Below are 57,671 nucleotides of genomic sequence, written 5' to 3' on the forward strand. Positions count from 1 at the left end.
TCGGTAAACCCGTCGTGGGCGTCGGGACGTGGGAGTTGTCGAAGGGGGGCCGCGTATCGAACGCCATCACCGTCGTGGATGACCCGACCGAAGCGGTGGAGCGAGCGCTGCAACTCGTCTAGGGGAACCTCACCCACTCGAAGTGCATGCCGTCCGGCACGAGCCAGCGACCGCCCCAGGTGAAGCCGTGGCTTTCCATGATCGACACCAAACGGGGGTCTTGGTCCGACTTCGTGCCGAATGCGTTGTCGGCGACATTGAGGTCGATCGCGATGCCCCAGGTGTGGTGCGAGAGTCGTCCTCCGGGCTCTAGTCCGATGAATCGGGGGCCGAAGCAGCCGCCGTATTGACCGCGGTCGAGGAGATGGCCGAGACCCTCGCTGTCGATCTCCAGCATGGCATCGCGCAACTGCGGGATCACTGTTCGATGGCAGGTGATCTGGCCGAGGATCGGAACCCGAGCGGATCGGATGTTGGCATGCTTCCACGTGGGGTCCACCTCGACCCACCCGTCTGGCTTCACGACGACCGGGAACTCACCGAACGTCTTCTTCACGAGTAGTTGAGGCAGGACCGCATCCCCATACCTGAGGAACGGGGTTTCGCCTTTCGCCCGCACCCGCAGAGCCTGGCCGGGCCGGAGCAGCGTGCGGATCCTCTGCTCCACCGCCGACCGACGAGCGGCGTCGCGCAGGTAGATCAGGAGGAACCGATCCGTCCGCGCCCAGCTGCTGGGAGCTTCTCCGGCTAGCAAGGCCTCGTACCCGTTCGCGGCGACGTCCCCGATCGTCGAGTGGGCACGTAGCGAGCGGTCTACTAGCTGGATCTCGCCGTCGGCCGCGGCGACGGACAGAGCCCCTGCGGATCGTGCGATCAAGGCGTCGCCCGCACCGAGACCCAGCAGTGCATTCCGCTCCGCCGGCGGAACGAAAGGCGCGTACTCGCGGGGTTCGATCACCGCTACCTCCAGCGGGATCGCGCTCGAGGAGGGTCGCCCACGCGCCGTCGCGTCCGGCGAGACCTCCCGTAGCCAGTCGGTGCCGGTCTCGACGGTGGTTGCGCTTCTGACACCGGGGACTTTCTCCACCGCGGCCTCGGCACGCGCCGGAAGACTTCCACTCGCCCACGCCAATAGCAGCCGAGCGTCGCGGCCCCTGCTTCGCGGTGGAGTCGCGGCGTCTTCCAGAGCGTGTTCCACGACGTTCTGCGGGGTTAGGACGGTAGGCGGACGGACTGCCCGACCGAGAGCCGCGCTAATCCCGAGCGCCACCACCGATCCGGCGACCGTTCCCGCCACGAGCGCCGCGGCGTTTCCGGCGATGGTGCGGCGGCCTCTCATCCCAGTCCTTCGGCGATCCGCAGCACCGTCGTCAGGTCGAACGAGGGAGCGGTGAGTGATCGGTAGGTGCCATCCTCGCCTATCCAGTCGAGCTCTCCTCGCTGCGGCGCCCAGCGCGCCGCGGACCCGCCGACTCTGACTGCGACCACGTTGTCCGACACCGGTGGCAGCATGGAGACTCTCGTCGACTGGAACAGGCGGATCTCGGACCCCTCCAACGCCGTTTCCGACTGCAGGTAAACGGTCGTCACGTCCGCTCCACGTCGGTCTCGGCTCAAGAGTGCGCTGATCGATCCGTACCCGGCAGGAAGGTAGGTGGGTTGTCGGGCGAATCCGATGTGCAGCCGGTTTGGTTCGATACGCACGATGACCTTGCCGTTGCTGCGGAGCGTTCGCGGCGCGACGCCAGCGACGGGCAGGGACGCCGCGACCTCGAGCAGTTGCTCTCGTCGCAGGTTTGTCTCGAGCCGTAGATGCGTCCGTTTCGTGAAAACGTCGATCGTCCGCCCTGACCCGGGCCCGGCCGGTCTATAGAAGCCGAAGCTTCCCTCGCGAAGCTGCACTACCTCTGCGGGTTCATCCAGATCCGGCCGCGGGCGCGCTCTCCTGTTCGTGACGTTCAGATAGCTCATGCCGCGTGCGAACGCGACGAGCCTGTCTCCGGATGCCGTCGTTCCGCTCCGGTACGGCTCGAGCCCAGCGACGTATCGAGGCACGTACCTTCCTGCGCTTTGTGGGTGACGGTCTGCCGCGAAGCCGCCGTATCTGATCGTCCCTCCCACGGGCGCGTCGAAGAGTCGCGCCTGGAGGTGGCGGGGTTGAACGAAGTTCCTCGTCGTTACCTCGAGCAACGGCTGTGGGACGCCTGGCCGCGTGACCTCGAAGGCTAGGGGGAACCAGCTCTCCTGCTCCAACCACAGGTCCACGCGGTCGAGGGGCAGAAGCGGAGTCCACGAGCCGCCCGCCTGCAGGGCGTCGACCAGAGGGAACGCCTGTCTGTAGGTCAGGACGACGTGGAGCGCATCGTGTTCGCCGATCTCTTCCGTTCCCATGACGGAGAAGGCGTCGGAGGCGGCGAGCGTCTCGAGAGGGACGACGATGTCGCTCGGGATCCTCGTGGTTCCGTCGAACGGCTGCCGATCGTCCAGCGTTCGCTCCTCGACTCCGGCGCTGATCGCGCAGCCGGGCAGTGCCTCTGGTGGACAGGAGTAGGGCTCGCGGATCCAAGAGCGCGATGGCGACGCGATGACGTCCACATCATTGGGCGGCCATGCTCCCGCCGGATACTCCGTCAGATCTCTCACGCGCAGGCGGAACGACTCGGGTGCGCTGTACCAGACTTTCGCGATCAGGCGCCTCACTGGGATCGCGGCGTGCCATCCTCGCTCTTGTATCTGAAAGGTGGCGCGGTACGACTCGAGGGTTCGTGCCACCGAGAACGCACGCGCCGTGACCTCAGATGCCGCGGCGACCCGTGGCGTGGAGTCGAGGACGGGAAGAGTCGTCGCCAACACCACGAGTGCAGCCGCGATCGCGGCAACGGCCGCGATCCTGATCCGGAAGGCCCGGAGGTCCTGCCGAGACGGGGTGGATATCGCCTGCATGACGCGTGGCGCGACGTCGGGTGTGGGCTGCACCGGCTCGATGCGAAGGGCGCGCCGAACCGAGTGTTGCGTGGCTTCGAAGTGGCGACATCCGTCGCAGTGGCGGAGGTGCGCATCGACCTCGTCAGAGGTTGTTGTGGCGCCGTCGTCTAGTCGCGCCGATAGCTCGGCGCGGACACTGTTGCACGTGAGGTCAGGCCTCATCGGCACCATCCCTGGCGTCGGGCGCGAGAAGCTCCGCAAGCTGCTGGCGGGCGCGATGCATCCTGCTCTTGATCGTCCCCTCGCTGACACCGGTGGCCTCGGAGACCTCGCGGTAGGAGAGGCCGAACATGTCGATCATCACAACTGGTTCCCGCAGGTCGCGCGGTAGAGCGCCGACCGCCTCGTGAACCTCGGGCGCTGTTGTCGCTTCCACGCGAGATTCCGATCGTTCACCGGCCTCGAGCTTCTTGGTCAGTCGCGCCTGGCGCGCGCTGCGCCTGAACTCGTCGCGCACGCAGTTGCGAGCGATCGAGAAGAGCCACGTGGAGAACCGCGAGTCGCCGCGGTAGCGACCGAGGGATCTGTAAGCCCGAACGAATGTGTCCTGCGTGATCTCTTCTGCCGCGGCAGCGTCGCGGATGAGATGAAGCGTGAAGCGGTAGACGTCTGCCTGGTAGCGGCGGACGAGCGATTCGAAGGCGACGAGGTCTCCCGCTTTCGCGGCTCGGACAACGTGAGGATCGGGCTCCTCCACCACGCCCCCCTGACAGCTCAAGCCGGCATGAAGTCATCGTCCCATGCCCTCGATTCAACAGCCACAGACGATCTCGGTGCGAGCTGGATCCAAGCCTCTCGTCACCGGGCCCAGCTGCTCGATGGGCCCCAAACCCGGCGGATCCAGTGTCCGGACCACCTGCCCTTTAGCCCTGTCCACGACCGCGACCTCGCCAGGGAGACCGACGTAGAGGAGGTTCCCGTCGGAACCCACCTGCATGCCGGTCACCTTGTCGTCCATCTCCCAAGCACTCGTCTCCGTGAGGTCGGCGGTAGAGGCGGCGACGACCCGTCGTCCGCTCGCAACGAATAGGGAAGTGCCGTCGGGCGAAGTGATGAGGTCGGTGGCCGCCCACGCTGAGGTGAGATCGAGCGGCGCGGTCCGAACGACCCGGAGGCGTTCGGTGTCTACCTCTGCGAGCGCTCCTTCATACGCGTCGGCGACATAGACCCGCTCGCCATCCGGGGAGACGCCGAGCGCCGTCTTCTTGTCGCCCCCCATCGCGAAGTCGTCGGGAAGGTCGATGCAGTGCGCCCAGAGCTCATCCAGGCTGAGGACGTGGATGAACGAGTGTGCGCCGTGCGGCGTGTTGACCGTGTAGAGGGTGTAGAGGCGTTTCCCGTCGGGGCTCATCTCCTGAACCCGCGCTGTGCCGCGCATCGATTCCTGCAGCTCCTTGTCCACCGAGAAGACGTCGCGGACTTTCCCGCTGCGCAGATCCAGTCGTCGTACCTGATAGTGCGTGGGGTTCGCGGCGGGCAGGTACTGAACCACGAAGAGGCTGCGCCCGTCGGTCGAGAACGCCTCGGGTTCGAAGTTCCCCTGGAGGTCGATCGTCCGTGCCTGCGACATGTTCTGTCCGGTGATGGTGAAGCGGCTGTGACCGGGTCGGGAGTAGTAGCGCCGGCCACCCGGGGCGAGGGCGACGAACCGGGCTCCCGGCGATACAACCTTCACGCTGAGCTTGCCCGGCAGCGACCGCGTCCATAGCGTGTCACCGGTGGCCGGATCCGCGGCCGTGAGCTTCGTCTGCGAATCCTCGAGGTCTCGTTTCACTACGGTCCGCCAGTCGGGCGCGGGCTCGGCCGAGGCGGACTCGAACCTCGGAGCCGAGGCTCCGGTTTCCACCAGCGCGACGCCGCCGGTCGTCCTCATGAAGAGGAGGTCCCGAGCGGTGGCTTCGTGCGCCGCATCCGGGCCGCACGCCACCAGCGTTAGCGAGATGACTCCTGCCACGACCAACCCAGCTCGTCGTTCCACGGTCTCCTCCTTGTTCGGTCCGAGATGAGACGCATGCAGAGGTCGTTCGGTTCTGGAGCGCAGGGATATTTCTGCGGGGCCGGCGCAGCCGTCAGCGGCTACTCTCGGGTGATGGACCTCGATCTCGCGCCTGAACAGCAGGATTTCCAGAAGACGGTTCGCGCCTTTGTCGACGACGTGGTGCGTCCCAACGCAGAGCGGTGGGATGAAGAAGGCGAGCTCCCGATGGAGGCGGTCAAGCAGATGGCCGAGCTTGGCCTCTTCGGGCTGCCGTTCCCCGAGGAGTACGGCGGCTCCGGTGCCGACTTCCTGACGCTTTGTCTCGCGATCGAGGAGCTGGCGCGGGTGGACTCTTCGCTCGCGATCACTCTGGAGGCCGCCGTCGGTCTCGGCGCGATGCCGATCTACCGGTTTGGAACTGAAGAGCAGAAGCAGAAGTGGCTCCCTCCGCTGGCCGCCGGCGACAACCTGGCGGGCTTCGGCTTGACCGAGCCGGAAGCAGGTTCCGACGCGGGGGGCACGCGCACCACCGCCAAGCTCGAAAACGGCGAGTGGGTCATCAACGGCTCGAAGTCGTTCATCACGAACTCTGGAACGCCCATCACGTCCTTCGTCACGGCGACGGCGATCACCGCACAGACGAATGGCCGCAAAGAGATCTCCGCCATCATCGTGCCGAACGGGACCCCCGGCTTCGAGGTCGGCAAGCCCTACCGGAAGATGGGATGGCATCACTCCGACACGCACGAGCTCTCGTTCAGCGACTGCCGCGTCCCGGAGGAGAACCTGTTGGGGGAGCGGGGGAAGGGCTTCGCGAACTTCCTCAAGATCCTCGACGACGGGCGCATCGCGATCGCTGCGCTCGCCGTCGGCCTCGCGCAGGGCTGCCTCGACGAGAGCCTCAGGTACGCGTCCGAGCGCAAGGCGTTCGGCAGGTCGATCGGAAGTTTCCAGGGCCTGCAATTCATCATCGCCGACATGGCGACGAAGGTGGAGCTCGCTCGGCAGGCGTACTACAAGGCCGCGTGGCTCGAGTCGGTCGGACGCCCGTACAAGAAGGAAGCGGCCATGGCCAAGCTCTATGCGTCGAAGATCGCGGTTGACTGCGCACGCGACGCGGTGCAGGTGCACGGCGGCTACGGTTACATCGAAGAGTTCCCCGTCTGCCGCCACTTCCGCGACTCGAAGATCCTCGAGATCGGTGAGGGTACCTCGGAGGTCATGCGCATCCTCATCGCGCGGGAGCTGGGTCTGCCGGAGTCTTGACCTCTCGAACGGAGACCCGTCCCGGACCCCTCGTCACCACCGACGAAGAGCTGCGCCACGCGCTCGACGCGGTGCGGGCCGCGGGGACGATGGCCCTCGATACCGAGTTCATGCGCGAGAAGACCTACCGGGCGCGGCTATGCCTCGTGCAGGTGGCCGCGTTGGACCACATCTTCTTGCTGGATCCGCTGTCGGGGCTCGACCTGAGCGAGCTCGCGAGTCTCGTTGCGGACCCCGAGATCGAGGTGTTGGTTCACGCGGGGAAGCAGGACCTGGAGATCTTCTACGACGCTTACGGGTGCATCCCGACGCGCGTGTTCGACGTCCAGGTTGCAGCAGCCTTCGCCGGATACGGCTCATCGCTTCCGTACGGACGCCTCGTCGAGTCGGTGCTGGGCCTCCCCCTGGAGAAAGGGGAGTCGTACACCGACTGGTGTCAGCGACCGCTCACGCAGGCGCAGCTGCGCTATGCCGCCGACGACGTGCGTTACCTGGACGGCGTCGCGGAACGCCTGAAGGCGAAACTCTTTGAGCTCGATCGGTTGGCATGGGTGGAGGAGGAGTTGACCGACCTGGAGCGGCCGGATGGCTACGGCATCGACCCCGAGAGCATCTGGAAGAAGGTCACGGGCCGCGGGACGCTGCGCGGGGATCAAGCGGCCGTGCTGCGGGAGCTGGCGGTGTGGCGTGAGGAAGCAGCGGCGCGGCGGGATCTGCCGCGCGGCTGGGTGTTGAAGGACCAGACTTTGATCGAGCTCGCACGCCGTACGCCGACTTCGATCTCCGCCCTGCGGAGCATCCGGGGACTGAATCCGAAGGAGGTGGATCGCTCGGGGGACCAGATCCTGGCCGCGATCGACCGCGGCCGCAAGGCTCCGAAGGTAGAGATGGAGAAAGCCCCTTCGCGCTCTATCCAGTTGCGGGCTCGGATGATCGCCGGTCTGGCGGATGCTCTCGTACGGGCGCGATGCGAGCGCGCTTCGATCGCAACGGAGGTCGTGATGACGCGTTCGGAGCTGGAGGCGCTGCTCGCGGCGCTGCTGGGTGGGCGGGTCGCGAACGGCGATCATCGTTTGTTGCAGGGCTGGCGCAAAGAGCTGGCGGGCGACGCTGTCGTGGGGTTGGTTCGTGGACGCATGGGCCTTCGCGTGGTCGACTCTCCGCCGTATGTTCAAGAGGTGGAGCTAGATGGCAGTTAACAACGAAGAAGAACGGATCGCTCTGTTCATCGACTTCGAGAATCTGGCGCTCGGCGCGAGAGATCGCGGCGGCGCCCTGGACATGTCCGTGATCATGGACGCCCTCAGCGAGAGGGGCCGCGTCGTGGTCCGGAAGGCGTACGCGGACTGGAACCTGTTCGCGGAGCACCGGCAAGGGGTCGTCGGGCAGAGGATCGAGATGATCGAGATCCCGCAACGGACCGGCATCGTTAGGAAGAACGCCGCCGACATCAAGTTGGCGGTCGACGCGATCGAGCTGGCTTTCCAGCGGGAGTTCATCACGTCGTTCGTCATCGCTTCCGGCGACTCCGACTTCACGCCGCTCGTCCTGAAGCTGAGAGAGCTGAACCGCCGAGTCATCGGGGTCGGGGTCGAGGGCTCCACGTCGGAGCTACTCCCAGGCGCCTGCGACGAGTTCCTCTTCTATGGCCGTTTGGTCGGTCCGTCCGGAGCCAAAGGTCTGCCGGGGCGGAGCCGCAAGAAGGCGAAGCCCGAGCAGAACGGTGAGTCAGACGCCGACGCGGCAGCTTCGGATCTCGCCGATATCGCTCGCAAGGTCACCGCAACGGTGGTCGGCCTGCAGCAGTCGTCATCCGGGCCGGCGCTGTCTTCGATGGTGAAGCGCGTGTTGCTGCGGAAGGACCCGACCTTCTCCGAGAGCGACTATGGATTCCGGACGTGGGGCGAGCTGATGCGCCATCTGGAGACGATGGGCGTGATCGAGCTGCGGGAAGGCTCAGCCGAAGGCGATCCGGTTGTAGATCTTCCGGCCGACGGAGGCGGCGAGGAACGCGCGTTCGAACTGCTACGCGAGGTCGTGACGGAGTTGGAGCAGCGGACGGGGGCACCTCCGCTGTCGGGGCTCAAGAACGAGCTGCGCAAGCGGAACCCCGGCTTCAGCGAGAAGGACTTCGGATACGGAGGCTTCCTGCAGTTCGTCAAGGCCGGCAGCGCCAAGGGTGTGGTGGACCTGGAGTGGGACGACGACGCCGAGGACTACTTCCTCTCCACGGGAGCTATCTAGCGCAGCCAGGTGCGGACTACGGCCTTGCTGAAGCCCCACGCGTAGCGGATCGTCGTCGGCTTCTTCGTCATGCCGCTGGCCCTGCGCCGTAGCGTGATCGGCACCTCCACCACCCGAAGCCCCTTACGAGCCGCGTCGAGGATCACCTCCGACACGTAGAACTGATCTTGTTTCAGGTCGAGCCTCCGCAGTGCCTGCGCGGTGATAGCGCGGTAGCCGGTGGAGGGATCGGTGATCCTGGTGCGACCAAGGGTCGTCAGTAGCTTCGCGAACACGGTCACGCCGTGCTTGCGAGCGGCGGATTCGATCTCGAAGGAGCCGAGGACCCTCGAACCTTGGACCATGTCTGCGTCTTCATCCAGAAGTGGCCGGACCAGCGCCTCTATCTCTTTCGGATCGTGCTGTCCGTCAGCGTCCATCGTCACGACGATCCGCGCTCCCGCGCGCAGAGCGGCGGTGTAGCCGAGCCGCACGGCCGCGCCCGATCCGCGTCGAAGATCCCTGCGGATCACCATCGCGCCCAGGCGCGCCGCGACCGTTTCCGTCGCGTCCGTGCACCCGTCTGCGATCAGGATGGGCCTTACCGGGAGGTCGTCGATCTGCGTGGGCATCTCGCCCAGGACCGCGCCGATGTTGTCCGCCTCGTTGTACGCCGGGAGCACGACCGCCAGCGACCCGCGCAGCGGCGCCGTCTCCGTCTCGTCGAGGCGCCCCAGCGCCATGTAGTCCACGAGATCGCCCAGCTCCGTGGAAAGTTGGTCGTCCCTGGAGAACCCGCGGAACACCAGGGCGAGCGTGAACAGGTTCGAGATGACCAGCAGGCCGATGATCCTGCGCTCTCCGCCCGGTCGGAAGCCGAGGGCGCCGAGGATCGGGTCGAGCAGATCCGGGGCCGCCGCCGCGACCAGGAGACCCAACGTCACGGACGCGATGGCGACCATCTCGCCGCGTCGTAGCTGGCCCTTGCGGAAGCGTTTGATCGCGAAGTAGGCGATGAGAACGGCGACGGCCGCGCCGAAGATCCTCAAGCCCATCTCGGTGTCCTCCCAGACGAAAGTGCTGGTCAAGCGGCCTTTATGGCCCGGGTCAGGCTAGCACGCAGCCTTGTGCAGCTATGGGTTCAGATAAGGCTTCTCCGGACGCTCGACTGCCTCCACGGAGCGCGCGTCCACGATCACCTCGTCCCCTAGCGGATAGATCTTCCCGGTTACCCGCACCCACTGGTCCTTCTCGAACTCGCCCGGCGGCGCGCCGACGACCCGCACCTCGACGCTCAGCGCATCGGCCACACAGCAGGAGATCAAGAAGCGCGTGAGCGTGAACTCGTCCGCGGCTGCCCCAGGGTCTCTGGTGACGAATCCCGTGAAGTCGACGTCGCTACCGGCGCGACCGACCAGCGCGGTCATCGCCTCCTCGGATCGCAGCGCGCCCGCGACGTCGGACAGTGACAGCTCTCCGGTGGCCACCTGCTCGGGTGAGGAGCTGAAACCGGCGGTCGCGAAGCTAGAGCGGCGGGACGCGGCGAACGACGACAGCGACGCAGGTGGAAGCGCGAGAACGGCGACCACCGGCAGGATGATCACGCCTATGCCCCATGCGTCCTTCGGTGACAGTGGGTGGGGCGTCTCCGAACGAGCCGACACGAAACGGCCGGCGGCAGAGATCGTGAGGATGATCGCGCCCACCGGGACGACCCAGTCCGTCCGCGACGAGAGATAGAGGTTCGTCCGGCCTGTCGCCATCAAGAACCAGAACAGCCCCGCCCATGCCGCCAACGCGGCGGCGCCGGCGACTGCACGCGGGCTCCACCTCATCCGACTACCACCTCGATCCAGAGCGCGCCCACGAGCGTCACCGCGGCCACCGTCACGACCACGACTCTGAAGAACCCCTTGCTGAAGGTCGCGCTGTAGAGAAAACCGAGTTTGGTGTCGACCATGGGGCCGAACACCAGGAACGCCAGCTGCGCACCCACCCCGAACTGGACGAAGGACGCGGCGACGAACGCATCGGACTCGGAGCACAGCGAGAGCAGGAACGCGAGCCCCATCATCGCCAGGAGGCTGATCACCGGAGCGCCGGCGATCGAACCGATCACCGTCTGCGGCACGAAGGTCTGAAGGGCCGCGGCGACGGCCGCTCCCAGGACGAGGTAGCGGCCCATGAAGACGAAGTCGCCTGAGAGGTGTCCGAAGAAGGCACCCCAGCGGGAGCCGCCACTGTGGGTGTGACCGCCGCCGGAGCCGGGCCGCGCGCGCAGAACTTCAGAACCGGTTCTGGACCCGATGACCCACCCGACCGCAACGGCGGCCAGGAGGCCCAACGCGCTGCGGCCGAGCACCATCGCCCACAGGCTCTCGCGGCCGCGGTAGGCGATGAACGTGGACGCGATCACGACGGGGTTGAGGATCGGAGCCGCGAGCATGAACGTGATCGCCGCCGACGGAGCCAGACCTTTCGCAGCGAGCCGTCGTGCCACCGGGACCGATCCGCATTCGCAGACGGGGAAGGCGAATCCGGCGAGCGCTGACGCGGGGAGTTGGAGGGGCCGCGGCAGCCCCGTGAGCTTCTCGAAGACCGACACCGGCACGAACACCTCGATCAGCGCCGACACGAGCGCGCCGAGGAGCACGAACGGGACGGCCTCGATCAACAGCGAGCTGAAAACAAGCAGGAAGTTCTGCGCCGCCGCGATCCGCCCGGGGTCCGTCAGATGCAACAGCGCGCCGAGAGCGGCCAGACCCAGAACGACCGATGCCGCCGGCGCGGCGGAGGCCGCCCTCTTCGGGAGAGGCTGAGCGACGTCCACCATCAGCAGTACCTTCCGAACGAAACCGCGATAGCCGGGAACACGTCGGCGAACACGCGCTCGCCTCCGGGCGCCGTGATCTCCCGCATCGCCGTGATGACCTCGTCCTCGGTGGCGCCTTCCGCCGCGAGCACGTCCTGATCGAGGAACAGGCCTCCGGGAGCGGCCGCCGCAACGACGCGCGGCTTCGCGGGCACGCTGCGCTCGATCCGCCGCACCAGCTCGTCCGCACCGAGGGCTCCATCCGTGGCAGCGGACCCCGTCGCCGTCACGACCAGCGTGGCTTCGGCTCTGCGATCTGTCACCACATCCGCGATCGCTTCGGTTGTTTCATCCATGTCTTCGACCGTCCCCGTCAGGGTCACAGCGAGGAGATCCGGCACCGCGTCCGCGCCGTACCCCGCGTCCACCCAGTCTCTCACCAGCCTCACTGCCTGCGTGCCGCGTCTCGTGATCGCGACATCGTCACGATCGGTGTCTGCGTACCAGTCGGCGCCGATCAAGCCTCTGTCGATGGCGTCCGCCGCTACCAGCCCCACCCGCGCCCGCTGGTCGGTCAGCTCGTCAAGATCGTCACCGAGGGCGGCGATCACGACCACGGGGGCCTTGCGGCTCCAGGCCCTCACCGGGGCTCCCGCGTCGCTTCGCACGACCGCTCCGGTGACGCCGTGCTGAGCCGGAACTCCACCGGCGCCGATCGTGGTGAGGACCGCGGCGGGATCCAGAGGGACCGACGGAACCGTCGCATCGAGCGTCCCCGCGCCCGTGGTCATCCTCCTCGCGAGCTGCCGCCAAGCAGCGGGGGCGGCCTCCAGGTCGTCGCTGCCGATGCCTTTCCACACGATCTCCACCACCAGAGGAGCGGGTTCGTCGGCCGTCACCTGGTCTGCCGGCGTCCCCGACCGCACCTCTGGGTGTGGCCGTTCGATCCCCATCAACCGCGCGATCGTGGGAGCCACGTCATCAAGAGCGATCTCAGAGAGCGCGCCGGAGGGGGGTTCGATGTGGCCGCCGAAGAAACCCAGCGGGACCCGTTCAGCGCTGGACTCCACCGATGGCCACGCAACCGCGATGGCGCCGGGACCCTCGGTGCCTACCGGCGCCGCCCCGGTAATGCCCAGCAGGTCGGGCGAGCGGCCCTCGCGGAACCCGGCGGCGAGCAGCGAGCGAACCTCCTCCGGGAGAGAGCAGAAGGGCACCTCCGCCGCCGCCTTCACCGGCTCGTCGCAGGCGCGACCGACGCACAGGACACGAAGGATCCCTGCAGGCACGCCCACGACCGCGAGCAGGAGAAGCAGGCTCAGCAGTCGCCGGTCGAATCCCATCGCTGAAGACGTTACCGGGCGCCTACGGGTCCTCCCGCCGAGCCATGGACGTGCCGGTGGCTGTACTAGGGTGCACGCCGAACGTCAGGTTCTTCCCCCGAGCAGGAGAGGCTTTGTCCAAGCGCGTCCTCGTCGTTGCCGCAGTAGGCGTTCTGGTAGCCGTCGCCGGCGCCTACGCCTTGCGCGCTCCGGCAGGACTTCCGGAGAACCTACCCACCCAAGATGAGATGGCCGCCGACATCGGCGCCGACATCATGACGAACCTTTACCGGGGCCACGTCCCCGGAAGGTCGGGCGAACTCATGCTCGTGCCGAGGCCGCACAACTTCTTGATCGGCGAGTGGGATCTCACCACCCTCGGCACCGACGAGCCCACGATGAGCACGTCACATCCCAATCCGTGGAACTATCTCGCGAGGGTGCCGATCATCGTGCACGGGCCGCGCTGGGCGGAACGCGGCGCGGTCTTGGACGACGAGGTCGACATCTCGAACATCGCCCCGACGTACGCGGAAGTCTTGGGCGGTGTCGAGGGGTTGGAGGACGTTTCTGCGCCACTTCCCGGCATCCAGAGATCTCATGGGCGCTGTCGGGACGGCCGTCTCCCGAAACCGGGATCCGGGCCCTGCGTGGTCTTTCCGAAGGTCATCTTCACGGTGGTGATCGACGGCGGGGGCTGGAATGCGCTTCAGCAGCACGCGGATGCGTGGCCCTTTATGGACAAGTTACGAGATTCCTCGACCACCTACACGAACGCCCACATCGGGTCAGCCCCTTCGATCACGGGCGCCTTGCACGCAACCTTCGGCACCGGCCTGTACCCGATAGATCACGGGATCCCCGGCAACCAGATGCGCGCGCCCGACGGCGAGAACACCGACACCTGGCTGCAGAACGCCGATCCGCGGTACCTGGACGCTCCCACCGTCTCGGAGCTGTGGGACGAGCAGAACGCGAACAAGCCGGTGGTCGCCACGGTGTCGTACGAGGGCTGGCACCTCGGGATGATCGGTCACGGCGCGCAACGGGACGGAGGCGACAAGGACATCGCGGTGTTGTGGGAGGCCCACGACCTCGAGGCCGACCAGGCGGTGAGCGAGTGGTGGATCAACGAGGAGTACTACGAGCTGCCGGAATACCTGCAGGAGACGGACCTGGAGACGCTCGAGACTTACGAGGAGCTACTGGACCCACGCGACGGACTCGTCGACGACACCTGGTACGGCCACACGCTCGAACAGTTCCAAGATCCAGAGAACGGGCAGCTGCGGCCGGGGACGCCGGCGTTCGTTCGATTTACCGGCGACGCAGTGATCGACGTGATGCGCAACGAGAACGTGGGCCGCGACGCCGTCACAGACATGTTCTGGGTCGAGATGAAGATGCCCGACTATGCCGGACACGCGTGGAACGTGATCAACGCCGAGCAAGAGGACGTGATCCGCGAGACCGACAGGCAGATCGCGCGGATGAAGGCCGAGCTGGACCGGACGGTCGGAAGAGGCAACTACCTATTCGTCATCAGCGCCGACCACGGTCAGGAGCCCCTTCCCGATGTGAGCGGGGGGTGGCGGATCAACTCGAAGGAGCTGCAGCGCGACGTCGAGGAGCAGTTCGGCAACATCATCGAGAAGGTCACTCCCGTCGACATCTATCTCGATCGTGACGCTCTCGAGGAAGCTGATGTCGACCTCGCCGAGGTCGCCGGCTACATCGGGGCGTACACGATCGGCGACAACATCCCGGAGGGGAAGCCGGGTGAAGACCGGGTGCCGGAGGGGCGTCTCGACGAGCTGCTGTTCGCGGGCGCCTTCGCGACCGAGTACCTATCGTCGCTCAGCGCCGACAAGATCGAGGGCTTCGGTGACGGGACCTACCCGGAGAGCGATCTCTACTTGCCGTTCGATCAAGACGTGACCGCGCCGTAATGGGGATGATTAAGCGAGGCCTCGCGCTGATCTTCCAGCGGCGCGACTTCGGATTGTTGATGGGGGTCCAGTTCCTCGCTCAAGCAGGAGACGGGCTGTTCCAGACCGCGGTCGCGAAGGCCGTCGCCTTCGGGGGACAGAAGGGCTTCGACGTCGAGAGCGCCAGCAGCGTCGACGAGCTGATCACCATCGTGCTGTTCCTCTTCGTGCCGTACACGTTCATCAGCCCCTTCCTCGGCGTGGTGATCGACCGCTGGGACCGAAGGAAGCTGCTGTTCGCGTCGAACATGTTGCGCGCCGTCCTTGTCGGGCTCATCGCGATAGTCGGCGTGCAGACGACCGCGGAAGAACCCGTGACCGGCCTTGCCGGGACCGAGGTCTTACCGTCGGTCTTTCTGTTCCTGGTGTTCATGCTGACGCTCGCCTGCACCCGCGTGATGCTCGCGACGAAGTCCGCGGCGCTGCCGGCGACGTTGGATGGTTCTTCGCTGGTGGAGGCGAACGCGGTCTCACAGCTGGGCGGCGCGCTCTTCCAACTCGGAGCCGCGGGGATGGCGTTCATCGCGTCCACGATCCTGCCGTCGTGGCCGATCGTGCTCGCCGGCGCGGTGGTCTACGGAGCCGCAGCGGTGCTGGCGATGGCGATGCGAAAGGCGGGCGAGCCACAGGAGGCAGGTCGGCTGCGCCAGGAGGTTGCTCGGGTTGCTCGCAGCATCGCGGCGGGCGTGCGCGAGGTGGCGCGGACACCCAAGGCCGCCGCGTCCATCAGCACGTATCTGTGGCTGAGGTTCCTATGGAGCTTCACGATCGTGGGAGTCGCGTTCATCGCACGGGAGCTGGTGGCGGACGACGACCTGCAGGTCCTGGTCCTTACCGGCGGAGCGGGGGCGGTCGGCGCGGTGCTCGGCTTCGTCTTCGCGGGGAGACTGCACGCTCGCGTCCGCACGACCGGGATGTTGGTGCTGAGCGCTTCGGCCCTCGCGGGGGTGGCGGTGGCGGTGCTCGGCGGTCTCGAGATGAAGGCGTCGATCGCGCTGTTGACGTTCTTCCTCGGGTTCGGGTTCTTCCTCGGGAAGATCTCTCTCGACACGATGGTGCAGGAGGCGCTGGGCGACGACTTCCGCGGTCGGGCGTTCTCGCTGTACGACATCGCTTACAACCTTGCCTGGGTCGCGGCCGCCGTCGTGATGAAGCTCTTCTACGACGCGGATACGCGCGGCGCATTGATCGCATCGATGGGCCTGGTGTTCCTGGCCGGGCTCGCTCTTCTCGGGCGCTGGTTCAAACGCGCCGGTCTTCTAGCACCTTCTGAGAGTGCAGCGCTCTAGCAAGCTGCTAGCGGGGGCCGCTCTGGTGGCCGCCTCGGTCGTGATCGCCAGCTTCGTCGGGTTGTTCGACCGGGAGGGAACGCTTCCGTCGTTCGAGGGACAGTCGTGCTCGCTACCCCCCGATTACCTCGAGCGCACGCAGCGGGGTTATTTCGGTGCTCGCTCCGGGCAGATCGCGCTGCTCCCGGCGGAGCCCGCCTACATGGCCAGTGGAGGAGGCGGCTGGAGTCACTCCGGGCCGTGGCCCTACCTGCAGGACGTGCCGCTCGTCTTCTACGGGCCCGGGGTCGTCGAGCCTCTGGGCGAAGTAGATCGCCCGGTAACTCTCGCGGATGTAGCTCCGACCATCATGAGGATGCTGCGCGCATCTCTGCAGACGGAGGGCGGCGACCCGCTGGACGAGGTCGCGAGCTTCAGCGGCCGGGTGCTGCGCCGCCCGCCCCCGAAGCTCATCTTGACGATGGTGTGGGACGGCGGAGGGTGGAACACCCTGCGCCAGTGGCCGGAGACGTGGCCGAACCTGGCGCGCATCATGCGCGAAGGCGTGTCCTACACCCGCGCCACGGTTGGGTCGAACCCTTCGGTGACCCCCGCGGTGCACTCGACGCTAGGAACCGGAGAGTTCCCCAGCATCCACGGGATCACCGGCGTACCGGTGCGCGACGAAGAGGGGGTGGTCGTAGACGCGTTCTTGAAAGGTGAGTCGTCACGGTTCCTGCAGATCCCGACGATCGCGGAGAGGTGGGACGAGCAGCAGGCGAACGAGGCGCTGGTGGGGATGGTCGGGTACGAGCCATGGCACCTCGGGATGATCGGCAAGGGAGCCGAGGCCGACGGCGGCGACAAGGACCACGCCGTTTGGCTGAACGTCGAAACGAACGAGTGGATCACGAACCCGGCGCACTACCGGCTGCCACCGTCGATCGCTCAGACGCGGGGGCTCGAGCAGGATCTCGAGGAGCTCGATAGTGCAGACGGGGCAGCCGACGGTGCATGGAGGGGCAACGAGATCCTCGATTCGCCGGATCGCGTGGAAGAGACGCCCGCGTTCATCAGGTACCACGCCAGGGCGATGATGAACTTGATCCGCGAGGAGGGGTACGGCGACGACGCCATCACCGATCTGTTGTTCACGAACTTCAAGCAGATCGATCGCGTCGGTCACTACTTCAACATGGCGTCACAAGAGGTGCGGGACTCGGTCATCGAGACCGATGTGCAGCTCGGAGAGATCTTGTCCTTCCTGGATGAAGAGGTTGGGCGCGGCGAGTGGGTGGTGGTTCTGACGGCCGATCACGGCCAGCAGCCGGATGCCGCGGCCATCGACGGGTATGGGATCGACCCGCGGGAGGTCGAGGCGGACCTGCGCGACGAATTCGGCCCCGTCGTAACCGCGGTATGGCCGACCGAGGTGTTTCTCGATGATGCCCAGATGGCAAAGCTGGGCGTCTCGGTGGAGGAGGTGGCCAGATTCCTGGGTGACTACCGGCTCGCCGACAACACGCAGCGTCCGGACATGCTGGTGGGAGGGGCCGGCAGGTTCCACTCCCAAGACCGGATCTTCGCGATGGCGTTACCGGCCGCGATGTTGCCGGAGATCCGATGCTAGGGCTGTTGGTTCAGAGGGCTGCACCTGCTCGTCCGGTACCATGACCCGACCGATGGCTACGACGACCCTGACCGACCGCGCCCAAGCTCCGGCCGTTCCCACCGCGCCGATGAGCCCGGTCGACCGCGTTCTCGGGAAGCCGCCCGCCTACGTGCTGACGGCGCTCGTCCTGCTCAGCTTGTTCGCGTGGCCGTTCATCTCCGATCAGGACCGCGTCGCGCCGACCCGCGATCCCGCCTTTTACACGTGGCGGATCGAGGCGTTGATGACCGAGGAGCCGGCGCGGCTGCTGGAGATCGAGGGGCCGAACGGGATGTTCGCCGCCGGCTACCGCGTGACGGCACCTGTGCTGGGCGCCTTCCTCCGCCAGATCCCCGAGGTCGCACAGCTGTCCTCGGTGACGTTCATGATGGTGGGCCTACCGGTCCTGACCGCGTTGCTCCTGGCGGGATTTGCCTACCGCGAACGGCGAGACCCAGTGATGTTCCACGCCGTGGCTTTCGCCGCGGGGGGGCTGATGCTCACGCCGCCTTTCGTCGGCTATCTAGACAACATCTTGGTTCTGTTCTTCCTGGCGGCAGCGCTCCCGTTCTTGGCGCCGTCGCGCGAGTCGTGGCCGGCGCGCCTGGCCCTCGGGTTGCTGTTGTTGCTGTGCGGCCTCACGCATCCCACGACGCTGGTGATCTTCTCTCTTGTGTTGGGCGTGATGGCCGTGATCCGTCTGGTCGTTCGCCGGTTCGATCTTCGCTCTGTGATCCGGGATGACGGACCGATGCTTGTGACCGCCTTCGTCGCAACGGTGCTGACGGTGGCCATCTGGATCATCGGCATCTGGGGCCGCTCCGTGTCGCTGGCCGAGGCCGCGTTGTTGCCGCCCTATGGCGTCGACTTCTTCCTCGATCGTCTCCTGCTGTGGGTGAACGCGATGAGGCCGCTGTTGAACGGGCCGCTGTTGGTGATCGGTCTGGTCGGGCTGCTCGCGAAGAGGCCGTGGCAGAGGCTGGGCGAAGACGACCTGACGCGGGTCTCGGTTGCCTGGCTGGCGCCGCTCGTCGGGATCTTCGGTTTCCTGGCGGGCGTCGCGTACACCTACTACCGCTTCTTCAACACGACGCTCGCGTGGGTGTTGCTGGTGGGCGTCGGCGCCTACTTCGCACTCAGGTTCTTCATCGACCGCGCTCAACGGGGAGGTGTCAACACGCTCGCGTGGGTGGGCGTGCTGGCGGTCCTTTTCATCCTGGCTACGAACTTCACGACCGGCTTCCGCCTGTCCGGGTGGACGAACCCGAACAACCAGTGGATGGAGCCGCAGACGAGGAAGGACATGGACGCGCTGCGCGCGTATCTGTCGACGCAGGACCCCGATCGGCCGGTGGTGTTCGTCGTCGATGACGAGCCTCCACAGCCGTTCCAGATCTATGCCTTTGCAAAGCTCACCGGCAACACCTCGCGTTACGGACTGCCGCCGGGCATGATCGACCAGGGCTACCTGTACCTGGGCTCGCTCGAGAACTATCTTGCCGGTGAGCCCACGGAGCGGGAGGGGAACAGGACCTACGACGAGCTCTCGCCGGACCTCCTCGACGACGTCGAGAAGGGGATCGCGCGCAGTGGCCAGGAGCCGATCGTGGTGCTCGCGTCCACCTTCAACGAGAAGGGCGCCAACGCGGAGATCGCAGCGCCCGCAGAGGTGAACGGCGGCGGAGGCGTCTTCGACTTCGTCAACTTGACCCCGGACGTAGTCATGGTCGACGACGGGGCCGTAACCGTGAACGGCCAACCGACGAACGTCATAGACGACTTCGTGGAACCTAACGGCCCTCTCCACCTCGTGCGGCTGATCGCCGGATTGTTGTTGCTGCTGATCCCCGGCTTCATCGCGTTCAAGATGCTGTTGCCGGACGGGGAGCTGCCGGAGGCACTCGGGATGGTCCCGGCGCTCTCTGCCGCGCTCCTTTCGTTCACCGGGATCGTGGTCATCGCGGTGGCACGGGGTCCCTTCACTTTGGCTCTCGCGCTGGTGTCGCTCGTCCTCGCCGCGGTCATCGCATCGCTGTTGGGCGGACGGTCGGGGAGCGGGCTCCCGTTCACCCCCGGCGGGCGCGCCGCCCGCGCTTGAGCCTCGTGCTCGAGCGCCTGGATCGTCTTCCTGCCGCGTCCGCCTCCACCCAAGCGCGCCTTCTGTGGCTGGTCGTCGGGGTTGCAACGGTAGTGGGCGTTGCCGGGTGGGCCACGCAGACGCTGACCGGCGGCGTGATCGCGCTGTGGAGCTTCTGCCTCGCGGCGGCCGCTCTTGCCTTCGTCCTGCCGTTCCCGCTCGCCCTCGTCTCCCCCCTGTACATGGGGATCCTCGGGTGGCTCGTGGACATGCTGCCGCTCGTGATCCTGTGTGGGTGGGCGGCCGTAGTGACCCGTTGGGTCATCGTGCTCGTGACGGACCGCAGGCTCCCGCGCGGCGGTCGTTGGATCTGGTTGCCGATCGGGCTCTTGGTGTGGACCGCGCTGGGCGTCCTGGTCATCACGTCTCTGGACTTCAAGCATTTCCTGTTGCTGCTGGCGATCCAGGTCCTCGCTTCGGGCGCGGTCCTGGCGGTCGTGGATCAGGTCGACTCGCTCGAAGACCGATCCCGCATCGTGTCTGGCATCGGCGGCTTCATCGTTGTGTTGTCGGTCGCGGTGTTCCTCCAGTGGATCGGGGTGAACCTCGAGACCTTGCAGGACGGCGAGGTACGTCGACGGGTAGAGGCCGCCTATGGCCTCGATGCGTTCCCCAACAACATCGGGATGATCAAGTACGCCCGCTCGGTGAAGGCAGGGTCGTTGGAGCTGCGCCAGAAGCTGGACCGTGTCGCAGAAGGGGCGCCGGACCTGCCGGCGTTCGAGGTGTTCCGCCCCAAGTTCCAGGCCTACGAGAACAGTCTCGTGGTGCGCTTTGAAGGCTCGGCACGTGACCACGAAGACGCGTTGGCGCAGGCCGGTGTCCGGCTCCTCTACGACAACGTCGGGCTTGCGCCGGCGAACACCGTGCCGCGGATGAGGTCGTTCCCGCGCAACGCGCTTACGTACGCCGGCATCTGCGCTGCTCTTTTCCCACTCGCGTTCTTCCTGGTGTGGACGGGGCGGCGGCGGATCGGCTGGGCGATCGTCGTGGCGTGTCTATTCGGCGCCGGTTTCTCACTGGCGCGGGGGGCGTGGGTCGCGATCGCCCTGGGCATCGTCTACCTGCTGGTGGACGGCCTGATCTCCAGACGCCACAAGGGAACGATGGTTATCGCCTTTCTTGCGGGGGCGATCGTGCTCACGGGCGTGTTCCTGTTCAAGTACAAGGTCGACCCGTTGACCGGACGCGCCGGCGGAGGAGCCAGCGTCACCACGCGTGACGAGCTGTACCGGGACACGTTCGCCCTCGTGAGGAACAACCCCATATACGCGCTGCTCGGCTACGGGACCGAGCAGCCTCGCACCGAGAGCGGCACGACCAAGGAAGGCACGCGCTACGTCCCACCGGCGGGAACGCACTCGACGTATCTCAACTACCTCTTCAGGACAGGTGTCCCGGGCGCGCTCATGATCCTGGCCCTGTACGTCACGGCGGGTCTCCATGCCCGAGCCGCAGCGCGCGGGCGCGAGGGCGACGAACGGATGTTCGCGACGCTCGCGACCGCGGCCGTCGTCATCGCCGCCGCACATGCGGTCATCCTGAGCCTCTACGTCGAGCCGATCTACACGCTCGTCATCTCGTTGGTGCTGGGCGTGGCGATGGCAGGTTCGTGGCAACTCCCGCGGTCGGTGTGGCCGTGGCGTCGAGGTCCTAGCTCGGCGTGAGCCAGCCGGAGGAGAAGCGACTTTCGACCGAGACCGCCGCCGACATCAAGGTCGTGGCGAAGGGCGGCGCGGTCCAACTGGCGGGTCAGGTCACCCAGCGACTGCTCTCCTTCGGATTCGGCGCGATCTTCACGAGGATCCTCGGACCCGGTGCCTACGGGCTGTACCGGCAGGTCTCGCAGATCCTGGCCAACTCGTCGCAGGTCGGTCTCGCCGGCTTCAACTACGGAGCGATGCGCTTCATCACGAGCGCCCGGGCGCGTGGTGATCACGCGGCCGTTAAAGGAAGCCTGCGGGTGTCGCTGCTGGCGTCCGGGATGGCCTCGATCATCGTTTTCGCAGCGCTCCTCGTCTTCGCCGATACGATCGCCGCCGCTTTCGCTGACACGACCGAGCAACGGGGGGACTTCGCCCGACTGATCCGGCTTGGCGCTGCGTATGTGCCGCTGTTCGCTCTCCTCCAGGTGCTCCGGTACGCGACGCAGGCCTACAAGACGATGGTTCCGTCGGTCACCGCCGGGAACATCGTGCAGCCGATCGCCCGCTTCATGCTCGGTGTCACAGTTCTTGTGCTCGGATTCGACGTCGCCGGCGCCGTGGTCAGCCTGACCGTCAGTGTAGGACTCGCGGTGCTGGTCATCGCTTGGTACCTGCGTCGGATGCTCACGGAGGAAGAGCGCGCCGCGAAGCCTGCGGCGCGGGTGGGGCCGCTGGTGAGGTTCGCTCTCCCGCAAGCGGGTGCCTCACTCCTTGGGATCCAAACGCTCGGGTTGGGGATCCTGCTCCTCGGCGCGCTCAGCACCGACGAAGCGGCCGGTTACTTCGCTATCGCGCTGTCCTTGCAGGGTCCCGGGAACGTCTTCCTCGGCGGGATCGTCAACATCTGGGCTCCGGTGGTCTCGGACCTGCACGAGAAGCGGGAGATCGCTCGTCTGGATTCGCTGTACAAGACGATCAACCGCTGGATCGCGACGTTCTCGTTTCCGGTCTTCGCGGCGTTGATCCTGGAGCCGGACGTCTTCGTCTTGTTCTACGGAGAGGATGCCGCGGGAGCGATCCCGGTGGTCGCGCTGCTCGCGATCGGAAACATCTTCTATACCGGAACCGGCCCGACCGGGTACGTCATCTCGATGACCGGACATCCCGGTGTGAACTTCGCCAACTCCGCGGTGGCCGTGGCTCTCTACATCGGGCTCGGCTACCTGGTCGTGCCGCGGTACGGCGTCGTCGGCATGGCGGTAGTGGATCTGGGGGTCACGGCAGCGATCAATCTGGTCCGAGTGATCGAAGCCAAATTGCTCGTGGGCGTTCAACCGTTCGGGCGGAACTTCATCAAGCCGGTTGTAGCGACCGCGGTTGCCGCGGGTGTTCTACTCGCCTCGCGGGTCGTGACCGGCGACCGCACGCTGCTCGAGGTCGCCGCGATCGCGGTTGCGGCAGTCGTCTACGTCGTCACGCTCAAGGTGTTGGGGCTGGACGAGGAGGAGCGGCTCGTGTGGAAGCGGATCCGCAAGCGCGCGTTCAAGCGCGGCGGTGGCCAGAAGTCCGATGAAGGCTCCGGCGGATGAGCGTCGACAAGAAGGCGCTGCGCAAGAGCCTGCGAACGAACTTCAATCCAGGGCCGCGCGACTATCTCAACCGTGCCGTGCTGCGCGCCAGACAGGCCGCGCACCTCCCTGCCCTCGCCGCGGGAAAGACGCTCGACCGCCCGATCTTCATCATCGGGGCGCCGCGGTCCGGGACATCGATGCTGTACGCGATCCTGCGCGCCTCGGCGCACCTCGCGCACTGGCCGGGCGAGGCACACGAGGTGTGGGAGGCGGACCATCACCCCGCCCTCCGTGGGTGGGAATCGAACGCTCTCACCACGGCGGATGCCGATCCGGCCACCACCGCGCGCATCCGGCGAGAGTTCTTTCTCGTCACCGGACCTAACAAGCGCCTGATCGACAAGACCCCGAGGAACGCTTTACGCGTCCCGTTCATCGACGCGATCTTTCCCGACGCGCGCTATATCTTTTTGCAGCGGGATGGGCGCGACAACATCAACTCCTTGATCAACGCGTGGCGGACGCCTCGCTACCGCACCTACCAGTTGCCGGAGCCGCACGCCGTACCGGGCGTCGACCCGAAGTGGTGGAAGTTCACGCTGTATCCAGGCTGGCGCGACGACGCGCGCGGCCCCCTCGAGGTCGTGTGCGCGAAACAGTGGAAGCTGTCCTATGACTACGCTCTCGCTGCGCTCGAAGAGGTCCCACCCGAACGGTGGCTCAGGGTCAGCTACGAGGACCTCGTCGAAGCGCCCGAAGACGAGGTGGGTCGCATCATGTCGTTCCTGGGCTTGGAGTACGAAGCAGAGGTGCGAGCCAAGGCCGTGGCGGCGCGGAGCAAGCCGGTGAACGTCGTTACGCCGCCGGAGCGGGGCAAGTGGCGGCGCGAGAACCGCGCCGAGATCGAAGCCGTCGCGTCCCTGATAGCCCCGACGATGGAGGCTCTGGGTTATGGAGACTGAGCTCCGGCCACTCGACATGTCCAACAGGACCTTCGCCGACCTGACCGGCGAGCTCGCAGCGTTCGTGCGAGACAAGAGTGATGGCCTGGCGAGCGTGTTCGTTCCCCACGCGACGGCGGGCGTCGCGATCATGGAGCTCGGGTCGGGCTCGGAGGCCGACCTGCAGGAGGTACTGGGCCGGTTGCTGCCGCGCGACGACCGCTGGCAGCACAGCCACGGCTCCAGCGGTCATGGCGCCGACCACGTGCTCCCCGCCTTCATCTCGCCGAGCGTCACGATCCCGGTCGTCGACGGCGAGCTTCAGCTGGGCACGTGGCAGAGCGTGGTGTTCGTGGACACGAACCGCGACAACCCTCAGCGAAAGGTCCGCTTCTCCTTCGTCGCGGGGTGAGGCTAGTGGCGGTGGCGCACGATGTTGCTGATCGCACGCAGGCACTCGTACGTTCCCCATACCGAGTGGCGCCGCGGAGCGAGCAGCCGGTAGAACCCCGGTCGATCCGGGATCCTCGCGCGGAGATCGCCGTACCGGCGCGGAGCGACCTTCTCTATAGTCGTCCACCCCTGCTCGCGAAGCTTCTGCACCCGTACCTTCGAGAGACACGAGGTTTCTTCCGCGATCAGACGGCCTCGCACCAGCAAGTGCTTTCGCAGCGAGAGCCTGAGGCTGCGTTCGACAGCTACGGGAGGCGGCAGATGTGGCGTGCTGCTGAACGCGATCTTCGTTCCGTCGGGCGACCACGAAGGTGAACTATCGGTTCTGTCTTCACTGTTCGTGAGATCGGGTGCCCCGGTCTCGCCAGGCTGAAGCACGTGGATGTCACTGCCCCGAGAGAACGCAAGCTTGCCGGAGGGGCTGCAGTCGGGGTCGTAACCGCGAGTGACGGTGTTCGTCACACCTCCACGCATCGACTGGATGAACGGTCCCCGCTCGGCGGGGATGTCGCCCACGAAGTAGAGAGTCCCGTCCGGGCACCAGGTCGGGTGCCTCGACCCGTAACCGACGACAGAGCGCTCGTCCGTGCCGTCAACGTCGACCTGGTAGAGCTCCGAGTCGAACGTCTCGAACACCAGCTGCCGTCCGTCCGGCGACCACTCCGGAGCTATGTATAGAGCCCCTTGGGTGCTGAGTTGCCGCAGGCCGCTACCGTCGGCGTTGACCACGAACACCTGCGCCTTCTGTCCGTCGCGGCCCCCAGAGACGAAGGCGACCTTCGTCCCGTCGGCGGACCAGCTCGCGGGCCCGTCGAACTGATCCGTATCCGCGAGCAGCCGAAGCCCGCTGCCGTCGGAGCGGATGACGTAGAGCTCCTCGTCGTAAGACGTCTCAGTGGAGGTCGGCTGGGAGAAGACGATCTCGTCGGAGACCGGCGACCAGTCCGGATACCGGCCCTCCACCAGGTGGGTGCGGGCGCCGGTGGCGACCTCGAAGATCGTGAGGCCGTCCGTGACGAGCCGCGTGGAGTCGGGGGACCACGAGAAGCCGCTGCCGTATCCGAACGAATCGTCTTGGTCGGTCAGCTGCCGCTGACCCGTTCCGTCCGCGTCCATCACCCATACCTCCGGCCGCGGCGGCTGTGGGCTCGCGCCCACACTCGCCGGCGCGAGAAGGCTGCCCACGAGGAGGAGGACGCACAGCTTTCTCATGCTCTAGATAACGCCGCGCGGCACCTGAAGTTGCCGCTCGCGCGAGGGCACGGTTCTTTTCGCCGGGACTCTCCCGCTGGGCGACCGGCCGCAATGAGCCGGATCACGCCTTTGCGGCCAGGCTCCTGATCTTTCCCACGGGAGCGCCCGCGATCCCGGCCCGCGCCTTCAGCCGGGCCGCCGCGCTGGGGTTGGGATACCGACGTTCGAAGCCGAGCTCGCTCAGGACGTCGCCGGCAACCGCTTCGAAGATCTCTACGTGCTCCGGAGGCATGTCGGTCTTCCACGAGCGGATCCGCCGGATCGGCTGTTGCTTGACGTGCGGGTTGTACTTGTCCGCCCTCGCGAGGGCGCCTTTCTGGGTCTCCTGCGGATCCAGCATCGACGATACGAAGGGGACACCGATGAACGCGCAGATGTCCTTGATCTCGCCTTCGTTGTCTTCGACGAGGTCGGCGTACATGATCTCGATGTAGCGGCCGCGCTCGAGCGTCCTTCCGTCGCGCAGCCCAGCGGCCACGCGGTTCGCCCACAGCTCGGCAGCCTTGGCGATGTTCTTCGGCCCGAACGGCACGTCCGCGTACGACAGAGCGACGTCTCTACCGTCGCGGATCAGATGGATGAACCGGCTCTCGGGGAAGAGCCCCGCAAGCTCGGGGACGTTCAAGACGTAGCGCGGGGTCTTGTCTCCCCAGCGGGACTTCCCCCGGCGCCGCGCGTAGGCGCGATAGGCGGCCGCGACCGCATCCGCGTAGGGAACGGTGGCGGCGCCCGCGAGCTCCTCGGCGACCGCTTCGATCGGCAGGTCCCAAGCCTCGAAGCGCTTGTGCGCGGCAAGGCTCTGTAGGAAAGAGGGAGGGTCCACCTGGTCCCGCCCCTGGCGCAGCTCGGTGATGAACCGTGACTCGGGAGGCACCGCCACGTCGGGATGGGCGTTCAACGTCAGGCGCAGGAAGGTGGTGCCGGAACGGGCCGACCCGACGATGAAGAAGGGCGGATCTTGGTCCGCCATCACAGATAACCGAGGTCTCGCAGGTGTTGCTCGATCGTCGCCTCGTCCTCTTCCGACAGAGGGGCCTCTTCTCCGGTGACGGCGGACGCCTCAACCTCGGCGATGAACGACTCGAGCGGGCGGGCGACCTCCGGATACCTGGTGTACAGGTTGCGCTTCTCGTCCGGCCTCCCGCCCCCGTTGAGTTTGTACAAGGTTGGTTTCGCCGAACCGACTCGCAGCAACTTCCAGTCGGCGGTGCGGGCGCCGGCGATGCGGTTGCCCTCGAGCTTCACTCCGACCGCCTCCATGTAGGCGGGCTCCTCCGGCAGCGTCCCGCCCTCGATCAGCGGTCGCAGGCTGCGTCCGTCGATGCCCGCGGGCGTCTCTAGATCGCAGAGGTCACACAGGGTGGGGAAGAGATCCACGTGGCGGACCTGTTGCTCGATCGTCGCAGGCGAGACCCGGGGGCCGGCGATTATCAGCGGCACCCGAACGAGGTGCTCGTGCAGGGCGAACCCGTGGCCTACCGACAGAGACTGGAAGCGCTGGTCGAGGGCCGGGAGCCAGCTCTTCAGCCTGAGCGTCTTGCGAGACTTCCGCGCCAGCCGGATGAGCTTCTGCTGGAAGGACGTGTCCGGGTAGTCCTCGCCGTGGTCACCCGTGATCACGACGATCGTGTTGTCGCCGCAGGCGTCATAGACCGGCTGGAGCCACTCGTCGGTCGCCTGCACGGCGGCCTGGTAACCGGCCTTGTCCCACCGCTTGGTGAAATCGGGCGGAGCGCGGTAGGGGCGATGGACCTCCCAGATGTGCAGCAGCATGAACCACGGGTCGAGGTAGGAGTGCATCCGCTCGACCACCTCATCGCGCCATTGGAAGAACGGGACCTTGTATCCCTGCCGGTGACGAGCATCCTCGAAGCCCCTCAGGATCCCGGTCTGCGGCAGGAGCGGTCCCGTCACCTCCGCATGCGTCTGATAGCCGCCGGCGGCGAAGGCCTCGGCCATGGTCGTGAGCGAGCTTGAGAGTCGATAGCCCTGAAGTCCCCGCACGCCGTGCTTCGGTGGGTAGCAGCCGGTGAGGATCGAAGAGAACGACGGCGTGGTGGAGGTCGTGGTGGAGACGCAGTGGTGGAAGGCCGCGCCGCCGTCGGCGTAGCGATCGATGTTCGGCGTCGGGACCTCGCGTCCGAACGCGGCATCGGCTCGGAGCGAGTCGATGGCCAACAACAAGACGTTCGGCGCGGTCAATCAGGCCTCCAGCTGAGGGGATGGGGCGCGGACCTTCATCCTATCGAGGGGCCCTCGCTCATAGCCCTGATGCGCATGAGCTGCTTTCATTCCCTCTCCTGGCAGACTCCACGCGATGGAGCGCCCATTCCCGACGATCGAGGTTCTTGGGGTGCCGGTAGCGAAGCTGACGCCATCCGACGCCCTGGCGCAGATCGACCGGATCCACGACGAGCAAACGCCGGCGCTGGTCGCCTACGCGAACGCGCACACGCTGAACCTCGCCACCACCGATCCCTCGTACCGCGAAGTACTGCAGGCGGCGGCCATCGTGCTGAACGATGGCGCGGGGATCGGGCTGGCCGCCAGGGTCCAGGGCGAGCGTTTCCCCGCCAACCTCAACGGGAGCGACTTCAACCCCCAGATCCTCGGCCTCGCCGCGGATCGGCGGTGGCCCGTCTACTTCGTCGGGGCGCGGCCGGGGGTAGCGGTCCGCGCCGCCGCGGCGATGACTCAGCGCTACCCGAACCTCGTCGTCGCGGGCCACCGCGACGGTTACTGGTCACCCGAGCAGGAGCGGCAGGTCGTCGCCGACATCCAGGCAACGGGAGCCACGCTGATCATGGCCGCGCTGGGCAACCCACTGCAGGAGAAGTGGTTGGCGCAGCACCTGCCCGCCACGGGTGCACGGATCGGCGTCGGCGTGGGTGCCTTCTTCGACTTCGCCGCAGGTGAGGTGCCGAGGGCTCCGGCCTGGATGAACCGCTGGGGCATCGAATGGATCTTCCGCCTAGCCCAAGAACCAACCCGCCTCTGGAAACGCTACGTCCTAGGCAACCCGTTATTCCTAGCGCGCGCCCTCCGAGCCCGCCTGAAGCCCCACTGACCCCCGCTCCGAGGCGTCCCGCGATCGCGCAGACCGGGGTGGAGGACCGGGCCGGGACACTCCGGGCGCAAAACCGAGGCGCCCTCCGGAACCCGACCCGATCCTCTTCCCCATAGAGATCACCCCGCCGGGGACGCAGACCTTCGATACCAGCGGAGGGGCTGCCGGCGGCGCAGCCGTGCAACGAGCGGAGGCGGTGGCAGTTGTGCAACGAGCGGAGGGGCGGACGTGCATGGGCTTGAGCAGGGCCGTTCGCAGGGCCACGTCGTCGATAGCCGGATCAACAACGCGACGTGGCCCGGAGCCGAGGGAGGCCGGCGCCGATCAGGCGCCCGCCGACCGTGCCCAGCGATGCCCGTGCCGCCGCCCCGGAGCGACCCGTGTCCAGCGATGCCCGTGCCGCCGCCGCCGGAGCGGGGCCTGGGCTCTCAGGCGGAGGTGCGGGCGCAGTCGAGCGCTTCCTTTAGCTCCTCCGGCGTCAAGGCCGTCGTGAAGACGCGTTCTTCGGTGCGGTTCTCGAAGTCGCCGAGCGCCTGCTCGTTCGGGGCATTGTCGCCGATCGTGTAGGTGCGGAGGAATGCGGCGATGTCGGCGGGGTCCACGTTGTTCCGCTCGACCTCCTTCTTGTTGAGCATGATCTGGTAGCCCCGGTTGGACAGGATCAGGGGGACGTCTGGGGTGACCTTGTCGAACTTCTTTTCGATGTCGGCACTCGTCTCGCTCATGATGATGTTCCAACCGCCGGTCTCCTCGGGGTACGGCGTCATCCCGTGGTCGGCGGTCATCGCCAGCACGTAGTTCTTGCGGCCAACGGTGTCGTCGAGGAACCTCAACAGCTCTTCGATCTGCCGATCCTGCTCCTCCAACGTCTCTTTCTCTTCCAGCTCGACCATGTTCCATTCGTGGCCGGCGAGGTCCGTGCTCTTGTAGTTGACGAAGAACAGGTCCGGCACCTCGTCGGCGCCGAAGCCTTCGTTGGTCAAGAGCTGCTTCAGCTTGTCCGTTTGGAAGATCGACCACGCGGGCGTGTAGCGGATCTTTCCGTCGATGGGGAGCAGGGGGTTCCCGAGCCACCGCTGGTCGGCCTCGCCGTCGCGCTGGTCGACCTGGTCGATCGCCTCTTGCAGTCCCACGTTGCCCAGGAGATAGTCCGGCAGCTCGTAAAACTTCTCGCTCGTGCGGAACTCGACCTCGCCGAGGTCGTCCATGACCGCGATGTCGCGGTCGCCACCCTCGCTGAAAGCGCCGTGGCCGATCATTCCGAGGTGCCAGTTGTCGCGCGCCATCATGCCGACGAGCGGCATGTTGCCGTTCGCGCGATCCCATAGGTCCCCCAGCGTCTCGACGCGGAGGAACTTCGGGGACCCGCCCTCGTACGCGTCGAGGGTCTCGTTGCCGATCCTCATCCTGGTGTCGGACAAGCCGTGCTTCTTCGGGAACACGCCGGTGCCGATCGTGGCGTGGATCGACGGAGTGATGGACGGCGACGATCCGACCGTAGCTTCCGTGTACTTGGTGCCGTTCTTCATCAACGACTTCAGCTGAGGCCATGACTCCGGCCAGAACTCCAGCACGTTGTCACCGCCGCCATCCCACACGAGCGTGAAGATGAGCTTCGGAAGTCCGTTGCGCCGCTCTTTGGGCAGGAGCGCTTCGCGCAACGGACGCCCATCGACCTTCGTCGGGAGCTCGAAGTCGAGGAGCTCGGCGAACGTGGGCGCGAGATCGGCGACCGTCGTGGTGCGATCGCTGGTGACACCGGACTTGATGAAGCCCGGCCCGTACAGGACCAGAGGTACGTCCTGCGTGTACGGGAACGGCGTGGAGTGCCTCGTGTTGTACTGGTTCGGGAGCTGCTCGATCGTCAACACGTCGCCTGTGCGACCGGGGACGTACCCGCGCCAGACGCGCTCGAGGATCTCCACCGGCACGTCGCAGGCGCGCACCACCTCGATGCGCTGTGGGTCGCCTCCTCCTGATCGCCGGGACAGCAACAGGTAGCCGCCGCCGACCGCGCCCAGCACGAGCAAGCCCACCAGCAGCAGGGGCAGCAGCGGCCGTCGCGGGTTGCGGCGGAACAACGCCGGAGCGCGCGAGGACGGTTTGAAAGCGCTCATGTGCTCGACGGTACTCTGCTCGCCGTGGATCCAGGAACCAGTCGCGCTGCGTCGTCTTTCGTGATCGCGACCCGTAACCGGCCCGACGATCTGGCGAAGACGGTCGAGAGCCTCGTGGCGCAAACCGTGCTCCCGGCGGAGCTGTGCATCGTCGATTCCAGCGAGGAGACTCCGGCGCGCGAACGGATCGAGAGACTGTGCGCCGGCGCCGGCGTACCGCTGGACTATCACCACCCGGCTCCCAGAGGCCTGACCATCCAACGCAACGTAGGTATCGACAGGACCACGGGCGATCCCGTCTTCTTCATCGACGACGATGTGTGGATGGCGCCCGACTGCCACGAGGAGGTGCTGGCAGAGTACGCGCGCTGGGGGCCAGAGCTGGGCGGTGTCCGCGCCACTCCGGTTCGTCCCGCTCGCCCGTCCCTGGCGACCCGGATCTACCGGCGCATCTTCGGTATCGGAGGCTGGTGGCCGGAAGCGAGCGGAAGGGTGCGGCCGGGCTTCTACGCCGAGGGCGTGTCGGAGTCGGCGGGGGTACGGAAGCTCGAGTACTTCAACGGCTGGTTCATGTCCTTCCGGCGAGAGGTCTTCGACCACGAACGCTTCGACGAGGCCCTGTCGGGCTACGCCTACAAGGAGGACATCGACTTCTCGTATCGCGTCTCGCGCCGGTACGTGTTGGTGCAGACGCCGAGGGCCCGGTGCGATCACCTGAAGAGCCCGAGCGCGCGCCTCAACTCGCACAACCTCCAGCGCATGAACCTGGCGAACCAGTTCTACTTGCATCGCAAGCTGATGCCGCAGGACGGACTCCACAAGACGGCACTGTGGTGGGCCTGGCTCGGGCTGTTCATCTTGAACATCGGGAAGGCCGCGCAGACGAAGGACGCGGGGCTGGTAACGGGCATGGTCGCGGGGGCGTGGGAGCAGGTTCGGGGCAGAGGTCTCGTCGATCCCGCGCTGGAAGCCTCTCGTTCGTGAGCGGCTTCGAAGCGGACGCTCGGGGAGCCAAGAAGCGCGACTACTGGTTCACGGTGCTGCTAACGGACCCGGTCGCGGTGCCGTTGACCACTTTCCTCGCGAAGAGACGGCTGCTGACCCCGAACCAGGTCACGATCTTCGCCCTGGTCTTCGGGCTCTCCGTCGGCGTCTTCTTCGCGAGCGGCGAGCGGTGGGGGTTGATCGCGGGCGCGGTCGCGTTCTATCTCGCGTTCGTTTTCGACTGTGTGGACGGCAAGCTGGCGCGCGCGACGGGGATCACGAGCGACAAGGGCCAAGCACTCGATGCACTGGCCGACGGCGGCCGCCGCGCCAGTGCCTCTTTGGGGCTCGGTATCGCTCTGTGGCGTACCGACGGGTTTTACGACTGTGCTCGGGAAGGACTCTGTACCGGGTTATCCGACCTGGGAGAGCATGTCGCGCTGCTGGTCTTAATCGTTTACGTCGTACTGGCGTACTACTTCCTCGAGATCTCCGGGGCCGATAAGGGTGACCCTCCCGGTGGCGTACGTGGCAGGTGGGCGGAAGCGCTGGCGCGGCGACGGCTCCTGCCCAACCCCGGGATGCCCGACGTGCAGGCGATCGTGTTCATCTTCGGGCCGCTGCTCGGCCTCGTGGTCCCCGCGCTCGCGGTCGGGATCGCGATGGTGTCGGTGGCTATCCTGCTGACGGTGAGGAGACGACTCAGGTGACCTCCAAGGTCCTGTTGCTCGGCCTGGACGGCGCCACCTACACCGTGCTCGACCCCGCGTTCGAGGCCGGCCACATGCCGCGCTACAAGGCGCTGCTCGACAGGAGCGCGTCGGGCATCCTGACCTCGACCGTGCCTCCGTACACCCCTCCGGGTTGGACCTCGATCTTCACCGGCGTGAATCCGGGCAAGCACGGGATCTTCGGCTTCACGCTCGGAAACGTCCAGCAGAATCGCGGGCTGGTGCGGCTCGACAAGGTGACCGCACCCGCGCTCTGGAACGTCGCCAATGCCCAGGGCAAGAGGATCGGACTGTTCAACATCCCCATGACTTATCCCGCACCTCCGGTCGAAGGATGGGCCGTCTCCGGGATGCTTACGCCCGAGGGTGGGGGAGAGACCCCGACCAACTTCACTTACCCGGAGTCCTTGCGCGACGGGCTCGTGGAGGCGGCAGGCTCCTACGAGATCGATATCGAGGTCGATTACGACGAGGACTGGAAGTCGGCGGCGATCATCGAGCGCTTGTCGCGCAACCTCGCGAAGAAGCGTGACGGTCTCCGTTACCTACTGGATAACTACGGTGAGCTGCCATTGTTGTTCGCGGTGCTCGAAGCGCCGGACCGCCTGATGCACGTGCACTACAAGTACCTGGACCCGCGCCAGGAGCACTACGCGCGGCCGGAGGCCGAACCGATACGCCAGCGCGCGTGGGCTTTCTTCGACGAGATGGACGAGATGATCGGTGATCTGCTCGAGTGGGCGGAGAGTGACGGCTACGTCATCACGATGTCCGACCACGGCTTCGGGCCCAAGGACAAGACGGTCAACGTGAACGTAGCGCTGCGGGAATGGGGACTGTTGTCGGTCGGGGGCGCCGGCGCCGTGACCAAGTCCGCCGGGATGCGCAAGCTCGCTCGACGGGCGAAGAAGGCATTACCGAAGTCGGTATGGCAGAAGGCGAAGGGAGCGGCGCAGTCTTCCATCGATTGGTCGCGGACGAAGGCGTTCTCGGCCCCCATCCCGCAGCAAGGGATCTACGTGAACCTGCAGGGGCGCGAGCCGAATGGCGTGGTCACCGAAGCCGAATACGAGTCTGTCCGAGACGAGATCATCGAGAGATTCAGCGCGCTAGGCGATCCGGATGATGGGCGGCCGGTGGTCGATCGCATCTACAAGAGAGAAGAAGTCGTCTACGGCGATCAAGCGGTGCACGCGCCGGATCTGTTCCCGGTCTGCCGCGCCTATTCGTATGAGCTCTCCGACGGCACCTACTCGCCGGGGGTGCTCGATGACTACCGGAGGCTGCCGCGCGGGTTCCACCACATGGATGGCATCTTCGGGGTGGCGGGACCCGGTATCTCCCCCCGCAGCGGCGCGCAGGCCCACCTGTACGACATCGCGCCGACCGCGCTCTACCTCGCGGGGTGCGCGCTGCCGGAGATGGACGGAAGGGTTTTAGAGGAGCTGTTGCCGCCGGATCTCCTCGCCGAGCGGCGCGTTCGGATAGAGGCGATGGAGCTGCCGTTGGCGGGCGAGGGGGCCGAGGCGGCGGCCTACTCGGAGGAGGAGGAGGCACAGATCGAGGAGTCCCTGCGGAACCTGGGGTATCTCTAGCTGGTTTGGTGGAGGGTCGGGGGGGGACATACGAGCCTCTGGAAGGTGACAATCCAAGAAATGCGTGGTAACCGAAAGACAATGGATACGTCTCAATAAGGCCTGTTGGACAACGAAAGGGGACGAAGTGGCAGACAGAGTCACCGCCGGTAAGACGCCGACCCAGACCTTTGCGCTGGTGTTCGGAGCCGTGTACCTCCTGGTAGGGCTGCTCGGTTTCGTGAACGACCCCATCTTGGGGATCTTCAACGTGAACGCGCTGCACAACATCGTGCACCTCGCGGTCGGCGCGGCGTGGCTGTTTTCTTCGAGGGACCACGCGACCGCGAAGATGGTCAGTCTCGCGATCGGCGTCGTTTACCTGCTGGTCGCAGTGCTCGGCTTCGTGGCACAGGACCTGATGGAGGACCTGCTCGACATCACCGACAACGCCACGGGCATGGCCGACAACTTCCTGCACCTTGCTTCCGGAGCGCTCGGCGTCTACTTCGGCACGCGTGACGCCACGACGGGAGCTCGCACCAGCACCGTCTAAGCGCCGCAGCTTCAGCACGAAGGAGGGCCCGCCGCACGGCGGGCCCTCCTTGTTCGCGACCACGCGCCCTTCCTTCGTCCTCAGTCGTGACAGGCGAATGAACCTCTGTGCTGCACTCCGGGCCCGGAGGTGGTAGACCTCTCCTGATCAGGCCGGCTGGCTACGGGAACAAGAAAGACGAACCCTGATCAGGCCTCGAGCTGGCCCCTGGCGGCGCCGTCCGGATATTGCTCGCTGTGAACGTTCACGTAGAACTGCGACGGCTCCTCGCCGATATCTTCGAGCACTCCCTCGTCGACGCCGTCGACGCACTTCTCACCCTCGTCGCCCGAGTACTCGAGGTCGACGACGACCTCTCCAGACTCTCCCTCCCCGCCTTCGTGGATGTGAGCCGCATTGGCTCCCTCTACGCCCTCTAGCGTGATCTCGTAGCAGACCTCGTTCTCATCGGAGTTGATGTCGACGGTCGCGTTGCCGCTTCCGTCACCGCCGCAGGTGTCGCCGTCGCAGACCTCACTATCGGCAGTGAGCTCGAGATCGAAGGAGCCGCCTTCGTCGTTGCCTTCGTTGCACGCGCCCGCGAACAGCGCCACAACCATCATCAGGACCGGGACCCATGTCTTTCGCACCGTCTGCCTCCTTCGTCGTTGCATCGACCCACGACGACATACTGACTGGTGGCGTCGATTAGTTGGCCACCGCCCGGCGAGCATGCGGTGCGGGGAGAAACTCGGCCGCCGCCCCAGCGAGGTCCGGCTAGACGCCGGCCGCGGTCTCGAGGTCGTCTACCGCGAAGAGCAGCTCGGTTTCGCCGTCCGACCGTTTCACGACGTACGCCGCCGAGATCTGAACGCCCTCGGCCGCCAACCGCTTGCAGTACCGGCCGAGCTCGCCGGGACGATCGTCGAGCGTGGTCGTGAGAACCGGCCGCGCGCTCTCGACGCGGAACCCTTTCGAAGCGAGGAGCTCACCCGCGTCCTCGCCGTCGTCTACCACCAGGTGGACGACGCCGCGGCCGTCGAAGGAGGAGGCGGACAGCGTCTCGATGTTGACGCCGGCGGAACCGAGGAGCTCGCCGATCTCGGCCAGCACGCCGGGCCGGTCTTCGACCATCAGGACGATCTCCTCGAGCATGCACGAAGCGTACTCCTATAAGGTTCTCCAGGCGAAGGCGGCGAGAGGCCCCGACTGGGGACTCACCAAGAGACGAAGGCACGGCCATGGCGGACCCTAGGTGCATCGCGTACACGTTGTTCGATCTGAACCCCGACGCGGTCTTCTGCGTTAGCCCGGAAGGGCTGGTCACCGATGTGAACCGCGCCGCGGAGAAGCTGGCGGTGCGGACCCGAGACGAGCTCGTGGGACACCCGTTCGTGGAGTTCATCAGCCCCGGCGCACTCGATCAAGCGCGCGCCTTGTTCGGCCGCGTGGCAGCCGGCGAGGAAGTCGTGCACGAGAACGTCACGATGCGCACCAGCGACGGGGAAGACCGGGTGCTGGATGTCAGCGCCTACCCGAGCATCACCGAAGGCAGGCTCGCTGGCATCTGCGGGATAGCGCGCGACATCTCCGATCGAGTTCGCGAACGTGAAGAGCTACTTGCGGCGCAGCAGGCTTTGCGCGACAGCGAGGAACTCCTCCGGCAGCTGACCGACAACATCGAGCAGATCTTCTACGTCGGGAGTGTCGATACCAGCGAGCTGCTTTATCTGAGCCCCGCCTACGAGACCATCTGGGGGCGGAGCCGCGAGGAGGCGCTGACGACGCCCTGGCGGTGGTTGGAGGGGGTTCATCCGGAGGATCGCGCACGCGTCCGCCGCCTCGCGGAGGAGGGCTGTGGCGGCTTCGATGTTGCTTACCGCGTGGTGAAGCCGGACGGCTCGATCCGCTGGGTTCAGGACAAAGGGTTCTCGGTGCGCGACGAGCATGGCGAGGTGATCCGCGTCGCGGGTGTCGTCGAGGATGTGACCGAACGCAAAGCGCTTCAGGAGCAGCTCCAGCAGGCTCAGAGGATGGAGTCGGTCGGGCGTCTCGCCGGCGGCGTCGCGCACGACTTCAACAACCTGCTGATGATCATCTTGAACGCCGCCGAGTTCGTGCGTGAGGGGATCGCGCTGGACGACCCGGCGCGCCAGGACATCGATGACATCGTGGCCGCGGGGCAGAAGGGCGCGGCGCTGGTTCGTCAGCTCCTGACCTACAGTCGGCGACAGCTCGTGAACCCGAAGGTTCTCGACGTGAACGACATCATCAACGAGATGAAGGACCTGCTCCAGAGAAGCCTGGGCGAGGACCTCATCCTGACCGTCAAACAGGAGCCCCGTCTTCCGCAGACCCGCATCGACCCCAACCAGCTGCGTCAAGTGATCATGAACCTGTTGGTGAACGCGCGCGACGCTATGGGTCAGGGCGGCATGGTCACGATCGAGAGCTCGACCGTGGCGCTGTCGGAGGACCTGGAACCGGGTTCCCCAGCCGGTTCCACCGCTGGAGCCGGTGGCCGCTACGTCTGCATCGCCGTGAGCGATACCGGTCGGGGTATAGATCCGTCGATCATCGACAACATCTTCGAGCCCTTCTTCTCCACGAAGCCGATGGCGGAAGCCAGCGGGCTCGGGCTCTCGACCGTTTACGGCATCGTCACCCAGGCCGGCGGCAGGATCGCGGTTCATTCGGAGCCGGGGGTCGGCGCCACCTTCAAGGTCTACCTGCCGGCGGAGGAGACGCTTGCGGCACCGGCGCCCTCGGCGGCCCGACGCCGCAGCCACGGTGGAACCGGAACCGTCCTGGTGGCCGAGGACGATCCTTTGGTCCTCGGCGTCGCCAGCAGGATCCTCAGCCGGCGCGGGTTCGAGGTGCTGCATGCGGCCACGGGCAAGGAGGCGCTCGACCGTTGCAGGCAACACGACGGCGTGATCGACCTCCTGCTCACGGATGTCGTCATGCCGCTGATGTCCGGCCGCGAGCTCGCAAGTCACGTCAAGGTCCTGCGGCCCGAAACGAAGATCCTCTATATGTCCGGCTACAGCGAGGACATGATCGGGCGGCACGGCGTCCTGCAAGAGGACGAGAACTACATGCAGAAGCCCTTCACCTCATTGGAGCTCCTGGACAAGATCGAGGCGGTCCTGCGCGAACGTTAGTGCGCGCCCTCGGCGGTGAACACCGCGCGGAAGGTGCGCCACAGTATCCAGAGGTCCAGAGAGAGCGACCAGTTCTGGATGTAGAAGAGGTCGTAGCGGATGTAGTCGGAGAAGCTCGTCTCCGTCCGTCCACTCACCTGCCACAGTCCGGACATCCCCGGCTTCACCTTGAGCCGGTTGCGCACCCAGTCGTCGTACTGCTCGACCTCGGACGGCAGCGCGGGACGTGGGCCGACGAGGCTCATCTCGCCGCGTAGCACGTTCCACAGCTGCGGCAGCTCGTCGATCGAGTACCGGCGCAGGACCTTCCCGACCTTCGTCACTCGAGGGTCGTCGGCGAGCTTGAAGAGCAGACCCGGTCCCTCGTTCAGGTGCTCGAGCTCTGCCCGGCGCTCCTCGGCGTCGGCGTACATGGAGCGGAACTTCCGGCACTCGAAGAGCTCGCCGTCGCGGCCGACGCGGACCTGTTTGAAGATCGCACCGCCCTCCGAGTCCCTCTTGATCCAGATCGCAACGGCCGCGAGCAACGGGAACAACAAGAGCAGCCCGAGAGCCGACCCAAAGATGTCCAGCGCTCGCTTCATAGTCTTCTGAGCGCGATCCATGCCTGTCCTGCGAACGTAGAGCAGCGGGACCCCCGCGACCGACTGCACGATCATCCGTGAGGCCATCAGGTCGATCGTGCCGGAGGTGATCTGCAGGTCCACGTCGATGTCCTGCAGCTCCCAGAAAAGACGATTGAGCCGAGTTGCGTCGAAAGCCGACGCTGCGACCAGGACCAGGCCCGCGTCCCTCTGCTCGATTAGATCGCGCAGTTGCGCGGTGGTGCCGATGACCTTCCTCCCACCCCCGGCGTCGCTACCGACCGACACGTCGTCGTCGACGAACCCGAGGATCTTGTAGCCGAGCCAGCCTTCACGCTCGAGTGCTTTCGCTACGGTCCGCGCCTCTTGGTTGGCTCCCAGCACGATCGTGCGCGTCGTGTCGCCGCCGCGTCGGCGCAGGAAGTGGAGCGTCTTTCGAACCAACAGTCGCTCGCCGCCGACCGCGAAGAATCCGGTGACCATCGCCAACAACGCCCATCCTCGGGCGAGGTTCATGTTCGTGATGGAGTCGGTGATGAAGATCGCGACCGTCCCGGCGACGACGCCATGGAACACCTGCTTGAACTCGTTCACGGGACCCAGGACCTGGCGTGGCTCGTACAGGCCGTACAGATAGAACAACAAGATCCAGACAGGGATCGCAACCAGCGTGATGGTGGTGTAGTCCCACCGCGCCGTGGGGATGGCGCCCATGATCTCGAATCGGATCACCGATGCTCCGAAGAGCGCGACCGAGATCGCAAAGGCATCGGCGAGGACTCGCAACGCGATCCTCTTGGCGCTGCGCCGCTGGAGCGGCTGTCGGATGCTCGTCTGCTGCGGGTCCAACACGACCGCAGGTGCAGGCTGGGCCATTAGCGCCCCGGCCGACGAACATCTTGGGGGTTATGGCGGCGAAAAGGCTGCGCCTCGCGGCCTTCTCGGTCGCCTGGATACGCTCCGGTATCCAGGCTCCCTGCGGCGTTGCGATGCTTGCTTTTCACTCGCCATAACCTCGCAAACGTCATCGGCCTGGGACGCGAGCTCCCCTAGAGGTAGCCGAGCCCCCTCAGGGACTCCTCGATGATGGCCTCTTCCTCGGCCGAGTACGGCGAGGCCTCCTCTTCCTCTCTGGATGATAGGGGGGCAGTGGTCTTGATCGGCCGATCCCGGAGCATCTCCGGCTCCAGCGCGTCGGTGAGGACGTGACCGTCCAGCTCCTCGGGCACCTCGAGCCCCGCCAGGTAGAGAAGCGTCGGCGTCACGTCCATCACGGAGCCGGCGAGGTCGCGCCGGCGGCGCACCCCCGCGCCCGACACGATCACGATCCCGTCAGGGTGGTGAACGCCTCGAGGCAGATGACGCAGATCGGTGAACGCGTTGCGATGGAAGAGCTCGTCATCGAGCTCGAAGCGATGGTCCCGCAGCACCGGCAGGATGTCGGGAGCGCCGTCCAGCTCCGGTCCGCGGAACACCTCCTCGGACCTCCACACATGGTCCGTAACGGGCGCTCCATCTGGAGCACGCAACGTCTCGAACCGCCGTATCAGCTCGTTCTTGATCGAAGCGAGCTCAGACGGCTCGACGATCCCGTGCCTCTCGCGCCCCTTCAGGTTCACGAAGACCCCCTGCTGTGGGATCGGCGATGCGAACGCCTGCGTTCTGCTCCAGTCGATCGCAGCGAACGTGCGGCCCTTGGCCTCGCGGGCCAGCTTGCGCGGCAGGAAGCGCTTGGCGAGCGGCACCAGCTTGCGCGCTGCATCGCTCTGCATCAACGCGGCTGACCCTTTGAGCTTCAGGTATCCCCATTCCGCCAGCAACGCATTGATGTGAACGCTGACCTCCCACGCGGTGAAGCCGTGGTCGGAGCAAACGACGATGCCACCTTCATCCGCGTAGTCCTCGAGCAACCCGACTACCCGGTCCATCGCCTCGAAGCAAGCCACGACCGCGGGGCGCAGCCGAACGCCCTCTGGGGAGTCGTAAAGCTCGTCGGCGGGGTTCATGTAGCGGTAGTAGACGTGCTGTAGCCGGTCGGGAGCCTCGAGCACCGAGAACACGATCTCGGGCGCGTCGAGCTCCAGCAGTCGCCGCAATACCTCTTCACGTTGGCGGATCGACCCCAGAGCTCGCTCGCACAGCGCCGCGTCGCGCCAGTCTTGTTCGTAGTTGGCGCTGACGTCGACAACGTATCCCGGCGCCCACTCGAGGATCTTTTTCTCGTGCTCCGCCGGATACACGAAGCCGCGTTGTTGCTCGCCGTAGCCCGGCGTCATCATCCCGGAGACCATCCAGCCGTCCAGCGGGCGCGGCGGATAGGTCAGGGGCAGGTTGTAGATCCCGGCTCGCACGCCTTGCTGGTTCGCGATCTCCCAGATCGTCGGCGCCTTGATCTTTCCCGAGTGCACCAGCTCTTGTTCGTCCTGGGCGTGCCCCTGGAGGAAGCCGTAGATGCCATGACGCCCGGGGTTCACCCCGGTGGCGGCTGACGTCCACGCAGGCGGCGTATACGTGGGAACGGTCGACTTCAGCGTCCCCCACGCCCCCTTGTCACGGAGCGCCTGGAGCCGGGGCATCGCGCCACCCTCGAACATCGGCTCCAGGAGGTGCCACGCCGCCCCGTCGAGTCCGATGACGACGCCGTTGCTCATGCGCCGCATCCTAGGTGGAGCGCGTTTTGAGCGCCGCTAGTCCGTCCGGTATGAGCCCTTGCGCGGTCGAACACGCGGCTCGGCCCAGGCTTCGCGCTAGTCGCTCCAGATCTTGCGCACGAGCGAGCGCACGCTGGGTTCGTCGAGGTCTGCGTCTTCCAGGATCGTGAAGCGCCCCGGTCGCGTCTGAGGGGCGTGGAGCAACAACTCCACCATCGCGTTCTCGTCCAGCCCAAGCTCGGCAGGTGTCTCCGGGAGCTGGAGGCGGCGAAGCCGCGTGCGGAATGCGTCGGTGTCCTCGCCGTAGAGGGCCACGGAAACTATGCAGCCGAATGCGACCTGCGCGCCGTGCAGGGCTCGGCCCCCATACAACTCGTCCAATGCGTGTGAGATCTCGTGTTCGCCGCCGGAGGCAGGGCGGGACGTACCGGAGCAGATCATCGCCATCCCCGACAGCACCAGCGCGTCGCACAGCCGCCGGTAGAACAGCGGCTCGTTCGCAGAGATGCCGGGATCCGTGTCGAGAACCGGCGCGATCAGCTCGAACGACTCGACCGACAGGTCCCACGCCCTCTGCTCCACATCTTCCAGACCCCGTTCCGCCGCAAGCGCCCAGTCTCGCAACGCGAGCGGGTTCGCCAGCAGGTCACCCAAGCCCGCCGCCAGCGACCGCACCGGCGAAGTCATCAGCGTCGGCAGCGAGACGAAGACGTAGAACGGCGCAAGGGCGCCGAGGCTCTCCGGCTTACCGTCCGCGCCGGGAACCACCGCTACCGGTGAGCAGATCCCGTCGTGAGAGAGCTGGGTCGGGACCGCGACGAGGGTGAGCCCAGCGCGCGCTGCAGCGAGTTTCCCAACGTCGAGACAGCGCCCCCCGCCGACAGCGACGATCGCGTCCGCTCCCGACCGCTTCGCGCGCGAGCCGAGGCTTGCCGCTGCGTCTTGGTCCGAACCTGGGTCGTGCCGTTCTGGGGGCCGGGGCCCTTCCAGCTTCGAGGCCAGATGCTCGCCGTGCACCGAGGATAGGACGAACGGCGCGTCGATCTCCCGAGCGCGAAGTTGCGCAGCCAGCTCGTCCGCCGCCGCGTTCTCGCCGCCGTCGGTTTCGTAGATGAAGACCTCGGGGAACTCCACTAGGCGCGGCCGCCCGCTGCGTGCGTCACGCTTGGGTGGAGGCAGCCTCCATGGGCTCCCATGCCGAACCGTGTCGCTCGATCACCGCGACGGCCGACGCGACGTCGCCCGGCTCGTCGACCTCCGCATACTCGTCCGGTCCCACCAGCGCGGCGCGGGCCTCGACGCGCGGCAGGATGGCGCCGTAGATGTCTTCGTAGTAGAGCGTCGTGGCCGATCGCCACTCGAGGTTCGTCGCGATGTGGGAATAGGCCGTGGCGGCTGCGGGACGGACGAGGGACACGCCCGCGAACTCGCCGTGGCTCCGGGCTCGGGTGAGGTCTTTGCCGATCGAAGCAACCCGGTCGCGTTGCAGCTCCACCCGCATGTCTTCCTCGTCTAGGCGGTGAGGCTCTCTCTTCTGTACGGCGAGGACAAGGTCGCCGCGGGTCGCTGCGGTGCGCGCGTATACGTCGGGGTGGACTATGACGTCGGAGTTGACCACCAACACGTCCATCCCGGGCGATTGATCGAGCGCGACCCGCAGGCTATGGAAGTTGCCCCACGACGCGTAACGCGCGTTGAAGACGTAGCTCACGTCGTCTGCGTTCCAGCGCCCGTTGACGAACTCTTGAACCGGCGCCGGCTCGAACCCGGTTACCACTAGAAGGTCCGTCACTCCCGCCTGCTTCAAGCCCGCCAGGATGTAGTGGAGCAGCGGTTCGTGCTCACCGAGGGGGATGAGGGTCTTTGGCCCCCGCCCGCCCATCCGAACGCCGCGGCCCGCCGCGAGCAGAGCGGCCCTTAGCTTCGCCACGAAACCTCCAACACGATGTCCTCCTTCAGCGGCCGATCCCACACGAGGTCGTTCCCCTCGCGCTTCCAGCCCTTGGCCGCGATGTCTTTCGCGCCTTGCGGGAGCCCGACCCGGACGATCAGCTGCTCCGGGCGGACACGCGGCTGTCGTTGAACCGTAAGCCGGTAGACCTTACGACCTGCTTCCTGGACGACGGCTCCCGGCGTCACGTAGCCCAGCCGGAACGTGCCGGTGTCGCCCGGCGGGATGTCCATGGTGGCCGTCCACACCTTCTTGCCCTTCTCGTAGTGCTCCGCAGGCTGGTTCGGCGACGGCCAGGTGGCGGCGCCCGGGGGGCTGTCGATTCGCACACCGTCGACGTCGGCGAGGCGCAGCTGGGCGTCGCGCGGGACGTAGACGTTCATCATCGGAAAGTGATGGCCGTTCGTCGCCGCGACGCGCCCCGTATCACCCATCGGGTACAGCGGCTGCGGGAAGAAAACCCTGTTCTCGATCGAGATCTCGGTCGTGACCGCGGCATCGTCGCCGTCGAACTGCACGTGCACGCGGTTCGCATGCTGCGTGAAGTAATCCAGCTTGTTGCCGCCGACGTTCTGTTCGACGACGTAGAGGTAATCGCCCGGCTCTTTCTGCTCTATCTCGCCGTCCCAGTTCATCCGTTCGATGAACCTCTGCTCTGCAGGGTCCGTCAGATAGACCTGCATGTGCTTCTCCCGCAATGCAGATCCGAACCCGTCGACCACCTCGGTTGGATGTTTGGGCTTCAGCATGTGGACGTAGAAGTCGTTCACCACGGCCTGTAGATGGTTACGACGCACTTTTGGGATCGGATACGAGGCATAGGCCTTGTAGAGGAGGAAGTGAACGATCCGGTCCTCATCGACGAAGACGTTCTTGCCGGTGGTCTTGAACTTGCCGACACCCGGCATCAGCTTCTCCATCAACATGGGGTCGACCCCGATGACGCCATCGATGTTTGGGAAGTTGGGAACCGCCGCCTTCGCGTAGTCCACCGTGAGCTTCGCGGACAGCGGCCAGTCGGGCGACCAGTTTGCGTTCCCGAAGCGTTGTGCGTCTTCGATCGTCCGCACGTACCAGGCGTCTTCCGGCAGCGCGATGTCGAAGGTCTTCCTGTTCTTGTCGATGTTGTAAACGGTGCCGCCGGTGTCTAGCAGCTCGGGCTTTCCATCGGCGATCTGCATCAATTTGAACTGAAGGAGCGCGCCGCCGGGGCCCCGCTGCTCCGCGGAGTTCTGCATGCCGAACAGGTACATCCGCGTCTCGTTCTCGCCGAGGAACCCGGGCAGGATCTGGAAACCCGCCTCCGCGTCGGCCAGTAGCGTGTCGGTCTGGCTCGCCTTGTCGATGCCGTCCGTGATCGCGGAGCGCGCCCTGCTCGGAAGGTTGGAGAGCTTCACCGCCTCGAGCTCCCCGCGCACGCCCTCGATCGCGGCCCTCACGCCCGAGATCGTCTCGCCTATCTCTCTGATCCGATCAATCCGTATCTGCGCGCCGCCCTCTTCATCCGTGGGGTCTTTCGCGATGACCTTCTCGGGACCTCGCAGCGCGTTCTGAGCGACGTCCAACGTGCCGACCGCAGCCTCGCCGGTCAGCTCCGCGGCCTTGATCAGGTGGTCGACCTCCTCCAGAGCTTCTCCGACGACCGGGAGCCCCGCCGCGAGGTCCAACACGGGCCCACCCTGGGCGTAACCGCTCCGCGCGCGCGTGGCGGCCGCGACGCCGGCGAGCGTCTCGTACCTTGCCTCCTTCATCGCCTGCGCCTGGAGCTTGTTCTCGGCCTTCTTGAAGTGCTCGGACGCGTCGAGAAGGCCGGTCGCCAGGTCCCACGGCGCGGACAGCATCGACACCCACAGCCAAGTGGCGGCCAACGCTGCCACCACGACGGTGGCGCTGACGACGCCGATCCTGTTCTCGGAAGCCATGGCCCTATGTTGAGCCATGCGGCGCGAAATCCCGGACGCAGCCGGCCCCGGACGCGAAACGAGCCCCCCTGCGGGGGCTCGCCGCCTACTACAACAGCAGGTTAGTTACCGCGGGACCTTGTAGGTCGTGGTCCAGATCGCCGAGTCGATGACGGTGCGGTCGCTGGAGCGCTCCGCCACGTGGCTGGTCCAGCATGCAGCGGCTCCGAGGCAGAGCGTGGCCGCGTCGCCGGCCCCGGCCGCGATCACGGAGCCGGTCTTCGCCTTGACCGCCTTCATCGGAACACTGAAGGTGAAGGACTTGGACGCCGGATCGAACTTTCCGGGGATGTAGCCGAGCGTCTTGCAACCGACGAGGCTGACGGCGCCGACCGTCGTAGCGCCGCACTCGCCCTCGAGGCGGAAGAAGCCGTCGGCATAGACCTTGCCGATCTGGTCCATGTTCGACTGGTCCGCGGGGTTCGGCTTTCCGATCTCAGCTGCCTTCGCCGTCACCCGGAAGCTCTCGCCGTTGACCGCGAAGGCCCACAGGAAGCGGACACCCTCGGGCAGCGTCTTGAACGGCGGCATCGCGGAGCTCGTCACCGTGAAGTCCAGGTTCGCCTTGTTCTTGGCGATCGCACCGGAGACGAGGTCGAACCCGCCCTGCTCGGAGCCTGGGATGGGCTGCTCGAAGAAGGTGGCGCCGGAGTCTCCGGCGTTGTCCGTCCACACCGGCTTCGCCTTGGCAGCCCCAGCGGGTGAGATGAGAGCAGCGGCTACGGCGGCTCCCAGCAGCAACGTTGCAATCTTGCGCATCTTCGTCTCCTGTCTGACCTTGTGTGTGTGCCGGTTACCTACTGCTTGCCTGTGTAGCGAAGGATGTCGATGCCTCGGTAGTAGTCGATCGCGTAGAGGATCTCGTCGTTCGCCCAGTAGATGGCGCCGGTCTCACCCGCTAGCGGGATGAAGTAGCCCACCTCGCTGATCTTGCCCTTGGAGCTGACGTCGAAGAACCTCGTCCCGTGCTGGAAGAAGGCGGCTGCAACGACGCCTCCGTTCTTGAACTTCGGCGAGGCCTCCAGCCAGTGCGACGAGCAGCCACCGATGCCGGGGTTCGCGGGCGGGTTGCCGTCGGTGTAGGTGCCGTTCTTCGCGTAGTACGAGTCGATCATCGTGAAGGTGCGCGTCTTCTTCCACTTCGAGGCGTCCCAGGTCATGAAGGCGCCGCGAGACGGGTCCTCGCTGCAGCGTGGGGTGAGGTTCCGCTCGCCGCCCATGAGAAGGAACTTGTCCTTGCCCTGGTTGGGCCAGCGACCCGAGTGGATGAAGCGGCCGTCAGGGTTCGAGCCGAGCGCCAGAAGCTTGGGGTTGGTCGGGTCCTTGCGAGCGTCGAGCAGCATGATCGGCTGCGTGGCCGTTAGGACGATGCCCGGAGAGATCTCCTGCACGTCGTGGCCGCCGCTCGTGGGAAGCCCGTCGCCCCACTTCTCCTCCATCAGCTCCGGCTTCGCCGGGTTGCGGAGGTCGTGGATGTTGCCGTCGGAGCCGTAGGCCCAGGTGCAGTCCAGGATGCAACTCTGCGTGTGCTGGCCGCCTTTGGCCGTTCCGATGATGCGCGGGTTCGTCTTGTCCTCTACGTCGATGACGTAGAGCGTGTTCGTGCCCTCGTGACCAACCGTGTTCGGGACCACCATGATCTTGCCGTTGGTGTCGATGTCCTCGCGGCTCAGCTCGAACTCCTGCGGCATCGGGACGACGCCGGTGAGCTTCGGGTTGATCGGGTCCTTGATGTCGAAGATCATGATCTTGTTCTGGTCGTTCGCGTAGAGGTACTTGCCGACGATGCGCGCGCCGACGGCGTCCTGCGAGATGAGCACGTTCTTCACAAACTCGACGTTCTTCGAGAAGACGCCCGTCTTGGCGCCCGTGGCGTCGGGTAGCAGCGAGAAATCGGCGCGGGCCGTATAGGCGTTGGTCGTCGCGACCGTGGCCGCACCCGCGCTGGTGGTGGTGGCGCCGAGCGCCATCAAGAGCGCCCCCATGAGCAGTGCGTAGGTCTTGCGCATCTGGTTCGTCCTCCCGCGTTTTCCGTGGCTTGTAGCGGGATGGTTCGACCTGGGCCCGCTTCCTCCTGCACTGCGGAGAAGCCACCCCGGCGCTGGCGGCGGCGCCACGGAGCCCTGTGCTAGGAGGCGGGTTGCGGAGCTATCAGGTCGGCGATCTCGCCGATCATCCGGCTGAGGTCGAAATCCTTGGGGGTGTAGACCCGAGCCACCCCCAGCTCTCGCAGCTTGCGCTCGTCCTCTTCCGGGATCACGCCGCCGACGACGACCGGGACCTCTGCGGGATCGATACCCTCGGCTTTCAGGCGGTCCAGGACCGCCGGGACCAGCAGGTTGTGGGCCCCGGACAGGATCGACATCCCGATCGCGTGGACGTCTTCTTCGACCGCGGCCCGGCTGATCTGATCGGGCGTCAGCCGTATCCCCTGGTAGATGACCTCGAACCCGGCGTCTCGTGCCCGCAGCGCGACCTGCTCGGCGGCGTTGGAGTGCCCGTCCAGGCCCGGTTTGGCCACCAGCATCCGCAACTTGCCGACGCCCGCACGCTCCGCCGCAGCTCGTACCTTTTCTCGCGCCTGCTCCAGGCTGGCCGGCTGCGCACCCGCCAGGTGGGCCCCCATGCCGGTCGGCGGCCGGTATTCGCCGTAGCTCTCGCGCAGCGCGTCCGCCCACTCCCCGGTGGTGGCGCCCGCCTTGGCCGCCTCGATCGAGAGGGGGAGCAGGTTCTCGTCGCTTCCGGCAGCGCGCTTGAGGCGATCCAGTGCGGCCGCCACGGCGGCGTCGTCCCGCTCCTCTCGCCACCGCTCGAGGCGCTCCAGTTGCTCCGCCTCGGCCGCGGGATCAACACGCTCGAACGCCAGCTCGTCGAGCCCGGCGACCAACGGGGAAGGCTCCGTCTGCTCGTAGCGGTTCAGCCCCACCACGATCTGCTCCCCGGCCTCGATCGCCCGCCGGCGCTCGGCGTGCGCGGCAACGAGCTGCTCCTTCATGTAGGAGATCGCCTCGACCGAGCCGCCCATCTCGAGCACCTTCTCGAGCTCCTCCCAGGCCGCCGTTGCGATCTCGTCGGTCTTGCCCTCGATGACGACGCTTCCTTCGAAGATGTCGTCGTACTCCAAGAGGTCGGTTTCGTAGGCAAGGATCTGCTGAGCGCGCAGCGACCACTGCTGATCCCACGCACGGGGAAGACCGAGCGCCTCGTTCCAAGCCGGTAGCTGCACGGCCCTTGCCCTCGCGTCTTTCGACTGCGTCACCGCCAGCATCTCGAGCATGATTCGATGGATGTTGTTCTCCGGCTGTGCTGCGGTGAGCCCGAGCGAGTTCACCTGCACGCCGTAGCGGAAGCGGCTGAACTTCTCGTCCTCGATGCCGTAGCGCTCCTTGGTCACGCGCTCCCACAGCCGCCGGAAGGCGCGCATCTTGCAGGTCTGCTCGATGTAGCGGATGCCCGCGTTGCAGAAGAACGAGATGCGCCCGACCAGTCGCGGGAAGTCAGACTCCTCCACCCGCCCCGTCGCCTTCACCGCGTCGAGCACGGTGATGGCATTCGACAGCGCGTACGCCACCTCGAGCACCGGGTCGGCGCCCGCCTCCTGCAGGTGGTACGAGCAAACGTTGATCGGGTTCCACTTCGGCGCCTCGTGAAGCGTCCACGTGATCAGGTCCGTCGTGAGGCGGATGGACGCCTCCGGCGGGAAGATATGGGTGCCGCGGGAGAGGTACTCCTTCAGGATGTCGTTCTGCGTCGTTCCTGCGAGGTCGGAGTGCTTCGCCCCTTGCTCGTCCGCGACGGCCGTGTACAGCGCAAGCAGCCACATCGCGGTCGCGTTGATCGTCATCGAGGTGTTCATCTCGCCCACCGGGATGCCGTCGAAGACCGCCCTCATGTCGCCCAGGTGGCAGATCGGCACGCCCACCTTCCCGACCTCCCCGGCGGCCATCAGGTGGTCCGAGTCGTATCCGGTCTGCGTGGGGAGGTCGAACGCCACCGACAGCCCCGTCTGACCTTTGGCGAGGTTCGACAGGAAGCGGGCGTTCGTGGCCGCGGGGCTGGCATAGCCGGCGTACGTCCTGAAGATCCAGGGACGGTCGCGGTCCTCACTCGATGTCATAGCAACTCAATCGTAGGCTCTGCTAGCTCGACCCACCGAAGGTTTTGAGCGCGCGAATGGCCGTATAGCGACCACGCGCGCGCTCAAAAGGAGAGAAGGAGCGTCTTTTGGAGATACGCAAGGTCGGAGTTGTCGGATGCGGAACGATGGGTTCCGGTATCTGCGAAGTCAGCTCCCGGGCGGGTTTCGACGTCGTCTTCTCCGAGATAACTACGGAAGCCGTTGCAGCGGGCCACCAGAGGATCGAAGGCAGCGTCCGAAGAGCTGTGGAGCGCGGCAAGATGGACGCCACCGAGGCCGACGAGCTATTGGGGCGGATCAGCTCGACGACGGACAACTCGGATCTCGCCGACTGCGACCTTGTCTTCGAGGCAGTTCCCGAGCAGCTCGAGATCAAGAAGCAGTTGTTCGCACAGCTGGACGAGATCCTGGGGCCACAGGCCATCCTGGCGACGAACACGTCGTCGCTGCCCGTCATCGACATGGCGGTCTCGACCAAGCGTCCTCACCGCGTGATCGGGTTCCACTTCTTCAATCCCGCGCAGGTGATGAAGCTCGTCGAGCTGGTTCGCACGGTGGCGACCGACGACGACGTCCTGGAGGCCGCCCGCGGGTTCGCGAAGCGACTCAACAAGACACCTGTGGTCGCGCGCGATCGCGCGGGGTTCATCGCCAACCTGTTGCTGTTCCCCTACCTGAACTCGGCGACGCGTATGTACGACGGCGGGTTCGCGTCGCGCGAGGACATCGACGCTGCGATGCAGCTGGGATGCGGCCACCCCATGGGACCTCTGGCGCTGCTCGACCTGATCGGTCTCGACTCCTCCTACGAGATCTGTGAAGCGCTGTGGCGGCAGTTCCGCGACGACCAGGACGCGCCGGCTCCGCTGCTGAAGCAGTTCGTCGTCGCGGGGTACCTGGGACGAAAGACGGGGCGGGGCTTCTACAGCTACGAGAAGCCGGAATCTTCGAAGGTGGTGGATGCCGCGCTCGATGGCTCCGCACACACCGCGTCGGGGATCGGAACCGTGGGTGTGGTGGGCACGGGCCTCATGGCGTCGGGTATCGCCGAGGTCGCCGCAAAAGCGGGCAACGAGGTCATCCTGCGCGGCCGCAGCGAAGCGTCGATCAAGCGAGCCAAAGGCGCCGTGGAGAAGAGCCTCACCCGCGCCGTCGGGAAGGGGAAGCTGGAGCAAGACGAAGCCGACCGCATCCTCGGCCGTATCACGACGACGCTCGAGTTCTCCGACCTCGCCGAGGTAGACCTCGTGGTCGAGGGCGTCGCCGAAGACCTGGCGGTGAAGACTGCGATCTTCAAAGAGCTAGACGCCTCGGTGAAACCCGACGCGGTCCTAGCGTCCACCACCTCGTCGTTGCCGGTCGTGGACCTGGCCGCGGTCACGTCACGACCCGACCGCGTCGTGGGGCTTCATTTCTTCAACCCCGCTCCGATCATGAAGCTCGTCGAGGTCGTCCGAACGGTCGCCACGGCCGGCGATGTGGAAGAGCGCGCGATCGCGTGGACGAGAGAGATCGGCAAGCATCCCGTCCGCTGCCGAGACCGCGCCGGCTTCATCGTCAACTTCCTGCTGTTCCCGTACCTGAACGACGCGGTCCGGATGCACGAGGAGGGCTACAGCACCCCCGAGGACATCGACGCCGCGATGAAGCTGGGGTGCGGCCACCCGATGGGGCCGTTCGCGCTGATGGACATCGTCGGCCTCGACGTCACCTACGCGATCCTGAACTCGCTGCACGAGGAGTTCCGCGAGCGCCGCTACGCGCCCGCGCCCCTGCTCGAGCACATGGTGCGTGCGGGCTACCTGGGCAAGAAAACAGGCCGCGGCTTCTACGACTACTCCGGCATCACCGGCCATAGCCGGTGATGCTGCAGCACGAGTGGTCCGGCGCAGCCGGCCACGACTACTCATAGAGCATCGGGAGGTCTCCTCCGTGACGACACGCATCAATTGCTGGTCCGGCCCCCGTAACGTCTCCACGGCGTTGATGCGCAGCTTCGCCCAACGCTCCGACACCCGCGCCTACGACGAGCCGCTTTACGGCCATTACCTCTTCACCACGCGCGCGCCGCACCCTGGTCTGGACGAGTTGATCGCGGTCCTCGAGACCGACGCCGGCGCGGTCATCCGCGAGCTGATCCTGGGTCCTTGCGATCGCGACGTGATGTTCTTCAAGCAGATGGTTCACCACCTCACCCCGGACCTCGACCTGGGGTTCCTGGACCAGTGCGTGAACGTCTTGTTGATCCGGGACCCTGCTGAAGTCATCGCCTCCCTCGTGAACCAACTTCCCCAGCCGACGATGCGCGACGTCGGCGTCGAGCGCCAGCTCGCGCTCTTCAGGGACCTCCGATCGCGAGGTCAAGACCCACCCGTGCTGGACTCGCGGCAGCTGTTGCTCGACCCAGAGCCCGTCCTGAAGGAGCTCTGCAGCAGGGTCGGCATCGCATGGGATCCGGCCATGCTCTCGTGGCCGTCCGGCCCACAACCGGAGGACGGCGTCTGGGCCAAGTACTGGTACGACAACCTGCACAGCTCGACGGGCTTCCAGCCGTACCGCGAGCGGAGCAGACAGGTGCCGGATCATTGTCGCGAGCTGCTGGCGGAATGCCGCGCGCATTACGAGGAACTGATCCCGCACGCCATCGTCGCCGTTCCGGCTGAGGCCTCCTAGTGGCAGCGCGGCGCTACCGGCCCGAAGACCTTCCGGATCCGCGCAACGCAGAGATCCTCGTCCATGTGGACGGAGAGCTCGTTCCTCGCGATGAGGCGCGGGTGTCGGTATTCGATTCCTCGGTTCAAGGTGGCGACGCGGTGTGGGAGGGCCTCCGCGTCTATGACGGAAAGATCTACGCCCTGGATCGTCACCTCGATCGGCTGTTCGCGTCCGCGCACGCGTTGCGCTTCGAAGGGATCCCGTCGCGCGACGAGGTACGGAACGCGGTAGTCGATACCTTCACCGCGAACGGGATGTACGACGGCGCGCACGCGCGCCTGACCCTGACCCGCGGGCCCAAGATGACGTCGGGGATGACGCCGATGAACAACCGGGCCGGGTGCACGCTGATCGTTCTCGCCGAGTGGAAGCCGCCGGTGTACGGCGACACTGGGATCCGCCTGATCACGTCGTCGGTGCGGCGCAACTCTCCGGCCACCCTCGACTCGAAGATCCACCACAACAACCTCCTCAACAACATCCTGGCGAAGATCGAGGCGGACGTCGCGGGCGCCGACGACGCCCTGATGCTGGACCTGCAGGGGTTCGTCGCCGAGACGAACGCCACCAACATCTTTCTCGTGCGCAACGGCGTCTTGGTGACCGCTTCCGCGGATGCGTGCCTTCCCGGGATCACGCGCGGCATCGTTCTCGAGCTCGCAGGCGCCGACGGCATGCGTGTGTCCGAGCGGAACGTCTCCTTATCGGAGGTCTACACGGCGGACGAGGTCTTCACGACAGGCACCATGGGTGAGCTCACACCGGTGCTAGAGGTAGACGGCCGCACGATAGGCACCGGCGAGACCGGCCCCATCACGAAGCGTCTCCGCGACCTCCACCGCGACCACACCCGCACAGAAGGCGAACCCCTCCCGACGTGACCAGCTCTGGCCGTCGCGCAGACCGGGGTGGAGGACCGGGCCGGGACGCTCCGGGCGCAAAACCGAGGCGCCCTCCGGAACCCGAGCCGATCCTCTTGCCCATAGAGATCACCCCGCCCGGGCGCAGAGCTGTGCAACGAGCGGAGGGGCTGCCGGCGGCGCAACCGTGCAACGAGCGGAGGCGGTGGCGTGTACGGGTTTGAGCGGACCGTTCGGAGGGCGACGTCGTCCATAGCCAGACAAACGACTGCGACGTCGCCTGGAGCCGAGGGACGCCGGCGCGACCAGGCGCCCGCCGACCGTGTCCAGCGATGCCCGTGCCGCCACCGGAGCGGGGACCGGCATCCTGGCGGAGCTACTCCAGCATCACCGGCTTCAACGGTGATGCTGCAGCACGAATGGCCGCGTCAGCGGCCATGACTACTCCAGCATCACCGGCTTCAACGGTGATGCTGCAGCACGAATGGCCGCGTCAGCGGCCATGACTACTTGGCGTCGCCTCGGCCGTTTAGCCCTGGGTATTCGCGGCCCCCGAAGGGGAAGCGCGTGGAGAGACGCCACGCGTCCGCGCTGTCGAAGCGGTCGCGGTAGTCGAAGTTGCCGAGTCGCCGGCCCTGCGCGCGGGCCGCGCGCTTCCACACCGACGCGGCGCGGGCTCGACGTTCCTCCTCGATCATCTTCTCGAGTGCAGCCTCGACCGCGGCGCGCTCCTCGGCGCTGGGATCGCCCTCGATCGAGACGATGCGCAGCTTCGGCTTCACAGCGCGATGTTGCCGTGCTTGCGCTGCGGGATCGTCTCCCGCTTCGAACGGAGCATCTCGAGCGACTGCACGAGCCGCTGGCGCGTCACCTGTGGCTCGATGATGTCGTCGACGTAGCCGCGCTCGGCCGCGACGTACGGGTTCGAGAACCTCGCGCCGTAGTCGTCGATCAGCTCCGAGCGCTTCGCCTGTGGATCGTCTGCGGCCGCGATCTCTTTGCGATGGATGATGTTGACGGCACCCTCGGCCCCCATGACGGCGATCTCGGCCGACGGCCACGCGAACGAGACGTCCGCGCGGATGTGCTTTGAGTTCATGACGACGTACGCCCCGCCGTAGGCCTTGCGGGTGATCACGGTCATGCGGGGGACCGTGGCCTCGCTGAAGGCGTATAGGAGCTTGGAGCCGTGTCTGATGATGCCGCCGTACTCCTGCTCGGTCCCCGGGAGGAACCCGGGCACGTCCACGAACGTGACCAGCGGGATGTTGAACGCGTCGCAGAAGCGAACGAACCGTGCGGCCTTCGTGGAAGAGGTGATGTCGAGGCATCCCGCCAGCACCTGAGGCTGGTTAGCGATGACGCCGACGGGATGACCCGCCAACCGGGAGAAGCCGCACAGGATGTTCTGAGCCCAGTGCGGGTGCACCTCGAAGAACTCGCCGTCGTCGAAGACCGACGCGATCACCTGGTGCATGTCGTACGGCTGGTTCGGCGAGTCCGGGATGAGGTCGAGGAGCTCGTCGCACGATCGCATCGGGTCGTCGGTCGGCGGGAAGTACGGCGGTGACTCGAAGTTGTTCGACGGCAGGAACGACATGAGGTAGCGGACCTGGCGGAGGCAGTCCTCGTCGTCTGCCGCCACGAAGTGCGCCACGCCGGACTTGGACGCGTGGCTCATCGCGCCGCCCAGCTCCTCCTGCGTCACGGTCTCACCCGTGACCGCCTTGATGACCTCGGGCCCCGTGATGAACATGTGGGATGTCTCCGACACCATGAAGGTGAAGTCGGTCATGGCGGGGGAGTAGACCGCCCCGCCGGCGCACGGCCCCATGATCGCCGAGATCTGCGGGATCACGCCCGAAGAACGGACGTTGCGATCGAAGATGTAGCCGTAGCCGGCCAGAGATGCGGCACCCTCCTGGATCCGCGCGCCTCCCGAGTCGTTGAGCCCGATCACCGGAGCACCCGTCTCTAGCGCGAGGTCCATGATCTTGCAGATCTTCTCGCCCATCACCTCTCCGAGGGACCCTCCGAAGACGGTGAAGTCCTGGGCGAACACGAAGACCTTGCGTCCGTCGATCGTTCCCCAGCCGGTCACGACCGCATCGGCGAGCGGTCGCTTGTTCTCGATGCCGAAGCCGTGGGAGCGGTGCCGCACGAGCATGTCGGTCTCGACGAAGGAGCCTGGGTCTAGGAGCTTGTCGACGCGCTCTCGGGCGGTGAGCTTTCCGCGATCGTGTTGCTTCGCGATCGCCTTCTCGCCCCCCGCTAGCCGCGCCTCTGCCTTCTTGCCCCGCAGCTCCTCGACGCGCTGTTCGATGGAGCGGCCAGGAGCCGGGGCTTCTAGGGGTTGGTCCTCAGCGGTAGCCATGAGGCCGCCCATCCTAGTGGCCGCACCCGTTCGGGGACCGGGTTCCCCTGGTCGGGGGAATCGTGCCAAATGGGACAGATTTCCGCCGCCGCCCGGCAGGGGAGGCGCCTGGAGGGGAGAACTCCCTCTGTCATGGGACTGAAGGCGTGGGTCGCAGACATCAGAGAGGTGCAGCGCAACCTCTCCGAGCTGCTCGCGGCGGACACCGCCGAGGAGGAGGCCGCAAGCCTCGAGCTGGCGCAGAGCGCCAGCCGTTTCTCGCGCCGTACGCGCAAGGTGGTCGACGACAAGCTGTCTTTCTCAGCGACTTTGATGCGAGCCGGCGAGGTCTCCGCGGCGACTCGGCTCCTCGCCGAGATCGAACGGGACGTACGTAGCGAGGAGATCGCCCTGATCGAGACCGTCAACGAGGTCAAGGTCGCGCAAGCTGTCCGGCGCGGCCGGATCACGCGGCTGCGACTGGCGCGTTCGTTCGCCGTCGCCATGTTGGGCGCTTGCGTGCTCGCGTTCTCCGCGGTCGGGATGGCGGTTGCCGGAGCCTTCGACGACCGCGACCAGGCACGGGCGCTGGCGCCGCTGCGGAGAAACGCCGCGGGCGCCGCGCGCATCGGTGCAGACGGTCGGCGGAGCCCCGCAGCGCAGCGTCTGATCCGACGCCTGCAGATCGGTAACGTGAAGCTGGTCCTGACGGCCGACGAATATCGTCGTCTCACCGCCCTGACCGGCGGAGACGTCGACCAAGCGGGTCTGAACGACGTCCTCGGGTTGCTGACCGGCGCTCTTGCACAGAAGGTCGAGCAAGCCATGACCGCGGCCTCCGACGTCGTCGATACGGCCGAGTCGACGCTGGCGATCGACGCCGCGCCGGCTGTCAAGAAGGTCAACCGAGTGAAGAAGAAGGCCGAGAGGCAGAGCGCGGAGGAAGCTCCCCCGCCCGAGGACGAAGGGTCCTCCCAGGGCGGCGCGGACCAAGGCTCCGGCTCGCAGCAGGAGCAATCGTCCGGCGAAGAGACACAACAGGAAGAGGAGAAGGAAGGCGACGAGGCGGGGAACTCCGAGGAGGGCGGCACCACTACGCCGGACCTCCCTACAGACGCCTGAGCGACTCCTCACAGAGAGCTGAAGCTGCTCTCTCCTTCTTCTAGCCGCCCACTCAAGCCCGCGGGCCTGATCGTGACCACGCCGGCGTTGTCATCGACCGTCCCGACCCTCTGCGCCCGGTACCCGCTGTCGCGTAGTCGCTCGAGCGCGTGGTCAGCTGCGTCCTCCGCAACGATCGCGACGAATCCGATCCCCATGTTGAAGACGCGATACATCTCTTCACTCCGGATGTCGCCGGTGCTCTGGATCAGCCCGAAGATCGGCGGGGGCCCCGGCAGCTCTTCGATGTCGTAGCCGACGGTGGCGTCGAGCCGGCACAGGTTCGTGAAGCCGTCGCTGGTGATGTGGACCAGCCCTCGCGTCTCGATCCCTGCGTCCCACAGCGCGGTCACCCCGCGTACGTAGATCTCCGTCGGTTCGAGAAGCTCTTCTCCCAGCGTTCGCCCGAGCTCGGCGATCTCGTCTCGTAGGGAGTATCGATCGAGCAACGTCTTTCGCGCCAAGGTGAGGCCGTTCGAGTGGATCCCCGACGAGGCGAGGCCGATGATCGCGTCCCCGACCTCGACGTCTTGGCCGAGCACTAGACGCTCCGGATGACAGGTCCCGATGCAGGTGCCCACGAGGTCGAACGCCGTGGGGTCGCCGTCGCTGCGGCCGTCGGACCCGATCACCTCTGGGAGCTGCGCGAGCTCACCACCGGGTATCGCGATCGAAGCCTCCTTGGCCGCGGCCCCCAATCCCCGCAGGATCTCTTCGGCGCGCCGGGCCTCCAGCGTGTGGACGCCCAGGTAATCCACCATCGCGAACGGCTTCGCGCCGACGCAGATGATGTCGTTGACGTTCATCGCAACACAGTCGAAGCCGATCGTGTCGTAACGGTCCAGCGCCGACGCGACGATGGTTTTCGACCCGACGCCGTCGGTCGAGATCGCGATCGCCAGATCGTCCGTCACCTTCAGGACGCTCGCGTACTGCCCGAAGCGGGTCAGGACCTCTGCGTTGGAGGGAAACGTGAGGGTGGGGCCGAGGTGACGCTCGATCGAGCCAAGCGCGTCGCCCTGTCCCCGGACGCCGGCGTCGGTATAGGTGCGGGTCACACTGGGACCGTATATCGGATCATCCCACCGGCTCGTGAGGCTCGACCGGGTGCTCGTGTGCTTCTGTGTCCGCACCCGTCCCCCGGCCCGCACCGCGCGGCAGACGCAACGCGATGAACAACATCAGGAGCGCGGGGAGCGCACCGACGACATATGCCCCCTCGTAGTCGAGGGAGCTCTCCGCGACCGCACCGATCAGCGAGGGAGCGATCAGATAGCCGAGATCACCTGCCATCTGATTAACCCCCACGGCCGCACCGGAGCCCTCGGCCGGGATCGCGTCGGCGAGTAGCCCACCCGCGGCCGTTCCGCCGGCTGCAACGCCGGCTCCGATCGCGATCATCAGAGGGAAGAACGCCCATGGGACCGGCTGGATCTGGCCCATCAACAGCGTCGCGACACCAACCACCGCGAGGCTCGGGACCAACACCGACCGACGGCCGTAGCGATCGGAGGCGCGGCCTGCGACCCACAGGATCAGGACCTCACCCACCGCCAGCATCGTGATCGCCAGCCCGATCTGCTCTGCCGACAACCCGAGCCGGTTCTTCGCGTAGACGACGCCGACGATC

At 66.3% G+C, this 57,671-nt stretch carries 47 protein-coding genes (1 of these 47 only partly in view); 21 read left to right on the forward strand and 26 right to left on the reverse strand.

Features of this window, described 5'->3' with window-relative positions:
• Positions 1 to 118 precede the first annotated feature (118 nt).
• The 4 genes from M3N53_09935 to M3N53_09950 are packed head-to-tail and all read right to left on the reverse strand — an operon-like array spanning position 119 to position 4,963.
• On the reverse strand, positions 119 to 1,339 hold the full coding sequence (locus M3N53_09935) for a M15 family metallopeptidase (protein MDP9068644.1): 1,221 nt from the start codon (positions 1,337 to 1,339) through the stop codon (positions 119 to 121).
• The gene (locus M3N53_09940) at positions 1,336 to 3,147 is read right to left on the reverse strand and encodes a zf-HC2 domain-containing protein (GenBank protein ID MDP9068645.1); all 1,812 of its coding nucleotides are present in this window, start codon (positions 3,145 to 3,147) and stop codon (positions 1,336 to 1,338) included. The genes M3N53_09935 and M3N53_09940 overlap by 4 nt, the downstream gene beginning before the upstream one ends.
• Positions 3,137 to 3,682: a sigma-70 family RNA polymerase sigma factor gene (locus M3N53_09945; GenBank protein MDP9068646.1), complete on the reverse strand. Its 546-nt coding sequence runs from the start codon at positions 3,680 to 3,682 to the stop codon at positions 3,137 to 3,139. The genes M3N53_09940 and M3N53_09945 overlap by 11 nt, the downstream gene beginning before the upstream one ends.
• A 54-nt stretch (positions 3,683 to 3,736) precedes the next feature.
• A complete protein-coding gene (locus M3N53_09950) occupies positions 3,737 to 4,963 on the reverse strand; it encodes a hypothetical protein (GenBank protein ID MDP9068647.1) in 1,227 nt (408 codons plus the stop codon).
• Between the two features lie 111 nt (positions 4,964 to 5,074).
• Here M3N53_09950 and M3N53_09955 point away from each other — a divergent pair, with 111 nt between their 5' ends.
• Genes M3N53_09955 through M3N53_09965 form a run of 3 tightly spaced genes read left to right on the forward strand, consistent with a single transcriptional unit; the run spans position 5,075 to position 8,473 of the window.
• The gene (locus tag M3N53_09955; GenBank protein ID MDP9068648.1) at positions 5,075 to 6,229 is read left to right on the forward strand and encodes an acyl-CoA dehydrogenase family protein; all 1,155 of its coding nucleotides are present in this window, start codon (positions 5,075 to 5,077) and stop codon (positions 6,227 to 6,229) included.
• A complete protein-coding gene (gene rnd, locus M3N53_09960) occupies positions 6,226 to 7,428 on the forward strand; it encodes a ribonuclease D (GenBank protein ID MDP9068649.1) in 1,203 nt (400 codons plus the stop codon). Before M3N53_09955 ends, rnd begins: the two co-directional genes overlap by 4 nt.
• The gene (locus M3N53_09965) at positions 7,418 to 8,473 is read left to right on the forward strand and encodes an NYN domain-containing protein (GenBank protein ID MDP9068650.1); all 1,056 of its coding nucleotides are present in this window, start codon (positions 7,418 to 7,420) and stop codon (positions 8,471 to 8,473) included. The genes rnd and M3N53_09965 overlap by 11 nt, the downstream gene beginning before the upstream one ends.
• Here the strand turns inward: M3N53_09965 and M3N53_09970 are convergent.
• The 4 genes from M3N53_09970 to M3N53_09985 form a co-directional block, all read right to left on the reverse strand.
• On the reverse strand, positions 8,470 to 9,507 hold the full coding sequence (locus tag M3N53_09970) for a DUF2304 family protein (GenBank protein ID MDP9068651.1): 1,038 nt from the start codon (positions 9,505 to 9,507) through the stop codon (positions 8,470 to 8,472). The genes M3N53_09965 and M3N53_09970 overlap by 4 nt on opposite strands.
• Positions 9,508 to 9,585: 78 nt before the next feature.
• Positions 9,586 to 10,287 carry a TIGR03943 family protein gene (locus M3N53_09975; protein ID MDP9068652.1) on the reverse strand — a complete coding sequence of 234 codons (702 nt, stop codon included), beginning with the start codon at positions 10,285 to 10,287 and terminating at the stop codon, positions 9,586 to 9,588.
• Positions 10,284 to 11,285 carry a permease gene (locus M3N53_09980; protein MDP9068653.1) on the reverse strand — a complete coding sequence of 334 codons (1,002 nt, stop codon included), beginning with the start codon at positions 11,283 to 11,285 and terminating at the stop codon, positions 10,284 to 10,286. The genes M3N53_09975 and M3N53_09980 overlap by 4 nt, the downstream gene beginning before the upstream one ends.
• Positions 11,285 to 12,607: a hypothetical protein gene (locus tag M3N53_09985; protein MDP9068654.1), complete on the reverse strand. Its 1,323-nt coding sequence runs from the start codon at positions 12,605 to 12,607 to the stop codon at positions 11,285 to 11,287. The genes M3N53_09980 and M3N53_09985 overlap by 1 nt, the downstream gene beginning before the upstream one ends.
• Before the next feature lie 113 nt (positions 12,608 to 12,720).
• On the opposite strand from M3N53_09985, the gene M3N53_09990 reads away from it, so the two are divergent.
• From M3N53_09990 to M3N53_10025, 8 genes are read left to right on the forward strand one after another with little or no spacing between them, the layout of a single operon-like run.
• Positions 12,721 to 14,535, forward strand: a complete 1,815-nt coding sequence (locus tag M3N53_09990; GenBank protein ID MDP9068655.1) for an alkaline phosphatase family protein — start codon at positions 12,721 to 12,723, stop codon at positions 14,533 to 14,535.
• A gap of 5 nt (positions 14,536 to 14,540) precedes the next feature.
• Complete coding sequence (locus M3N53_09995) at positions 14,541 to 15,863, forward strand: MFS transporter (GenBank protein MDP9068656.1); 1,323 nt, start codon at positions 14,541 to 14,543, stop codon at positions 15,861 to 15,863.
• Complete coding sequence (locus tag M3N53_10000) at positions 15,850 to 17,472, forward strand: alkaline phosphatase family protein (protein ID MDP9068657.1); 1,623 nt, start codon at positions 15,850 to 15,852, stop codon at positions 17,470 to 17,472. The genes M3N53_09995 and M3N53_10000 overlap by 14 nt, the downstream gene beginning before the upstream one ends.
• A 52-nt stretch (positions 17,473 to 17,524) precedes the next feature.
• Positions 17,525 to 19,591 (forward strand): hypothetical protein, encoded by a 2,067-nt coding sequence (locus M3N53_10005; GenBank protein ID MDP9068658.1) that lies wholly within the window; start codon positions 17,525 to 17,527, stop codon positions 19,589 to 19,591.
• A 5-nt stretch (positions 19,592 to 19,596) separates the two neighbouring features.
• Positions 19,597 to 21,297 (forward strand): O-antigen ligase family protein, encoded by a 1,701-nt coding sequence (locus M3N53_10010; protein ID MDP9068659.1) that lies wholly within the window; start codon positions 19,597 to 19,599, stop codon positions 21,295 to 21,297.
• The gene (locus M3N53_10015; GenBank protein MDP9068660.1) at positions 21,294 to 22,865 is read left to right on the forward strand and encodes an oligosaccharide flippase family protein; all 1,572 of its coding nucleotides are present in this window, start codon (positions 21,294 to 21,296) and stop codon (positions 22,863 to 22,865) included. The genes M3N53_10010 and M3N53_10015 overlap by 4 nt, the downstream gene beginning before the upstream one ends.
• Positions 22,862 to 23,809, forward strand: coding sequence for a sulfotransferase (locus M3N53_10020; GenBank protein ID MDP9068661.1), 948 nt, complete (start codon positions 22,862 to 22,864; stop codon positions 23,807 to 23,809). The genes M3N53_10015 and M3N53_10020 overlap by 4 nt, the downstream gene beginning before the upstream one ends.
• Positions 23,799 to 24,200, forward strand: coding sequence for a secondary thiamine-phosphate synthase enzyme YjbQ (locus M3N53_10025; protein ID MDP9068662.1), 402 nt, complete (start codon positions 23,799 to 23,801; stop codon positions 24,198 to 24,200). Before M3N53_10020 ends, M3N53_10025 begins: the two co-directional genes overlap by 11 nt.
• 2 nt (positions 24,201 to 24,202) lie before the next feature.
• Here the strand turns inward: M3N53_10025 and M3N53_10030 are convergent, their stop codons facing one another.
• From M3N53_10030 to M3N53_10040, 3 genes are all read right to left on the reverse strand, one after another.
• On the reverse strand, positions 24,203 to 25,453 hold the full coding sequence (locus M3N53_10030) for a hypothetical protein (GenBank protein ID MDP9068663.1): 1,251 nt from the start codon (positions 25,451 to 25,453) through the stop codon (positions 24,203 to 24,205).
• 103 nt (positions 25,454 to 25,556) lie between these two features.
• The gene (locus tag M3N53_10035) at positions 25,557 to 26,465 is read right to left on the reverse strand and encodes a sulfotransferase (protein ID MDP9068664.1); all 909 of its coding nucleotides are present in this window, start codon (positions 26,463 to 26,465) and stop codon (positions 25,557 to 25,559) included.
• Positions 26,465 to 27,697 (reverse strand): sulfatase, encoded by a 1,233-nt coding sequence (locus M3N53_10040; GenBank protein MDP9068665.1) that lies wholly within the window; start codon positions 27,695 to 27,697, stop codon positions 26,465 to 26,467. Before M3N53_10040 ends, M3N53_10035 begins: the two co-directional genes overlap by 1 nt.
• Before the next feature lie 115 nt (positions 27,698 to 27,812).
• Here M3N53_10040 and M3N53_10045 point away from each other — a divergent pair, with 115 nt between their 5' ends.
• Complete coding sequence (locus tag M3N53_10045; protein ID MDP9068666.1) at positions 27,813 to 28,562, forward strand: WecB/TagA/CpsF family glycosyltransferase; 750 nt, start codon at positions 27,813 to 27,815, stop codon at positions 28,560 to 28,562.
• A gap of 428 nt (positions 28,563 to 28,990) precedes the next feature.
• Here the strand turns inward: M3N53_10045 and M3N53_10050 are convergent, their stop codons facing one another.
• On the reverse strand, positions 28,991 to 30,679 hold the full coding sequence (locus M3N53_10050) for an alkaline phosphatase family protein (GenBank protein ID MDP9068667.1): 1,689 nt from the start codon (positions 30,677 to 30,679) through the stop codon (positions 28,991 to 28,993).
• Positions 30,680 to 30,703: 24 nt separating this feature from the next.
• On the opposite strand from M3N53_10050, the gene M3N53_10055 reads away from it, so the two are divergent.
• The 4 genes from M3N53_10055 (at position 30,704) to M3N53_10070 (ending at position 34,524) form a co-directional block, all read left to right on the forward strand.
• A complete protein-coding gene (locus tag M3N53_10055) occupies positions 30,704 to 31,663 on the forward strand; it encodes a glycosyltransferase (protein ID MDP9068668.1) in 960 nt (319 codons plus the stop codon).
• Positions 31,660 to 32,373 (forward strand): CDP-alcohol phosphatidyltransferase family protein, encoded by a 714-nt coding sequence (locus tag M3N53_10060; GenBank protein MDP9068669.1) that lies wholly within the window; start codon positions 31,660 to 31,662, stop codon positions 32,371 to 32,373. The genes M3N53_10055 and M3N53_10060 overlap by 4 nt, the downstream gene beginning before the upstream one ends.
• Complete coding sequence (locus M3N53_10065; GenBank protein ID MDP9068670.1) at positions 32,370 to 33,989, forward strand: alkaline phosphatase family protein; 1,620 nt, start codon at positions 32,370 to 32,372, stop codon at positions 33,987 to 33,989. The genes M3N53_10060 and M3N53_10065 overlap by 4 nt, the downstream gene beginning before the upstream one ends.
• Before the next feature lie 127 nt (positions 33,990 to 34,116).
• Positions 34,117 to 34,524, forward strand: a complete 408-nt coding sequence (locus tag M3N53_10070; GenBank protein ID MDP9068671.1) for a DUF4383 domain-containing protein — start codon at positions 34,117 to 34,119, stop codon at positions 34,522 to 34,524.
• 188 nt (positions 34,525 to 34,712) lie between these two features.
• On the opposite strand, the gene M3N53_10075 is transcribed toward M3N53_10070, so the two are convergent.
• A complete protein-coding gene (locus M3N53_10075) occupies positions 34,713 to 35,153 on the reverse strand; it encodes a CHRD domain-containing protein (protein ID MDP9068672.1) in 441 nt (146 codons plus the stop codon).
• 127 nt (positions 35,154 to 35,280) lie between these two features.
• A complete protein-coding gene (locus M3N53_10080; protein ID MDP9068673.1) occupies positions 35,281 to 35,658 on the reverse strand; it encodes an ACT domain-containing protein in 378 nt (125 codons plus the stop codon).
• Between the two features lie 86 nt (positions 35,659 to 35,744).
• Here M3N53_10080 and M3N53_10085 point away from each other — a divergent pair, with 86 nt between their 5' ends.
• A complete protein-coding gene (locus tag M3N53_10085; GenBank protein MDP9068674.1) occupies positions 35,745 to 37,667 on the forward strand; it encodes a PAS domain S-box protein in 1,923 nt (640 codons plus the stop codon).
• On the opposite strand, the gene M3N53_10090 is transcribed toward M3N53_10085, so the two are convergent.
• The 8 genes from M3N53_10090 to M3N53_10125 all read right to left on the reverse strand — a co-directional run bounded on the left by M3N53_10090 (position 37,664) and on the right by M3N53_10125 (position 48,931).
• Positions 37,664 to 39,127, reverse strand: coding sequence for a sugar transferase (locus M3N53_10090; protein ID MDP9068675.1), 1,464 nt, complete (start codon positions 39,125 to 39,127; stop codon positions 37,664 to 37,666). The genes M3N53_10085 and M3N53_10090 overlap by 4 nt on opposite strands.
• Positions 39,128 to 39,300: 173 nt before the next feature.
• A complete protein-coding gene (locus tag M3N53_10095; GenBank protein MDP9068676.1) occupies positions 39,301 to 40,902 on the reverse strand; it encodes an alkaline phosphatase family protein in 1,602 nt (533 codons plus the stop codon).
• Positions 40,903 to 40,998: 96 nt separating this feature from the next.
• Entirely contained in the window at positions 40,999 to 42,036 is a 1,038-nt protein-coding gene (locus tag M3N53_10100) for an iron-containing alcohol dehydrogenase (GenBank protein ID MDP9068677.1), read from the reverse strand.
• A gap of 25 nt (positions 42,037 to 42,061) precedes the next feature.
• A complete protein-coding gene (locus M3N53_10105; GenBank protein MDP9068678.1) occupies positions 42,062 to 42,832 on the reverse strand; it encodes an NTP transferase domain-containing protein in 771 nt (256 codons plus the stop codon).
• On the reverse strand, positions 42,820 to 44,775 hold the full coding sequence (locus M3N53_10110; protein ID MDP9068679.1) for a DUF4012 domain-containing protein: 1,956 nt from the start codon (positions 44,773 to 44,775) through the stop codon (positions 42,820 to 42,822). The genes M3N53_10105 and M3N53_10110 overlap by 13 nt, the downstream gene beginning before the upstream one ends.
• Before the next feature lie 105 nt (positions 44,776 to 44,880).
• Positions 44,881 to 45,573 carry a hypothetical protein gene (locus M3N53_10115; protein ID MDP9068680.1) on the reverse strand — a complete coding sequence of 231 codons (693 nt, stop codon included), beginning with the start codon at positions 45,571 to 45,573 and terminating at the stop codon, positions 44,881 to 44,883.
• A 38-nt stretch (positions 45,574 to 45,611) separates the two neighbouring features.
• Positions 45,612 to 46,823: a hypothetical protein gene (locus M3N53_10120; GenBank protein MDP9068681.1), complete on the reverse strand. Its 1,212-nt coding sequence runs from the start codon at positions 46,821 to 46,823 to the stop codon at positions 45,612 to 45,614.
• 119 nt (positions 46,824 to 46,942) lie between these two features.
• Complete coding sequence (locus M3N53_10125; protein MDP9068682.1) at positions 46,943 to 48,931, reverse strand: methylmalonyl-CoA mutase family protein; 1,989 nt, start codon at positions 48,929 to 48,931, stop codon at positions 46,943 to 46,945.
• Positions 48,932 to 49,077: 146 nt separating this feature from the next.
• Here M3N53_10125 and M3N53_10130 point away from each other — a divergent pair, with 146 nt between their 5' ends.
• From M3N53_10130 to M3N53_10140, 3 genes are all read left to right on the forward strand, one after another.
• Positions 49,078 to 50,817: a 3-hydroxybutyryl-CoA dehydrogenase gene (locus tag M3N53_10130; protein MDP9068683.1), complete on the forward strand. Its 1,740-nt coding sequence runs from the start codon at positions 49,078 to 49,080 to the stop codon at positions 50,815 to 50,817.
• Between the two features lie 67 nt (positions 50,818 to 50,884).
• The gene (locus tag M3N53_10135; GenBank protein MDP9068684.1) at positions 50,885 to 51,625 is read left to right on the forward strand and encodes a sulfotransferase family protein; all 741 of its coding nucleotides are present in this window, start codon (positions 50,885 to 50,887) and stop codon (positions 51,623 to 51,625) included.
• On the forward strand, positions 51,625 to 52,548 hold the full coding sequence (locus tag M3N53_10140) for an aminotransferase class IV (GenBank protein ID MDP9068685.1): 924 nt from the start codon (positions 51,625 to 51,627) through the stop codon (positions 52,546 to 52,548). The genes M3N53_10135 and M3N53_10140 overlap by 1 nt, the downstream gene beginning before the upstream one ends.
• Positions 52,549 to 53,033: 485 nt before the next feature.
• On the opposite strand, the gene M3N53_10145 is transcribed toward M3N53_10140, so the two are convergent.
• Complete coding sequence (locus M3N53_10145; protein ID MDP9068686.1) at positions 53,034 to 53,309, reverse strand: hypothetical protein; 276 nt, start codon at positions 53,307 to 53,309, stop codon at positions 53,034 to 53,036.
• The gene (locus M3N53_10150; protein MDP9068687.1) at positions 53,306 to 54,901 is read right to left on the reverse strand and encodes an acyl-CoA carboxylase subunit beta; all 1,596 of its coding nucleotides are present in this window, start codon (positions 54,899 to 54,901) and stop codon (positions 53,306 to 53,308) included. The genes M3N53_10145 and M3N53_10150 overlap by 4 nt, the downstream gene beginning before the upstream one ends.
• Before the next feature lie 132 nt (positions 54,902 to 55,033).
• On the opposite strand from M3N53_10150, the gene M3N53_10155 reads away from it, so the two are divergent.
• Positions 55,034 to 56,002, forward strand: a complete 969-nt coding sequence (locus tag M3N53_10155; GenBank protein MDP9068688.1) for a hypothetical protein — start codon at positions 55,034 to 55,036, stop codon at positions 56,000 to 56,002.
• An 8-nt stretch (positions 56,003 to 56,010) separates the two neighbouring features.
• On the opposite strand, the gene purM is transcribed toward M3N53_10155, so the two are convergent.
• Entirely contained in the window at positions 56,011 to 57,099 is a 1,089-nt protein-coding gene (gene purM, locus M3N53_10160; protein ID MDP9068689.1) for a phosphoribosylformylglycinamidine cyclo-ligase, read from the reverse strand.
• A gap of 19 nt (positions 57,100 to 57,118) precedes the next feature.
• Positions 57,119 to 57,671, reverse strand: partial view of an MFS transporter gene (locus M3N53_10165; protein ID MDP9068690.1) — the final stretch only. The gene runs 779 nt beyond the window's last position; 553 of the gene's 1,332 nt are visible here — the last part of the coding sequence; its start codon lies off the right edge, out of view; the stop codon is at positions 57,119 to 57,121.

This window comes from Actinomycetota bacterium (genome assembly GCA_030776625.1).
Classification (GTDB): domain Bacteria; phylum Actinomycetota; class CADDZG01; order CADDZG01; family WHSQ01; genus MB1-2.

What these genes read in the sequence shown, in the direction of transcription:
- M3N53_10095 (MDP9068676.1), bottom strand. Translation starts at nt 40,902, where the DNA reads ATGAGCAACGGCGTCGTCATCGGACTCGACGGGGCGGCGTGGCACCTC.
- M3N53_10030 (MDP9068663.1), bottom strand. Translation starts at nt 25,453, where the DNA reads ATGAGAAAGCTGTGCGTCCTCCTCCTCGTGGGCAGCCTTCTCGCGCCG.
- M3N53_10035 (MDP9068664.1), bottom strand. Translation starts at nt 26,465, where the DNA reads ATGGCGGACCAAGATCCGCCCTTCTTCATCGTCGGGTCGGCCCGTTCC.
- M3N53_10120 (MDP9068681.1), bottom strand. Translation starts at nt 46,823, where the DNA reads ATGCGCAAGACCTACGCACTGCTCATGGGGGCGCTCTTGATGGCGCTC.
- M3N53_10130 (MDP9068683.1), top strand. Translation starts at nt 49,078, where the DNA reads ATGGGTTCCGGTATCTGCGAAGTCAGCTCCCGGGCGGGTTTCGACGTC.
- M3N53_09965 (MDP9068650.1), top strand. Translation starts at nt 7,418, where the DNA reads ATGGCAGTTAACAACGAAGAAGAACGGATCGCTCTGTTCATCGACTTC.
- M3N53_10155 (MDP9068688.1), top strand. Translation starts at nt 55,034, where the DNA reads ATGGGACTGAAGGCGTGGGTCGCAGACATCAGAGAGGTGCAGCGCAAC.
- M3N53_09955 (MDP9068648.1), top strand. Translation starts at nt 5,075, where the DNA reads ATGGACCTCGATCTCGCGCCTGAACAGCAGGATTTCCAGAAGACGGTT.
- M3N53_09985 (MDP9068654.1), bottom strand. Translation starts at nt 12,607, where the DNA reads ATGGGATTCGACCGGCGACTGCTGAGCCTGCTTCTCCTGCTCGCGGTC.
- M3N53_10150 (MDP9068687.1), bottom strand. Translation starts at nt 54,901, where the DNA reads ATGGCTACCGCTGAGGACCAACCCCTAGAAGCCCCGGCTCCTGGCCGC.
- M3N53_10110 (MDP9068679.1), bottom strand. Translation starts at nt 44,775, where the DNA reads ATGGCTTCCGAGAACAGGATCGGCGTCGTCAGCGCCACCGTCGTGGTG.
- M3N53_10050 (MDP9068667.1), bottom strand. Translation starts at nt 30,679, where the DNA reads ATGAGCGCTTTCAAACCGTCCTCGCGCGCTCCGGCGTTGTTCCGCCGC.
- M3N53_09935 (MDP9068644.1), bottom strand. Translation starts at nt 1,339, where the DNA reads ATGAGAGGCCGCCGCACCATCGCCGGAAACGCCGCGGCGCTCGTGGCG.
- M3N53_10025 (MDP9068662.1), top strand. Translation starts at nt 23,799, where the DNA reads ATGGAGACTGAGCTCCGGCCACTCGACATGTCCAACAGGACCTTCGCC.
- M3N53_09980 (MDP9068653.1), bottom strand. Translation starts at nt 11,285, where the DNA reads ATGGTGGACGTCGCTCAGCCTCTCCCGAAGAGGGCGGCCTCCGCCGCG.
- M3N53_09970 (MDP9068651.1), bottom strand. Translation starts at nt 9,507, where the DNA reads ATGGGCTTGAGGATCTTCGGCGCGGCCGTCGCCGTTCTCATCGCCTAC.
- M3N53_10045 (MDP9068666.1), top strand. Translation starts at nt 27,813, where the DNA reads ATGGAGCGCCCATTCCCGACGATCGAGGTTCTTGGGGTGCCGGTAGCG.
- M3N53_10125 (MDP9068682.1), bottom strand. Translation starts at nt 48,931, where the DNA reads ATGACATCGAGTGAGGACCGCGACCGTCCCTGGATCTTCAGGACGTAC.
- M3N53_10085 (MDP9068674.1), top strand. Translation starts at nt 35,745, where the DNA reads ATGGCGGACCCTAGGTGCATCGCGTACACGTTGTTCGATCTGAACCCC.
- M3N53_09975 (MDP9068652.1), bottom strand. Translation starts at nt 10,287, where the DNA reads ATGAGGTGGAGCCCGCGTGCAGTCGCCGGCGCCGCCGCGTTGGCGGCA.
- M3N53_10005 (MDP9068658.1), top strand. Translation starts at nt 17,525, where the DNA reads ATGGCTACGACGACCCTGACCGACCGCGCCCAAGCTCCGGCCGTTCCC.
- M3N53_10115 (MDP9068680.1), bottom strand. Translation starts at nt 45,573, where the DNA reads ATGCGCAAGATTGCAACGTTGCTGCTGGGAGCCGCCGTAGCCGCTGCT.
- M3N53_09995 (MDP9068656.1), top strand. Translation starts at nt 14,541, where the DNA reads ATGATTAAGCGAGGCCTCGCGCTGATCTTCCAGCGGCGCGACTTCGGA.
- M3N53_10080 (MDP9068673.1), bottom strand. Translation starts at nt 35,658, where the DNA reads ATGCTCGAGGAGATCGTCCTGATGGTCGAAGACCGGCCCGGCGTGCTG.
- M3N53_10090 (MDP9068675.1), bottom strand. Translation starts at nt 39,127, where the DNA reads ATGGCCCAGCCTGCACCTGCGGTCGTGTTGGACCCGCAGCAGACGAGC.
- M3N53_10020 (MDP9068661.1), top strand. Translation starts at nt 22,862, where the DNA reads ATGAGCGTCGACAAGAAGGCGCTGCGCAAGAGCCTGCGAACGAACTTC.
- M3N53_09940 (MDP9068645.1), bottom strand. Translation starts at nt 3,147, where the DNA reads ATGAGGCCTGACCTCACGTGCAACAGTGTCCGCGCCGAGCTATCGGCG.